The sequence below is a fragment of the Microbacterium sp. NPDC028030 genome, from assembly GCF_040637855.1.
Classification (GTDB): Bacteria; Actinomycetota; Actinomycetes; order Actinomycetales; family Microbacteriaceae; genus Microbacterium.
In genome coordinates, this window is record NZ_JBEZXF010000002.1 from 227189 (window position 1) to 282277 (window position 55089).

The following is a 55089-nucleotide window of genomic DNA, read 5'->3' on the forward strand; positions in this document are numbered from 1 at the left end:
GAGGTCTGGTTCACCGTCCGCGCCTTCGACGCCCCGAACGCGCTGCTGTACCGCATGGTGCCTGCACTCGTGAAGCGCCGCCGCCGCGAGCTCTTCGCGCGCTATCTCCGCGCGATCTCCCCGCTCTACGCGACCCCGCTGTGATGGCGGGACCCCTTCCTCTCGGAGACCCCGCACCGACGGACGGGCGACTGCCCGCCGATCTTCCGATCGACACGGGTGCGCCGTTCTCGGCGTACCTTCACATTCCCTTCTGCACAGTGCGCTGCGGATACTGCGACTTCAACACCTATACGTCGACCGAGCTGCGCGGGGCGAAGCAGGAGGACTACGCGTCGACCCTGATCGCCGAGATCCACCTCGCTCGACGCGTGCTCGACGATGCCGGGGCGTTGCGCCCGATGGACACGGTCTTCTTCGGCGGAGGCACGCCCACGCTCCTCCCCGCGGGAGACCTGGCCCGCATGCTCGATGCCGCGTCCTCGGCGTTCGGACTGGCTGAGGGCGCCGAGGTGACCGTCGAGGCGAATCCCGACACGGTGACCCCTGCCGTGGCGCGCACCCTGGCGGACGCCGGGGTCACGCGGATGTCGGTCGGCATGCAGTCGGCGGTGCCGCACGTGCTCGCGGCGCTGGACCGCACGCACCGGCCCGAGAACGTCCGCACGGCCGTCGCCGCCGCGAAGGACGCGGGCCTCGCCGTGAGCGTCGACCTGATCTACGGCGCGCCGGGGGAGTCCCTCGCCGACTGGGAGGCCTCGCTCGATGCGGCGCTCGCGCTCGAGCCCGACCACATCTCCGCCTACGCGCTCATCATCGAGGACGGCACGAAACTCGCACGCCAGATCCGCCGCGGCGAAGTGCCGACGCCCGACGACGACCTCCAGGCGGACATGTACGAGCTCGCCGATGCGCGCCTCGCGGACGGCGGCTTCGACTGGTACGAGGTCAGCAACTGGGCCCGCACGCCCGAACGGCGTTCCCGGCACAACCTCGCCTACTGGCGCGGCAGCGACTGGTGGGGCTTCGGTCCTGGGGCCCACAGCCACCTGGCGGGGCTGCGATGGTGGAACGTGAAGCACCCGGCGGCGTACGCGCAACGTCTCGCTGCCTCCGAGTCGCCGGCGGCCGGAACCGAGCGCCCCGATGCCGAGTCGCGCACATTGGAGCGCATCCTGCTGCTGAGCCGCATCCGCGAGGGGATCGCGGTCGACGAGGTGCCGAGGGCGAACCGGAGCCGGGTCGCCGGTCTGATCGCCGACGGATTGGTCGATCCGGTGGCTGCCGTTCAGGGGCGCGTCCAGCTGACGCTGCGCGGTCGCCTCCTCGCAGATGCCGTGGTGCGCGAGCTCACCGACTGACGAACCGGCATCACCCGGGGAGCAGGTCCATCCCGGCGGTGCGACGCTGCGTGACCGTCGAGCTGACGGCGTCGAACAGGCGCGTCTGCCGACCTGGACCGTACGGCGGCCAGCCGGGGTCGCCGTCGGTCACGAAGCCGACCCAGGCGGCGTTCATCTCGGTCGCGAGGTCACGCGGGGCATCGGGTCCGGCCAAGCGCCTGGCTTCCTCATCGCCGAGGCGGTCGAACACGAACCCGAGCTCGAGGGCGTGGGCCGCGCGAAGGTCTCGCACCGGACTCGGCCACGCGAACTCGTAGACGTGCGTCGTCGCGGGACGGGCAGCCGCGACGCGGCTCAGAGGCGCACGCAGCATCATGTCGGTGACGAGCTGGCCGAACACCTCACCCGTGCCGGCACCGGGGAAGGCCGCACGGTACTCGGATACGGCGCGACGGGGGATCCGGGAGAGCAGCCGGGCTGCCTGCAGCTTGAGCTCGCTGATGCCCGCCAGAGCCTCGGGTGGGAACCACAGCCGGTACTCGTCCGTGTTGCTGCCGATGAGCAGCGGGGTGTCGACCTCCGCCAGAACCTCGTGCGGGGAGCGCGGCAGGCTGTCGGGGTCGATCGCGAACTGGAACCCTGGGGCCCCGCCGAGCGGTGACGAGCCGGCGGACTGGGCGGTGCGCGCATCCAGCAGCTGCTCGGGCGAGAGCACGGCGAACGAATCTCGATCCGCGGTGACGCCGAGTCGCTTCGCCAGCTGCGCCGTCACTCTCCCCGCCTTCTTCGGGGACTGGGCAGTGAGCGGCCCGGATTCGATGACGGCGCGGGCGATCAACGCACGGGAGTCGTCACGTGCGAGAAGCCCGGCGACGATGGCTCCGCCGGCCGACTCGCCCATCGCGGTGAGGCGCTCGGGGTCTCCGCCGAAGGCCGCGATCTCGCGGTGGACCCACTCCAGCGCCGCGGCCGCATCGCGCAGGCCGAGGTTCCGGGGCGCGCCGTCCAGCACCGAGAACCCCTCGGAACCCAGGCGGTAGTTGATCGACACGAACACGATGCCCGCGTTCGCGAAGACGGTTCCGTCGTAGAGCGGCAGGGCTGCTGTGCCGCGTTCGAGCGCACCGCCGTGGATCCACAGCAGCACCGGCGCTCCTGCCGCCTCGGTCGGAGCCCACACGTTCGCCGTGAGGATGTCGTCACCGCCGATGCGCACGGATCCCAGGAGTTCGCCGATCGCTCCGGTGTAGGGGAGCTGGGGCGGCGTCGGGCCGAAACGCGTCGCGTCCCGCACTCCTTGCCAGGCGGGCGCCGGCTGCGGGGCTCGGAACCGGTTCTCACCGAAAGGGGCAGCCGCGTAGGGGATACCGAGGTAACGGGCGACTCCCTCCGTCTCGGTGCCGCGGACCACGCCGCTCGACAGGGTCGCCCGGGGTGAGGAGGTCATGAGCGTCATCCTAGGGTCGTGCCCCCGCGGTACGGAGAATCCGGAGCTTCACGGGGTAGGATTGGCACTCTGAACGTCCGAGTGCCAGCGGAAGGGAAGGCGATGGTCACAGAGCGAGGACTCCAGGTTCTCCGCGCGATCGTGCAGGACTACGTCGAGACCCACGAACCCGTCGGCAGCCGCTCCATCGTCGATCGGCATTCGTTCGGCGTGTCGGCGGCGACGATCCGCAACGACATGGCACTGCTCGAAGACGAAGAGCTCATCACGGCACCGCACACCTCATCGGGTCGTGTGCCCACCGACAAGGGCTACCGCGTCTTCGTGAACCACCTGGCCCAGTTGCGACCGCTCTCGTCGGCTCAGCGATCGGCGATCGAGTCCTTCCTGGGAGAGCCGGCCGACCTCGACGATCTGATGGTGCGCACGGTACGGGTGCTCACGCAGCTGACCGGGCAGGTCGCGCTCGCCCAGTATCCGTCATTCGCTCGCGCCCATGTCACGCACATCGAGCTGGTCGCGCTGGCGCCGAACCGACTCCTGATCGTGCTGGTCACCGATGCCGGGGGAGTGTCGCAGCGGATCGCGCCTCTGCCTGAAGCGATCGACGAGACGGCGATGGCGGTACTGCGCGCTCGCGTCTCCGCACTGATCACGGGTCAGGCGATCGGAGAGGCCTCCGACCGGCTCCAGACCCTGCTCGCGGCGGACGAGCCGCCGAAGGATCCGGTGCTGCACGCGATCGCCGGCGTCGTGCTCGACGAACTCGGCGGGTTCCGGCAGGAGCGCCTGGTGATGGCGGGAGCTGCGACGTTGGCGCGTCGCGAGCAGGACTTCCGCGGCAGCATCCACCCGCTCCTCGAAGCGATCGAGGAGCAGGTGACACTGCTGCGGCTGATGAGCGAGATGGTGACCGATGAGCACGGACTCGCGGCCAGCATCGGAACCGAGAACGCGCCGTTCGGGCTCGGCGAGGCATCGATCGTGGCCAGCAACTATGCGGCCCCCAGCGGAACGGCGCGCGTCGGCGTGATGGGTCCGACGCGCATGGACTATCCGAGCAATCTCGCGGCGGCACGGGCGGTCGCCCGTTACCTGTCGCGGATGCTCGACGAAGACGAGGCCGGCCGCTGACGCGGTCGCCACCAGAAGACACACGCAGAAGGGCGATTGTGGCGGACCACTATGAGGTTCTCGGGGTGTCCCGAGACGCTTCCACCGACGAGATCAAGAAGGCGTACCGGCGTCTGGCGCGACAGCTGCACCCGGACGTGAACCCGGGAGAGGATGCGGCCGAGCGGTTCAAGCTCGTGACGCACGCGTACGACGTCCTCAGCGACGACGACTCCCGCCGCCGCTACGACATGGGTGGCGGTGACGGTGCCGCGGGGAACTTCGGCGGCTTCGGGGGCTTCGGCGACATCTTCGAGACCTTCTTCGGGGCAGCGCAGGGCGGAGGGCGCGGAGCGCGCCCGCGGTCGCGGCGGGAGCGCGGCCAGGACGCGCTCGTCCGGGTGACGCTCGAGCTCGGCGATGTGGTGTTCGGTGCGCATCGCGACATCGAGGTCGATACCGCGGTGCTGTGCGAGACCTGCCAGGGATCGTGCTGCCAGGAGGGGACCTCCCCGGTCACGTGCGACATCTGCGGCGGCTCCGGTCACGTGCAGCGCCAGGTGCGCAGTCTGCTGGGCAACGTCGTCACCTCGCAGCCGTGCGGCACCTGCGAGGGGTACGGCACCACGATCCCGTACCCCTGCGGAACGTGCGGCGGCCAGGGACGTGTGCGCTCGCGCCGGACGGTTTCGCTCGACATCCCCGCCGGCGTCGAGACCGGTCTCCGGCTCCAGCTGCCGGGCTCCGGAGAGGTCGGCAAGGCGGGCGGTCCGAACGGCGATCTCTACGTCGAGGTGACGGTGAACGCGCATCCGGCTTTCAGCCGTGAGGGCGATGACCTGCTCGCGACGCTCGAGGTAGCGATGACGGATGCCATCCTCGGGACCGAGACGACCATTCAGGGCCTGGACGGCGAAGTCGAGCTGGAGATCCGCGCGGGTGTGCAGTCGGGCGACGTGCTCACGATCAAGGGCCGAGGGATCACGCCGCTGCGCGGCACGCAGCGCGGTGACCTGCGCGTGGGTGTGCAGGTGCTGACGCCCACGAGACTCGACTCCGCGCAGCGGGCGCTCATCGAGGACTTCGCGAAGAAGACCAAGGCGCCGGATCCGCAGCTCGCGCAGTTCCAGCAGGGACTCTTCTCGAAGCTCCGCGACCGCTTCCGCAGCCACTGATCATGTCCCTGCACTTCCTGGTCGAGTCGTCGACGGATGCCCGTGTCGGCGACGTCGTGGCGCTGACCGGTGCCGAAGCGAAGCACGCGGCCGTGGTGCGGCGGCTGCGTGTCGGGGAGGCCGTCACGGTCGGCGACGGTGCAGGCGTCTGGCTGTCGGGCGTCGCCGAGGAGGTCGCGCCCGCTCGCGTCGATGTCCGCATCACGGAGCGCACGGAGCATCCGGCGCCCGGGCCGCGGGTCATCCTGGTGCAGGCACTCGCGAAGGGCGACAGGGACGAACTGGCCGTCCAGGCCGCATGCGAGCTGGGCGTCGACGAGATCGTGCCGTGGCAGGCGAGCCGGAGCGTGTCGCGGTGGGAGGGACCGAAGGCCGCGAAGGGTCGAGAGCGCTGGGCGACCATCGTGCGTGAGGCGGCGAAACAAGCCCACCGTGCCTGGGTCCCCGACGTCATAGCGCCCGTCTCGACGCGCGAGCTCGCGGAGCGCGCGAGCTCGCAACGTGTGCTGCTGCTCGATCCCACGGCGTCCGCGCGTCTGTCGGAGATCGCTCCGGACGGCCGCGACCTGGTGCTGGTCGTCGGGCCCGAGGGGGGAATCTCGGAGGAAGAGCTCGACCGACTGGCGGCCGCGGGTGCGGAGCGTGTGCGTCTCGGAGACACGGTGCTGCGGACCTCGACGGCAGGACCTGCCGCCATCGCCGTGCTCGCTGTGGCACTCGGTCGGTGGTGAACCACACCGTCTCGTCGCCACGCTCCGGGCTGCACGGTCGTCGCCATCGGTAGACTTGACCGCATGACGGAACCCTCGATCTTCACGCGCATTCTCAACGGGGAGATCCCCGCCGAGATCCTCGGCGAGACGGATCGCCTCTTCGCCCTGCGCGACATCGCTCCGCAGGCGCCCGTCCACCTGCTCGTGGTGCCCAAGACCGCGGAGTACCGCGACGTCGCGGAGCTCGCCGCAGGAGACCCCGCGTTGCTCGCCGAGATGATCGCCTTCGCCGGCGAGCTGGCGTCGGAGCACACGGACGACGGCGACTTCCGTCTCGTCTTCAACACCGGCGCGAATGCCGGGCAGACCGTTTTCCACGTCCACGCACACGTGCTGGCCGGTGGCTTGACCGAGAAGAGCGTCGGTGCCTGAGAATCACGAACCGCAGGAGCGGAGCCTGGGTGCTCGGCCTCCGGAGTCGGTGGAGAAGATGTACGCGGACGGCGTCGCGATGGTGCAGCTGCTCGGCCCGCAGGACCGTCTGCTGAGGATGCTCGAGAAGGAGCATCGCGACGTCCAGGTCCTGGTCCGCGGCAACGAGATCACCCTGAGCGGCTCGCGGGACGATGTGGCGAAGGCGAAGGCACTGGTCGAGGAGCTGCTCGCCATGACCAGGGCGGGACACGACCTCGCTCCGAGCGACGTGTCGAGCTCCGCGCGGATGCTGCGGCAGGAGGGCGGACCGCGTCCGAGTGAAGTGCTCGGCGAGGCCATCCTCACCACGCGCGGCAAGGTCATCCGCCCGAAGACGCTCGGCCAGAAGGAGTACGTCGACGCGATCGAGGACAACACGATCGTGTTCGGGATCGGGCCTGCGGGCACGGGAAAGACCTACCTCGCGATGGCCAAGGCCGTCCAGGCGCTGCAGCGCAAGGAGGTCACCCGGATCATCCTCACGCGTCCGGCTGTCGAGGCCGGAGAGCGTCTCGGGTTCCTCCCCGGCACGCTCACCGACAAGATCGACCCGTACCTCCGGCCGCTGTACGACGCCCTCAACGAGATGATGGACCCCGAGATCGTCCCTCGTCTGATGGCGACGGGGACCATCGAGGTCGCACCCCTCGCCTACATGCGCGGTCGCACGCTGAACGACTCGTTCGTCGTCCTCGACGAAGCGCAGAACACCACTCCAGAGCAGATGAAGATGTTCCTCACCCGTCTCGGCTTCGGCACGAGGATGGTGGTCACGGGCGACATCACACAGGTCGACCTCCCGCAGGGCTCGTCGGGACTCCGTCTCGTCACCCGCGTGCTCGACGGCATCGACGACATCCACTTCTCCCGGCTCACGAGTGACGACGTCGTGCGGCACTCGCTGGTCGGACGCATCGTCGACGCGTACAGCGAGTACGACGAGAAGCGCACAGCCCAGAGGTTCGAGCGCGAGCAGGCCGCCGAATTCGCCAACCGTGCCGAGCGCAGGGGAGCGCAGCGTCCCGGCCCCCGCGACCGTATGCCGAAACGAGGACTCTCATGATCGAGATCAACAACGAGTCGGCCATCGACGTCGACGAGACGGTGCTGCAGCGCCTGACGGACTTCAACCTCGCACAGTTGCACGTCAGCCCCGATGCGGAGGTGGCGATCGTCCTGGTCGACGAGGGGGCCATGGAGGCGCTCCACGTGCAGTGGATGGATGAGCCGGGCCCGACCGACGTGCTGAGCTTCCCGATGGATGAACTGCGCCCCGGCACCGAGGATCGCCCGACGGCTCCCGGCCTGCTGGGCGACATCGTGTTGTGCCCGCAGGTGGCGGAGACGCAGGCGCAGGCGGCGCGTCACACTCTGATGGACGAGCTGATCCTGCTCACCACCCACGGTCTGCTGCACCTGCTGGGGTTCGATCACGCGGAGCCCGATGAGGAGCGCGAGATGTTCGGGCTGCAGAAGGAACTGATCCAGGGCTTCGCCGCGGCCGAACGTCGCCGATGACGGCCGTCCTCCTCCTCATCGCCGCCGTCCTGCTGGTGGCGTTCGGCGGTCTGATGGCCGCGATCGACGCCGCGTACGGCGTGACCTCGCGCGTGGGACTTTCCGACATGGCGACCGAGGGCCGCCGCGCCAAGGCGCTGAGCCGGATCGCGACCGACCTCGACGCGCACGTCAATGCCGTCGCGTTCATCCGCGTGCTCGCGGAGGTGACGGCGGCGGTGCTCGTGACCGTCGCCTTCACGATCCTCATCGAGAACAACTGGTGGGCGATGCTCGCCGCTGCCCTGCTGATGACCGCCATCACCTTCGTGCTCGTCGGGGCGAGCCCGCGGTCGTTCGGACGACAGCACGCAGAGGGAATGATCCGCGGCACCGCCTCGATCGTCCGGGGGCTCCGGATCTTCCTGGGACCTCTCGCGCAGGGCCTCGTGCTGCTCGGCAACAAGGTGACCCCCGGTACCGGGCGGAGCTCCTTCACGAGCGAGGACCAGCTGCTCAGCATGGTGGACGAAGCCGCGTCGAACGATCTCATCGAGGAGGACGACCGCGACCTCATCCACTCCGTGTTCGACTTCACCGACCAGTTCGTGCGCGCCGTCATGGTGCCCCGAACCGAGATGGTGACCGTCGATGCCACAGCGACGACGGACCAGGCGATGTCGCTCTTCCTGAACCGCGGCGTCTCCCGGATGCCCGTGGTCGACGACGACGCCGACGACGTGGTCGGGGTGCTGTATCTCAAGGACCTCGTCCAGTTCGCGTACCGGGACGACAGCGCCTGGCGTGCGGCATCCATCCGGCCGATCTCGCGTCCTGCGACCTTCGTGCCGGAGTCGATGCGCGCGGAGACCCTGTTGCAGCAGATGAAGCGCGATGCCGTGCACGTGTGCCTGGTCATCGACGAGCACGGCGGGATCTCGGGTCTCGTGACGCTCGAGGACCTGATCGAGGAGCTCGTCGGTGAGATCTCCGACGAGTACGATCAGGTATCCGCGGAGTTCGTCGACCTGGGTCACGGACGATACCGGGTGAGTTCCCGTCTCTCGCTGGAGGATGTGGGCGATCTCTTCGGACTCGAACTCGAGGACGAGGACGTCGACTCGATCGGCGGCCTGCTCGGCAAGGCACTCGGACAGGTACCGCAGCCCGGTGCGACGGCGACCGTCGAGGGCCTGGTCCTCACCGGCGGAGCCTCTCGCGGACGCGGCCGTGGGATCGCCACGGTGTTCGTGGAACGCGCGACAGGAGAACCTGACGCTTCGCAGGATGAAGGAGATCGACACGATGGCTGATGAGACTCGAAGCGGGTTCGTGACCTTCGTCGGCCGCCCCAACGTCGGCAAGTCCACCCTGACGAACGCTCTCGTCGGCGAGAAGATCGCGATCACGAGCGAGAAGCCGCAGACCACCCGTCGGGCGATCCGCGGCATCGTGAATCGGCCGGAGGGTCAGCTCGTGATCGTCGACACGCCGGGCATCCACAAGCCGCGCACGCTGCTCGGGGAACGGTTGAACGACCTGGTGGAGCAGGTGCTGGGTGATGTCGACGTGATCGGATTCTGCGTTCCGGCCAACGAGAAGGTCGGTCCAGGCGACCGCCGCATCGCGGCTTCGCTCGACGGATACCCGCGCGCCAAGAAGATCGCGATCGTGACGAAGACGGATGCCGCCGGTCGAGACGAGATCACCGGCAGGCTGGTGGAGGTCGATGCGCTGCGCGACGACTGGGCGGCTGTCATCCCGCTCTCGGCGCTGACCAGGGATCAGCTCGACGTGCTCTCCGACGAGATCCTCCAGTTGATGCCGAAAGGCCCCGCGCTGTACCCCGAGGGGATCACGACCGACGAGTCGCAGGAAGAGCGCATCGCCGAGATGATCCGCGAAGCAGCCCTCGAGGGGGTGCGCGATGAGCTTCCGCACTCGATCGCCGTGGTGATCGACGACATCGCGCCGCGCGAGGGCACCGACCTGACCGATGTGCACGCCTCGATCGTCGTGGAGCGCGACAGCCAGAAAGCCATCATCATCGGGCACAAGGGCAAGCGCCTCAGCGAGGTGGGTGCACGTGCTCGCGCAGGCATCGAGGATCTGCTGGGTACGCGCGTGTTCCTCGGCCTGCACGTCAAGGTCGCCAAGGAGTGGCAACGCGACCCGAAGCAGCTCGGCAGACTCGGCTTCTGAGATGCGTCCGGGCCACGCGTCGAAGGCGGCGGGAAGACCGCCGACCCCGACGATATGAATCTTCGCAGCGAAGACCCGAATCCGCTGCGAAACGAGGTCTTCACCCGTGTGTTCGATGCGCATTGGGCGGCAGTGCGTCACCACGTCGAAGGTGTCGTCGCCGACGACGAGGAGGTCACCGAGATCGTCTCGGAGGTGTTCTTCATCGCCTGGGCGCGCCTCCGGCCCGCGCGACCGCCCGGACGTGTCTGGCTCCTGCGCGCGGCGGACCGTCGTCTGCGCTCGCGCACCACCCGGTCGTCCGTGCCGCACGGTGCTCTCGATGCCGTGCACATGGGCGTATCAGGGGACGAGGAGCAGTTGGGTCGACTCGGTCGCGTCGAAGTCGTCCGCGCTTTGGGTGTCCTCACACAGCCTCAACGGCGTATCATCATGCTCACGTACTGGGATGGACTCGCGGTGGGGGAGATCGCCGAGCTGTTGCGCGCTTCTGAGTCCAGGGTGCAGAAGACGCTGAGCCGAGCGCAGGATCGCCTGCGGTCGGAGCTGGGCCTGGAGGGGGCTGGTGACGGGTGATGACGCAGAACGCCGTGCTCGAGCGGATGCTGAGCGAAGCCGATCCCGCGACGACGCCACGCGATGCGGTGCCGGACGCCCGTGCCCGTGCGACACGCGACCGCATCCTTCGCACAGGTTCGGCTCCACGGCGTCGCCGCACCCGGACGATCGGATGGACGGGCGGGGTCACGGCTGCCGTCGCCTCGACGGCGCTGGCCTTCGCGATCTTCTCGCCGCAGGGTGCGGCGGTCGCCGCCACTCCGGCTCCACTCGACTTCAGCGGGTCCAACACCATCGCGCAGCTCGTCGACGATGCGGGTGCGGCGCTGGCCGACACCCCCGGCCCGACGACGCCGCTGCGAACAGTCAAGACGGCATCGTGGTCGTTCTCGGTCGACGTCGACACCAAGACCTCGACGGTCGCTCCGCAGCTCTCCACGCTGACGTGGGAGCCTGACGGTTCGGGACGCATGATCATCCTCGCCGGCGTCCCCTACGACCCCTCTGATGCGGTCGCCAGCAACGCCGCCGAGGTCACGAGCAGCGGGGAGGTCGTCACCGATCTCGTGATGGCCCCCGGCGATTTCGACACCCCGTGGACGGCCGTTCCCGGTGAGACCCGCGACGACATGATCGCGATGCTCCGCGCATTCGGAATGCCGGAGGACCCGACCGCATACGAGGTCGAGATGGCTTTCACCACCATCCTCGATCAATGGACCTTGACCGATGCGCAACACCGCGAGCTCCTCCTTCTTCTCGAGGAAGCAGGCGGCGGCGATGCCCTCGGCACGTCGACCGACCGTCTGGGACGCGCGGTCACGGGAGTCCGGGTGCAGTCGCCGGACGGAGCCGTGAGCGACCTGGTCCTGGTGTCTCGCGACACGGGACGGATCGTGGGCGTCGAGCGCACCGTGCTGACCGCCGATGAACTGTTCCCTGCCGGGGCGATCATCTCGTACCAGATGTGGGATCTCGATGAGGAGACAATTCGATGAAACGCACGACCGTTCTCGCCACAGCGCTGCTGGGCATCGCCATGATCCTGGGCTCGGCTCCGGCCTACGCCGACGCTGAGACACCCCGAGACGTGGATCCGCAGATCGCCGCGGTCCTCGACGATGTTCCAGGCGGCATCGTGATCGATGCGACCCACGCCGTGTGGCCCGAGTTGGACATGGAGCTGAGCGTTCCCGGCGCAGCAGGACTCGCGGCGCGTTCCGTCGGAAGCTGCGCGACCGGTCGTATCTGCGCCTACAACGCGTCCTCTCTCGGGGGTGGCGTGCTGTCCTTCGGCACGTGCGCCGTCCATACGATCCCCTCGAGCTTCACCGCCAAGTCCGTGGCGAATGCGCGCAGCGGCGGGTACGTTCAGGTGCGCAACGGCAGCACGGTGCTCAAGAGCGTGAATGCCGGGACCTGGGCGAACGTCACCGGTACCGTCACGAACCTCCGCTGCATCCTCTGAGCGGCTCGGCGTGACGGTGGCGGCTGCACAGCACTGGGTGGCGACGGGGTGGGGATCTCCCGATGAGTGGGAGTTCGTCGCGCATCAGGTCGCGGCTCCGGAGGCGGGTGAGGTCACGATCCGCGTGCGGGCGGCCGGCGTCAATCCTGCGGACGCGAAGCATGTCGCCTCCGCTCGATCAGGGCTCGAACTCCCCGTGCCGATCGGTTACGAGGTCTCCGGCGAATTGAGCGCACTCGGTCCCGACACGCGGATCGGCTCCGGAGCGGCATCGGTGGGCGACGAGGTCATCGCGTTCCGCGTGCGCGGCGGCTACGCCACCGAACTCACCGTTCCTGCCGAGAAGGTGTTCGCGAAGCCCTCGACCCTTTCGCACCCCGAGGCCGCAAACCTGTTGCTGGTCGGAACCACCGCCGCGGAGATGCTCGCGATCGCGGGTGCGGGTCCGGGCGAGACGATCCTGCTCCACGGGGCGTCGGGGGCCGTCGGCGTCAGCGTTCTGCAGCAGGCCCGCCTGCGCGGCGTACGGGTGATCGGAACGGCCGGTGCGGAGCGCTTCGACGAGGTGCGACGGTTCGGGGGCATCCCGGTGCGCTACGGCGACGGCCTCCGTCGGCGTGTGCTCGAGGTCGCAGGCGGACGCGTCGTGGCTGCCCTGGATGCGGTGGGCACCGACGAGGCCGTCGATGTGTCTCTCGAGGTGGTCGCCGACCGTCGACGCATCGTCACCATCGCCGCGTTCGCGCGAGCGGAGTCCGAGGGAATCGTGGCCATCGCGGGTTCGATGCCCGACAGCGCGCGTTTTCGTGACGGGGTGCGCAGCGAACTCATCGCCCTGGCGCAGAACGGCGATCTGGTCGTGCCGGTCGCGCGGACGTTCCCGCTCGATCAGGCGCCTGCGGCTCACCGACTGCTCTCCTCCGGACATCCCGGGGGAAAATTGGCGCTGATCCCCGAGGGCTAGTCGATCTCGCGCAGCGCCGAGGTGACGATCACCACGTCGTCGCCGTACTCGGCGTCGGCGGCGTCCTGCATCGTGCCGTCGTCCCACACGACGGTCAGCCAGACGTAGCCGCGGTCGGTCGCCACCGTGAGCGCCTCCGTTCCGAGACGCGCGGCGATGTCGTCCTGGACCCGCAGGAGTTCGTCTTCTGCCGTGGTCCCCTCGACGCCGCCGGTCGGGTCCTCCGGGGCGACCGTGTCGTAGAGGGCGAGCATGATCGGCTGGTCGGTGTTCGTGAGTCGTCCGCCGTCGTACGAGGCGTACACCGCGTATTGGCCCCAGGTGGTCGTGCCGCTGCTCTCGCTGCCGTCGACGCCGTCCCATGTCCATCCGTCGAGGGGCACTCCCTGGCACTGTGGTGGGTAGGACTCCATGATGGCCCCCATGCACAGCTGGACGTCACCGGCGACGTCGAGCACCGTACCGACACCGATCACGCGCCCATCCGGCAGGGCGGGGTGAGCTTCTTCGAGGCGCTGATCCGAGGGGACCGTCGTGCTCGTGGGGGCCGGGGTGCTGCCGGGCCCGGAGGCGCAGGCGCTCAGGAGCAGGACTCCAGCGGCAGACGCTGCGGCGAGGGTGCGGCGACGGTGCGATGTGCTCATACCGAGGAGTGTCGGGTCCTGACGGATCGTCTCAGACTCGTCGATACCGGCACGGCTTCCCTGCTAGCATGACCACATGCCTTTCGGCGGTCTGCTTCTTCTTAGCTGCCGCGACGAGTCCTAAAGCTAGGGCCTTCCTCGTCGCGGCGCTTGTGTTGGCCCGTTCATCTTGACGAAGAGAAGAAGCCCCATCATGCAGAACACTCAGCGCCCGTCCGCGATGCCGATCCACAAGTATCGGCCTTTCCACGAGCAGATCACCGTCCACCTGCCTGACCGCACCTGGCCCGATGCCCGCATCACCGAGGCCCCCCGGTGGTGCGCGGTCGATCTCCGCGACGGGAACCAGGCCCTCATCGACCCGATGTCGCCCGAGCGCAAGCGCGTCATGTTCGAGCTGCTCGTCAGCATGGGCTACAAGGAGATCGAGGTCGGCTTCCCGTCGGCGAGCCAGACCGATTTCGACTTCGTGCGGCAGCTCATCGAAGAGAATCTGATCCCCGACGACGTCACCATCCAGGTCCTGACCCAGGCGCGCGAACACCTCATCGAGCGCACCTACGAGTCCATCGCCGGAGCGAAGCAGGCCATCGTCCACCTGTACAACTCGACCAGCGTGCTGCAGCGCGAGGTCGTCTTCCGCACCGACAAGCAGGGCATCATCGACATCGCGCTCGAAGGCGCTCGGCTGTGCCGGAAGTTCGAGAAGACGATCCCCGACACGAAGGTCTACTACGAGTACTCGCCCGAGAGCTACACCGGCACCGAGCTCGAGTTCGCCGTCGACATCTGCAACCAGGTCATCGAGGTCTTCGAGCCCACCCCCGACCGCAAGGTCATCATCAACCTCCCGGCAACTGTCGAGATGGCCTCGCCGAACGTGTACGCCGACTCGATCGAGTGGATGAGCCGTAACCTGAACCACCGCGAGAACATCATCCTCTCGCTGCACCCGCACAACGACCGCGGCACGGCGATCGCGGCCGCGGAACTCGGCTACATGGCCGGGGCCGATCGCATCGAAGGCTGCCTGTTCGGCAACGGCGAGCGCACCGGCAACGTCGACATCGTCGCGCTGGGCATCAATCTGTTCACCCAGGGCATCGACCCCCAGATCGACTTCAGCGATATCGACCAGGTCAAGCGCACGGTCGAGTACTGCAACCAGCTGCCGGTGCCGGAGCGCAGTCCCTGGGCGGGAGACCTGGTGTTCACGGCGTTCAGCGGTTCGCACCAGGATGCGATCAAGAAGGGCTTCGAGGCCATGGCCGCGCGCGCCGAAGCCGACGGCGTGACCGTGGACGAGATCGAGTGGGCCGTCCCCTATCTTCCCGTCGACCCCAAGGATCTGGGCCGTTCCTACGAGGCCGTCATCCGCGTGAACTCGCAGTCGGGCAAGGGGGGTGTCGCCTATCTGTTGAAGTCGGACCATGCGATCGACCTGCCGCGAAAGCTGCAGATCGAGTTCTCGGGTGTCGTGCAGGCGAAGACGGATGCCGAGGGCGGCGAGGTCACCTCCGACCAGATCTGGTCGATCTTCAACGACGAATACCTGCCCTCCGTCGATTCGGCGGCCAAGTGGGGACGTTTCGAACTCCTGGCGACGCAGACGCGCAGCGACATGTCCGGTGACGTGGTGCTCGACGTCGTGCTGCGTGACGGTGAGGAGCAGGTCCCCGTTTCGGGCAACGGCAACGGTCCGGTCGCCGCTTTCGTCGAGGTGCTGCGCGGTCAGGGCTTCGACATCACGGTCTACGACTACGTCGAGCACGCTCTCAGCGCCGGTGGCGACGCGCAGGCTGCTGCCTACGTCGAGCTGCAGGTGGGCGACCAGCGGCTGTGGGGTGTCGGCATCGACGGGGACATCTCGACGGCATCTCTCAAGGCCATCGTCTCGGGCGTCAACCGGTCGATCCGCACCCGCGAGCAGGAGCTCGCGACGGTCTGATCGTCCACCGATGCGGACAGCGGCCGGCACCCTCTGTGGATGCCGGCCGCCGTCGTCTGATCAGCGGATCAGCCCACCCATTGCACGAGCTGCCAGATCAGTCCGTTCGGATCCGCGAACTGACAGTAGCGCTCGCCCCACGGCTCGGTCTCCGGGGAGGTGACGACCCGAGCGCCCGCGTCGGCGATGCGCGCGAACTCCTGGTCGATATCGTCGACGACGAACACGATCAGCGTGCCCTCGCCTGCGGATCCGGCGATCTCCTGCGGCCGGAAGGTCTTCAGCCCTGTCTCGAGGAAGATGATGTTGGGCACCGCGTCCGGATGCTGCAGCGATACGAAGCCCTCGGCGGACATCGCCTCCGTGAAGCCGAAGTGGGTCTCGGCGAACGTCGCCGAGGCGGCGACATCAGGGACATTGAGTGAGATGGCGGTCTGGGTGATGTTCATGTCTCTCCTGTCATAAACTACGTACAACGTACAGTGTTAAGCGATCGAACCGTGAGGGTATTCCGAGATGGCCAAGAATCTTGTGGAGCTGCTCTGGCGCAAGGCGTCCTCCGCCAGCGGGACGACTCGGCGCGGTCCGCGGGCTCGCCACTCCGCGGACGACGTGGTGGCCGGAGCCATCGCCCTCGCCGACGAGGGGGGCCTCGACGCCGTGACGATCCGCGGCCTCGCGCACGCCCTCGATCTGACCGCGATGTCGATCTACACGCACGTCAACAGCCGCGCTGATCTGCTCGTGCTCATGGTGGACGAGATGCACGAACGGATGACGGCTCCGATCGACGGCGCGGGGTGGCGCGACCGCGTGCGCCAGGTGGCGCAGCAGAACCTCGATCTCTTCCGCTCGCACCCGTGGATGCTCGACGTCGACGACCCCCGTGCGGCCGTGGGGCCGGGAACCATCGCGAAGTACGACCGTGAGCTGCATGCGTTCGATGGGACCGGGCTGTCGGATGTCGAACGCGACGCTGCGCTGTCGTTCGTGCTCGACTTCGTGCGTGCGTCCGGTTCGAGGATGCGGGAGCGCGCGGAACGCGAGGAGTTCGGTCCCTTCTGGGATGACGCCGGCCCACGGTTGGCGACGTACCTGGGCGACGGGTACCCTCTCGCCCAGTCCGTCGGCCGGGCTGCCGGCGAGGCGATGGGCGGCCCCTACGACGCCGAGGTCGCGTGGGAGTTCGGGTCGGTCCGCATGCTCGACGGGCTCGCCGGCATCATCGCGGAGACGAAGGGCGTCTGAGCAGGGTCAGTCCTGCGGCTTCACGATCGCGATCGCGCCCGTCTCCGCTGCGACCTTGCGACGGTAGATGCGGCGTTGCTCGGGCAGGGAGACGTCGAAGGTGACGGCGAGGATGCGGATGACGGTGGTGACGGCGATGCCGACGACTGCGGCGATCGTGATCGGCATACCGACGGCGACGGCGATCACGATGAAGGTGCACCCCGCTCCGGCGGCGACCGCGTACAGCGAGCCGACGTGCATGATCGCGGTCGGCAGACCCATCAGCATGTCGCGGAGCACGCTGCCGCCGACTGCGGCGCAGACGCCGATGAAGACGGCCGGTACTTCGGGGATGCCGAAGGCCAGCGCCTTGCTCGTCCCGAACGCACCGAACATCCCGATCACGACGGCGTCAAGCACGACGATCGCGGTGTTCAGGCGGGTGAAGAGCCCGGCGAGCAGCATGCCGAACAACGCCGCACCGGCGGCCGTCACCAGGTACCACTGGTTCTGGAGCGTCGCCGGCGTCTGCCCGAGGAGGATGTCGCGGATCAGGCCGCCGCCCATGCCGATCATGATGCCGGTGATCGCGACGCCCAGCCAGTCGAGCCGCCGCTGGCCCTGGAAACCGGATGCGAACATCGCGCCCTGGACGCCCCCGAGGCCGACGCCGAGGAGGTCCGCCCACAGCGGAATGGTGAAGAGCGGTTCGGTCACGCCCCCATTCTCGCGTACAGAGGATAATCGAGGGGTGCCCACCTACCGAGACGAAGCGGTGATCCTGCGCACTCACAAGCTCGGTGAGGCGGATCGCATCGTCACCATGCTCTCGCGGCGTCACGGGAAGGTGCGCGCGGTCGCGAAGGGCGTGCGGCGGACGTCGTCGAAGTTCGGGGCCAGGCTCGAGCCGTTCATGGTCGCCGACGTGCAGCTCTATCAGGGCCGCTCGCTCGACATCGTCCAGCAGGCCGAGTCGCTCGGCTCGTACGGCACCGACATCGCCTCGAACTACGACCGGTTCACGGCGGCGAACGCGATGGTCGAGACGGCGGATCGCCTGAGCGATGCGGAAGCGACACCGGATCAGTACCTGCTCCTCGTGGGTGGACTGCGCGCCCTGTCGCGCGGTGAGCACGTCGCGCGCAGCATCCTCGACTCGTATCTGCTGCGGGTCATGTCGCTGTCCGGATGGGCGCCGTCGCTCGACGAGTGCGCGCGGTGCGGCACCCCGGGTCCGCATTCGCGATTCGTCGCGCAGCTGGGCGGGTTGGTCTGCGAGAACTGCGCTCCCGCCGGAAGCCCCCGCGTCTCGGAGAAGACGCTGAGGCTGCTGCGTGCCCTGATCGCGGGGGAGTGGGACGTGATCGACGCGTCGCCTGCCGCCGACACCGCAGCGGCCTCCGGACTCGTCTCCGCCTATGCCCAGTGGCACATGGAGCGTGGCATCCGCTCGCTCGCCCATGTGTCGGACACCTCGTCGGAAGGACCACGGTGACCCCCAAGCCGTACACGCACAAGGACGCCGTGGCCTATCGCCCGCTCGACTGGACCGGTGTGCACCCGCCCGCGTTCCCGGCCGTGCCAGAGCATGTCGCGATCGTGATGGACGGCAACGGTCGCTGGGCCAACCGCCGGGGGCTGAGCCGCATCGAAGGGCACAAGGCGGGCGAAGAGGTGCTCCTCGACGTGGTCGCCGGCGCGATCCAGGCCGGGGTGAAGCACCTGTCGGTGTATGCGTTCTCCACGGAGAACTGGGCGCGGTCTCCCGAAGAGGTGCGCTTCCTCATGGGCTACAACCGCGACGTGCTCCATCGCCGTCGCGACCAGCTCAACGAGTGGGGCGTTCGCATCCGTTGGGCGGGCCGCAAGCCGCGGCTGTGGGGCAGCGTCATCAAAGAGCTGCAGTACGCCGAACAGCTCACCCGGGGCAACGACGTGCTCACGCTCACGATGTGCGTCAACTACGGTGGCCGCGTCGAGCTGGTCGACGCCATGCGTGCGATCGCGGCCGATGTCGCTGCCGGACGAGTGAAGCCGAAGGCGATCACCGAGAAGATGATCCGTCGGAATCTCTACGTGCCGGATATGCCCGACGTCGATCTGTTCCTGCGCAGTTCGGGGGAGCAGCGCACGTCGAACTTCCTGCTGTGGGAGTCCGCCTACGCCGAGATGGTCTTCCTCGACACACTCTGGCCCGACTTCTCGCGCGAGGAGCTGTGGCGCGCGATCGGCGTCTACCTTTCGCGTGACCGCCGCTTCGGCGGGGCGATCGACGCGCCGGACGCGTCCGCCTGACGCCGCAGCCAGCGCTCCGTCTCGCGAGGATGCCGAAGCCGCACGATGACGAGGTGCGGGAACTCGGCTTCGATCGCAGGGAAGTGCTCGGCCCATGTGTGCCGAGTGGCCGCCTGCCACGCCAGGATGTTCTGCTCGGGATCCCGACGGAGCATGTTCCACGGCCCCTTCTCGCGATTGCCGTTCCAGAGCTCGCGTCGAAGGATGCCCCGGGCGAGGGTGCGTCCGACCAGACGGCGGCGCACCACTGGGTAGGGGTAGTCCAGCCAGATCGCGAGTTGCGCGCGAGGCGCCAGGATCGCGTCGGTCCCCTTGCTGGTGTACTGCCACTCGGTCACCCAGCGCTCGTCCGCGGCGAATGCGCGCACGTCGTCGAGGAATCGGGGCCTCGGCGTCCAATCGGGCCCGTGGAACAACCCGTCGATCTCCACATGACGGAGTCCCGCCATCTGTCCGAGGCGACGGGCCAGCGTGGTCTTGCCCGACCCGGAGACGCCGGCCACCAGCACCCGCGACGGCACGAACGGCAGCGGGTCGTCGGCGGAGAGCATCCGAGCATCCTATCCGCGGGTCGGGGGAGCAGCGGAATAGCTCATAGGCGCATGCGGTTGGAGGAAGTGTGACTGAACCCATCTCCATCGACATCTGGTCCGACATCGCCTGCCCTTGGTGCTACATCGGCAAGCGCAACCTCGAGAAGGGTCTCGAAGCTGTCGCCGCCGACGACGACGCACCGCAGGTCAACATCACCTTCCATTCCTTCGAGCTCTCGCCCGATACTCCTGTCGACTTCGACGGCGACGAGATCGACTTCCTCGCTGGACACAAGGGCATGCCGCGGGAGCAGGTCGAGCAGATGCTGTCGAACGTGACGGGCATCGCCGCGAACGCCGGCCTCCAGTACCGCTTCGACCTGCTGAAGCACACCAACACGGTGAAGGCGCACGAGCTGCTGCACTTCGCCAAGGCCGAGGGCCTCCAGCACGAGATGGAGGAGCGGCTCATGTCCGCGTACTTCACCGAGGGCAAGCACGTCGGTCGCATCGACGACCTCGTCGAGCTCGCGACCGAGGTGGGGCTGGACGCCGACCGTGCCCGCGCGGCGCTCGAGAGCGAGCAGTACCTTCCCGCGGTGCGACAGGACCAGGCGCAGGCCCGCGCCTACGGCATCCAGGGCGTGCCGTTCTTCGTGGTGGACGGTCAGTACGGCATCAGCGGCGCGCAGCCGCCCGAGGCGTTCGAGAACGTGCTGCGCGACCTCTGGTCGAAGCGGAACGAGCCGCTCGAATCCGTCGAGGCCTGAGGCGAGCCGACCGGACGGACTGAGGACGGCAGAGCCCGATTCGGGTTCTGCCGTCCTCGGACTTTCGGCTCAGACCCGCTGCTGCCGCGGGCCGAGCGGCAGCGGCTCCATGGGCTGGTCGTTCGCGGTCAGATCGATGCCCAGTTCCCGCGCGTAGACCACGCGCGTCGCCATCGTCACCTCGTCGCCGGCTTCCGTCAGCTCGAAGACGCGGCCGCCGCGCATGCGGTTGCGCTCCGCACCGTCCAGGCCGTACGCGCCGAACCCGGTGCCGGGCGCGTAGCCGAGCTGGACGCCGTAGTAATCGCCGACGTAGTCGTTGATGTGATCATGGCCGACGAACACGCCCCTCACATCGCCGCGCTCGAGGATCGCGTTGAACATCCCCGAGTTGAACGGACCGGGGCATTCGTCCTCGTTGCGCTCTCCGACGATCCCGTGACGGGCTCGGCCGCGCGCGGCGTCGGCCTCGGTGCGCGTGTCCACGCCGCCCCACCACATGAAACGGTGCTCCCACAGCGCGATGTGCAGGAACATCAGGCCCGGAACCTTGCGGCCGCGGCGCTGCTCCAGGCGCTGGGACTGCTCGCGGTACCAGGCGACCTGGTCCATCCGCAGCCAGTCCCAGGCCGGGTAGCCCGAGAAGTCCTGGCCGCCGATCGCATCCGGCGCGTATCGGCCCGAGTCCATCAGCCACAGCGCGAACGCCTCGCGATTCTTCTTGGCCGACGACCCGATCGTGACGATCGTGTTGCTCGTACCGGTCACACCCCGCGTGTTCTCGGCGTTCACGTTGTACTCGTACGAGCGGTAGATCTTCAGCATCCCCGCCTCGTCCACGCCGGACTGCGGCAGCGAGTCCTCGTCGTGGTTGCCGTATGTGACCGCCCACGGGATGCGGCGGGACTCCATCGGCATGACGACGTTGTTGATCGCCTGCTTCACGGCCAGGCGGGTCTCGCACCCGCCGGTGATCACGTCGCCGTTGATGACCACGAAGTCGGGCTTCTCCTGGTCGAGCACCTTCTCCATCAGCTCGACGGTGCGCCGGTCGGTGAGCTCGTCGTCCTGGGTGTCGTTGAACTGCACCACCTTGAAGGTTCCGTCGGCGCGGAACCGCAGGCCGCGAGCCGCGCCGGCGGCCGAGGGCGACGCCGGGACATCCGCGGAGGCGGCGGCGGTGCCGAGGGGGAGAGCGGTGCCGAGAGCGCCAAGGGCTCCCGCAGTCAGGACGGTTCGGCGGCTTATCGGCAGTCGGTCGGGCATGCGTGGTCTCCTTCGTCTTCGGGCGATGATCGCCGCGGCGAGACTAGGGGCGCGCGATGACGGGGGAGGGACCGGGAGGTGAACGAGATCCCCGTCCGCCGGGCGATCAGCGGACGGTGAGGATGACGCGGAGGTGAACGGGCGGGGATCTAGCGGGGCAGCGCCGCCTCGATCGCGCTGACGATCTCAGGCGCGTCCGGTTTCTGCTTCGGCCGGAAGCGCAGGACGTCCCCGTCCGGCAGCACGAGGAACTTCTCGAAGTTCCACTCGACGCGACCGGCCTTCCCGCCGGCATCCGGGGTCTCCTTCAGCGCCTTGTAGAGCGCCGATGCGTTCTTGCCGTTGACCTTCACCTTGTCGTTCACGGGAAAGGTGACGCCGTAGGTCGTCGAGCAGAACTCGAGGATCTCTTCCACCGATCCGGGCTCCTGACCGAGGAACTGGTTGCACGGGAATCCGACGACCGTGAAGCCGCGGTCGCCGTACATCCGCTGCAACTCCTCGAGCTGCTCGTACTGCGGAGTCAGCCCGCACTTCGAGGCGACGTTCACCACCAGCACCACCTCGGCGCCGAGATCGTCGAGGGTCTTCTCCTCGCCCTTCGCATCGGTGAAGGGGATCGAACGGAGCGCGGCATCGGTCATACTCACAGCCTAAGTCGCCGCATGCCTCGTTGCTCTGCGTCTGGGAGAATGGAAGCGACATGACTCTCGCCACCGCCCCCGCCCGCCCTCTCCGCATCGGTCCGATCGCCCTCGACGTGCCGGTCGTCCTCGCGCCCATGGCCGGCATCACGAACACCGCCTTCCGGCGTCTGTGCCGGGAGTACGGCGCCGGGCTCTACGTGAGCGAGATGATCACCTCACGCGCTCTCGTCGAGCGGAACGAGACCACGATGCGCCTGATCCGCCATCATGAGTCCGAGACGCCACGGTCGATCCAGCTGTACGGCGTCGACCCCAAGACCATCGCCGAGGCCGTGCGCATCATCGTCGCCGAGGACCATGCCGACCACATCGACCTCAACTTCGGCTGCCCCGTGCCGAAGGTCACGCGCAAGGGCGGCGGGGCCGCGCTCCCGTGGAAGTCGAAGCTCTTCGCCGACATCGTCGATCAGGCGGTCAGGGCCGCGGGCGACATCCCGCTCACCGTGAAGATGCGAAAGGGCATCGACAAGGATCACCTGACGTTCCTCGATGCGGGTCGTGCCGCGGAGGACGCGGGGGCGGCGGCGGTGGCGCTGCACGCGCGCACGGCAGGCGAGTTCTACTCCGGGTTCGCGGACTGGAATGCGATCGGTGAACTCAAGCAGGCCGTCACGAGCATCCCGGTGCTGGGCAATGGCGACATCTGGTCGGCCGACGACGCCGTGCGCATGATGGCGCAGACCGACTGCGACGGTGTCGTGGTCGGACGCGGATGCCTCGGTCGCCCCTGGCTGTTCGGCGAGCTGGCCACCGCGTTCGGCGGCGAGGGCAAGACCGTCGACGCCACGCTCGGATTCGTCGCAGACGCCTTCCGGCGCCACGCCGAACTCCTCGTCGAGTTCTTCGAGGACGAGGACCGCGGATGCCGCGACATCCGCAAACACGTCTCCTGGTACTTCAAGGGATACCCGGTCGGCGGCGACATCCGCACCGGACTCGCGACCGCTTCCAGCCTTGCGGAGATCGACGACCTCCTCGGGCGACTCGATCACTCGGCGCCCTACCCGGGCGCCGACGCCGAAGGGCAGCGGGGCCGCTCGGGGCACCCCAAGCGCACGGCGCTTCCGGACAAGTGGCTGGAGTCGCGCGAGCTCGCCTCGTCGGCCTCCGAGATGATGCGTGGAGCGGAGATCGAGAACAGTGGTGGTTGACACGACGAACGCCGCACGCCGCGACGGCTACCACCCCCGAGACGCAGAGCGCTTCTTCGCCGAGACCCATCGATCAGAGCGCGATGACTTCGCCCGTGATCGTGCGCGCGTCCTGCACTCCGCCGCCCTCCGACGACTCGCGGCCAAGACGCAGGTGCTCAGCCCCGCCAGCACCGCGGATTTCGCCCGTAACCGTCTCACCCACTCGCTCGAGGTCGCCCAGGTCGGGCGAGAGCTCGCCACGGCGCTCGGCGTCTCGGCAGACGTCGTCGACACCGCCTGCCTCAGCCACGACCTCGGACATCCGCCGTTCGGACACAACGGTGAGCGCGCCCTCAACGAGTGGGCGGAGCACATCGGAGGGTTCGAGGGCAACGCACAGTCCCTGCGCATCCTCACCCGCCTCGAGGCGAAGGTGCTCGACGACCACGACCGCTCGGTGGGCCTGAACCTCACCCGCGCCAGTCTCGACGCGACCTGCAAGTACCCCTGGACCGTCGACAGCCCCGTGCCCGACCCCGGTGGACGACTCAAGTTCGGCGTGTATCCGGAGGACGAGGCGGTGTTCCGATGGATGCGCGAGGGTGCTCCTGGGCGGCTCCGCTGCATCGAGGCCGAGATCATGGATCTCTCGGACGACATCGCCTACTCGGTGCACGACTTCGAGGACGCGATCGTCAACGGCTACGTGGACGTCGCGCAGTTGGCGGACCCTCGTGCGCACGACGCGCTGGTCGGACGGATCCAGCAGTGGGTCGGCTACGACTTCACCCGTGACGAGCTCGCCGACGCGATGTACCGACTGGCGTCGCAGCCGATGTGGCTGGCGTCGTTCGACCGTTCGCGGCAGTCCCTCGCGCGACTGAAGAACCTGACGAGCGATCTGATCGGGCGTTTCGCGCGGGCCTCCGTGTCCGCCACCAGGGATGCCTACGGCGCGATGCCGCTCGTGCGGTACAACGCCCACGTCATCGTCCCGCGGGTGGTCGAGGTCGAGATCGCCGTGCTCAAGGGCATCATGGGTCAGGCCATCGTCACGATCGATGCGCGAAAGGGCGTGTACAAGGAGCAGCGCCGCGTGCTCAAGCGCCTCGCCGACGCGCTCTGGTCGACGGATGCCCTCTGGTCTGCGGGGTCCGACGTGCTCGAGCCCGCGTTCGCTGCGGACTTCGTCGACGCCGAGGACGATGCGCAACGCGCCAGGGTCGTGGTCGACCAGATCGCGAGTCTCACCGATCAGAGCGCCATCGACTGGCACAACAGACTGGTGGGGGAGATCGATCCGGCCGAGGTCGGCATCTGGACTCCGCGTCACGCGAGACCCGGCGCCCGCGCGCACGCCGAGAGGCGGCCCGTCGCCGAAGGAGCGCACTGATGCCGCGGATCCTGCAGGCCGATGTCGACGAGGTGAAGGCGCGCACGAACATCGCCGACATCATCGGCGAGCGTGTCGCGCTCAAGTCGGCCGGCGTGGGGTCCTTGAAGGGCCTGTGCCCGTTCCACGACGAGAAGAGCCCGAGCTTCCACGTGCGCCAGCAGGTGGGGTATTACCACTGCTTCGGCTGCGGTGAATCGGGCGACGTCTACTCGTTCCTGCGTGAGATGGATCATGTGAGCTTCACCGAGGCGGTCGAGCGTCTCGCCGGGCGCATCGGGTACACGCTCCACTACGAGGATGGCGGCTCGGCGCCGGAGACGAGTGGTCGGAGCCGCCTCTACGCCGCGAACACGGCGGCGGCGGAGTTCTTCCGTGCGCAGCTGCTCACCGCGGATGCCGAGGCAGGACGACGGTTCCTCGGGGAGCGCGGATTCGACGCGGGCGCCGCCGCGCACTTCGGGGTCGGGTTCGCGCCGCGGGGCTGGGACGGCATGCTCAAGGCGCTCTCGGCGCAGGGGTTCACCCGCGAGGAGCTCAGCACCGCTGGACTGGTGTCGACCGGGCAGCGGGGCGTCTACGACAGGTTCCGCGGACGGCTGGTGTGGCCGATCCGCGATGTGTCGGGCCAGACGATCGGCTTCGGCGCACGCAAGCTGTTCGACGACGACAACGGGCCCAAGTATCTGAACACCCCCGAGACGCCGATCTACAAGAAGGCACAGGTGCTGTACGGCCTCGACCTCGCCAAGCGCGACATCGCCCGCGGCGATCCCCGTCGCGTCGTCGTGGTCGAGGGATACACCGATGTGATGGCGTGTCACCTGGCGGGGCTCACGACCGCGATCGCGACGTGCGGCACCGCGTTCGGCACGGAGCACATCAAGGTGCTGCGCCGGGTGATGGGCGACGACAACGCCTCGGGTGAGGTCGTGTTCACGTTCGACGGGGACGAGGCCGGTCAGAAGGCCGCGCTGAGAGCCTTCACGGAGGACGACCGGTTCAACGCGCAGACCTTCGTCGCCGTCGCTCCCGACGGCCTCGACCCGTGCGACCTGCGTCTCCAGCGTGGAGACGCCGCCGTGCGCGGGCTCATGGACACCAAGCAGCCGATGTTCGAGTTCGCGATCGACCGCAAGCTGGGCGGGTTCGACCTGTCGACGGTCGAAGGGCGGGTCGGCGCACTCAGGGCCGCAGCACCCATCGTGGCCGAGATCCGTGACCAGCTTCTTCGTCCGGGATACGAGCGCGTGCTTGCGCGTCGGCTCGGCATGGACCCGACCGAGGTGCGCAGCGAGGTCGAGCGCGCGGCCAGGGGCGGGTCGACGGCGACGCACACGCGCCGCGAGGTGCCGCAGGTCGATCCGACGACGGGAGCGGCGGGGATCGCCCCCGTGACCCTGGCGAGCCTGCCGCGCAGCCCCGACATGGCGGTCGAGCGGGACGCCCTGATGGGGGCGCTGCAGTACGGGCATCAGGTCGACCAGGCCTTGCTCGACCGGGCTCTGGGCGCGCCCTTCCGCACCACAGGGCTGGAGGCGGTGCGTGAAGCGGTGGTCGGCGCCCCCGATCGCACGCGCGCAGGATGGGTCACAGACGCGGTCAACAGCGTCCGCGAGCCGTATCGCTCGCTTGCGGGAGAGCTCTTGATGACCCCGTTCCCCGCACGCGACGAGGAGCGCGCCGTCGCGACCGTCGCCGACCTCGCCCGTCGCCTCGTGCTGCGTCAGCTCGAGCACGAGAAACAGGAGCTCCTTGGCGCCGTGCAGCGTGTGCCGGCCGACTCCGACGGAGGACGGGCCCTGCGCATGCGGTTGCGCGACATCGATGCCGAGCGTCAGCGCTTAGCCGAGTCGTAACGCCGAGCGGCGGTGCGCAGAGGGCAGGATGGACACATGTCCCGCCGGCCCGAATCCCCGAACGCGATCGACTGCTCGGATCTGGTGATCGACCGGATCGGCCACGGAATGCCGACGCGGGCGGTCGACGGCGTCACGTTCTCCCTGGCCCCGGGGGAACTGATCTGCGTCGCGGGTCCGACCGGGTCGGGGAAGTCCACGCTGGTCGCAGCCCTGGCGGGATCGACGGATCCCTCCGTCAAGGTCGTCGGCGGCAGCGCGCAGGTGTGCGGCGTCGATGTCCGTCGGCCGGGGCGGAAGCACCGCATCCTCACGTACCGGACGGGTTTCGTGCCTCAGGGTGCGGGTGCGGACCTCCCGCCGCGTCTGACCGTGAACGAGGTAATCGCCGAGCCGATCCTGATGAGGGAGCGGAGGGTCAACACCAAGGCGCTCTCGATCCGCGTGGCCACCCTGTTGGATGAACTGCACCTGCCGCTGGGGACAGCGGCGAAGTTCCCGTACGAACTCAGTGCAGGCATGAGGCAACGAGTGGCGATCGCCCGCTCGTTCGTGCTCGAGCCGAAGGTGCTCATCGCCGACGAGGTGCTCGCGAACCTCGACCTCGAGGTCCGGCCCGTGGTGTTCGATGCGATCACCCGCCGCCGCAGGGAGCAGTCGATGGCGGCTCTGCTCGTCACGAACGACGCCGACTTCATCCGGGAGCTGAACGCCGAGACCCTGATGCTCCGCGGCGGACACGTCGTGGCGAGGGGCGTCGGTCGAGACCTGCTCTGGGTGCCCAATGCGGAGTCGGATTCGCGTCACTGATCTCGACACGCCCGACATCCGCGAAGGGTGCCACGGTGGCAAGAACTCCGTCCGGAGTTTGCTAAGCTTGTCGAGTTGCCCGCTCAGCGGACACATTCCTCGGTAGCTCAATTGGCAGAGCAGCCGGCTGTTAACCGGCAGGTTCTTGGTTCGAGTCCAAGCCGGGGAGCCAACGAGAAAAGCCCCCTCCTCGGAGGGGGCTTTTCTCGTCCCACGCACCGTGCGCCGTGCGCGAGTGTACGGCTTCGCGCCGAGCGAGCGGGGTCCTCGCGAGGAATACCCGTGCACTCGGCGCGAAGCCGTGCCGTCAGCGGAGGGGCGGGTCAGCGACACCCTCCATCGCGCTGGTCTCGATCAGCGCGCGACGCCCTTCAGCGAACCGGTGGTCTGTCCGGCCGGGTCCATGATGATGCACTGGATCACGCGGTCGTTGTTCTGCTCCCAGGACTCCTGACTGGGCGTGAGCGTGGTCACGTCGAAGGCGGAGTCCTGGTAGCTCACGCCGACGAACGCGGTGTACGCGTCACCGATGCAGCCTTCGGAGGCGGCGTCGATGTCGGCGTCGGAGAACTCGCCGTCCTCCATCGTGATCTCGTGGTAGACCTCCTGGTCGTGCGGCTCGGAGCACGGGAGGATGTCGGCGTCGGTGAGCATCCCCGAGCCCGTTTCGAGCATGCAGTCGCCGAGCTTGATCGAGAAGACGTCGACATTCGCGCTCACGGTGACCTGTCCGGTCTCCTCGTCGCGGTTCGCGTCGGCGGAGCCTCCGCCCAGGATCCCGTTCAGTGCGCTGCAGCCGCTCAAGGCGACCGAAAGCGCGGCCGCGGAGCCAGCCAGCATCAGGGCACGTCGAGTGCGCATCTTCATCATGGTGTGTTTCCCTCCCAGGTGTCACGGAGGCATGCGAAACGGCCCCCGCCGCGAACACGCTAGCGGGCGTCGAGTCTATGACGCAACTTGAAGGATGCTGTGGACCCGCTGAGAGTGCCGTCAGCCTTCGAGGTCGTCGACGCCGGGCATCCAACTCGCTCCCGGTCGGCCCCATCCGCGCTTGCGGGCGATCTTCTGCACCGTCTTCCAGTCGCCGTCGGACAGGCGGTCCACGTAGAGGATGCCGTCGAGGTGGTCGAACTCATGCTGCATGATCCGGGCGCGCCAGCCGTCGACGTCGATCGTCACCGGCTGCCCCTCGAGATCGGTCGCTGTCACGTGGACCCGCTCCGAGCGGCGCAGGGGAAATCGCTCGCCAGGGAACGAGAGGCAGCCTTCGGACTCCAGGTCGGGGTCGGGGTCGCCCGGCTCCAGCGGCGTCATCCAGAGCACCGGGTTGATGAGGACTCCACGCCATGGCTGGTCGTCGTCGTCCACGTACGCGTACGTGTAGATCCGCAGCGGGACGCCGACCTGCGGGGCCGCGAGCCCGACACCCGGCGCGGCGTCCATGGTCTCGAACATGTCGGCGACGAGGGCGCGGATCTCCTCCGTGACCTCTTCGACGGGAGAAGCGGGGGAGTGCAGGACGGGGTCGCCCATGATGCGAATCGGAAGTGCAGCCACGTCACAACCCTAGTCGGCGGCGGTCGCCGGGTAGGCTCTTAACGTGACTGCTGGGGTATGGATGAACGCGGTGGAGGATGTCGGCGACCAGCTCGTCGGCGCCTTCCAGAACCCCGGACTGCTGCTGGGCATCCCGCTCGCCCTCGCGGGAGCGGTCTTCATGTCCCTGGGAGCGCAGTACCAGCATCGAGGCGTCGAGAAAGTCGAACGCCTCAGCGGTGCCGACGGCGCGTCCGGTCTGAGCTTCGATCAGATCAAGCGCCTGCTCACCCGGCCTTCGTGGCTCCTCGGCACCCTCATGCTCGGACTCGCCGTGATCTGCCAGCTCGCCGCGCTGGTGAAGGCTCCGCTGATCGTCGTCCAGCCGCTCGGCGCGATCGCCCTCGTCATCACGACCCTCCTCAACGCCAGGGTCTCCGGGCACGCACCGACGCGGCAGTCTCTCACCGCCATAGTGTGCTGTGTCGGCGGCATCTTCCTGTTCGTGTTCTTCGCCGCGATCTATGCCACCGAGCAGGAGGTGACCGATCGCGAGCTCTTCGTGATCCTCGCGCTCCTGCTCGTCGTGATCATCATCCTGGGCGGCGGATGGCTGATCCTTCGGCACCGCATGCGTGCGCTGTTCTACGTGATCGGCGCGGGCGTCCTCTACGGCTTCGTCGCCACGCTGGCGAAGGTGGTCATCAAGCGCATCGAGGCAGGTCAGTTCGAGTGGATCACCGCGATCTGCGTGCTCGCGCTCCTCGCTGCGGCGTCCGTCGGCGGTTACTTCGTGCAGACCGCGTACAGCTCCGGCCCGCCCGACCTCGTCATCGCCGGACTCACGGTCGTCGACCCGCTCGTCGCCGTCCTGATCGGCATGGTCGTCCTCGGCGAAGCCGCTGCCGCTCCGCCGTGGGTGATGGTGATCTTCGCGGTCGCCGGCGCCATCGCGGTCTGGGGAGTGGTCGGGCTCGCCCGCTATCACCCGCAGGTGCTCAGTGAGAGCCAGGAGTTGGGTATCGAGCGGGGGAGCACGCCGACAGTGCAGGGAGAGACCGGCGCCGCGGCTGCACGGTCCACCGATGCCGGCGCAGCGGAGCGCTCCGAGGATCCCGAGGGACCGGGGACTCCTCCGTGGCGCGCGGGCTCCGGAGAACAGCCCTGAGCCGATCAGGGCTTCAGCAGACGCCGTCTGTTCAGTACGCCTGATCGATCAGGTCGGGCGAGACCTCTGATGCCGCGGCTTCGTCGACGAAGAACACCGTGCGCTTGCGGCCTTTCGCGCCCGCTGCGGGCACACTCGTATAGCTCGCCCCGGCGAGTGCGAGTCCGAGTGCGGACGCCTTGTCGGCACCTGTGAGCACGAGCCAGACGCGCTTCGATGCGTTGAGCACCGGCCGCGTGAGAGTGACGCGCTCCGGAGGCGGCTTCGGGGAGTCCCGCACGGCGAGCACGGCGGCGTCGGTGACGGTGACCTCCTCGCGGTCGGGGAACAGCGACGCGATGTGGCCGTCGGGGCCGACACCGAGGAAGCAGACCGCGAAAGACGGCCACGGGTGCTCGGTGGTACCGAACCGGGCGAGCTCTTCGGCGTAGGCCGCGGCCGACTCGTCGAGGGTCAACCCCGTCTCCGGCCCCGACACCTCGTGCACGTTCTCCGCAGGCACGGCGATGTGATCGAGAAGCGCCTGACGGGATTGCAGAGAGTTCCGGTCGTCGTCGTCGCGGGGGACGAACCGCTCGTCACCCCACCAGAAATGCACCAGTGACCAGTCGATGTCCGCCGCACGTGGGTCGTCTGCGGTCGCACGGAGCACCGCGCCACCCATGGAACCTCCGGTGAGGGCGATGTGCGCGAGTCGACCGTCGCGCGTGCGCGCGCGCACGCGCGACAGGAATCGATCGGCGACACGGTGGGCGAGAGCGGTAGGGGTGGCTTCCACCACGACCCGCTTCTCTGCGGACGATACCGACATCGATGTCACTCTCCAGTCTCGGGTGGACCCAGCTTCTCCCAGCCCTCGGTGATCACTCGACCGTACAGGACATCGGGGTCGAGTCTGCGCAGCTCCTCCGCGAGGCACTCGCGCAGCGTGCGCCTCGGCAGGTGCAGATCATGATTCGGCTGATCGGGCTGCGTGAGGATCGCGATGCCGGGTGAGGGGCGCTCGAGCGTGATGTCGCCCGACGCCCGAGTGAGCCGCACGGACTTGATGCCTTCCTGCCAGTGCTCAGGATCCTCGTACGACCAGTGCACGCGGACGCCGAGGGCCATCTGCAGCCATGCGGCGAGCAGCGCGGTCGACGGAGACGCGGAGCCGCCACGGACCTCCACTCCCGTGATGGGTTCGAAGGGTGGCTGGTCCAGCACCGCGGCGAGCTGCTCGCGCCAGTGCGTCAAGCGTGTCCAGGCGAGGTCGGTGTCCCCGGGCGCGTGGGTGCGACCGAGCAGCGCGAGTCGGTCGCGCACATCCGGCGATGTCGCGGCGTCGGTGATCCGGCGCTGGGCGATCCGTCCGAGTGGAGACGTCGCCGGCGAGGTCGGAGCCTCCTCCGGCCACCAGGCGACGACCGGAGCATCCGGCAGAAGCAGCCCGGTGATGAGGCTCTCCTCGTTGCTGGCGGCGTCTCCGTAGGCGCGCAGCACAACGACCTCGCTGGCGCCGGCGTCTCCGCCCACGCGGATCTGCGCGTCGAGGCGGGATTGCCCTTCGCCCGTGGTGATCACGATGACGCGCATGGGGTGTTCGCGGGAGGCGTCGTTGGCTGCGTCGATCGCGGCCTCGGCCACGCCGTTACGGGCGGCGATGACGAGCGTGAGCACGCGCCCGAGAGCTACCGCTCCGCCCTCTTCGCGCACCTTGACGAGCTGCTTGGCGACCTGACTGACCGTCGTGTCGGGAAGATCGATGATCACGGGCGTCTCCAGACTCGTCCGTCGCGGGCCAGCAGGTCGTCGGCGGATACCGGTCCCCACGAGCCCGGCGCGTACTGTTCCACCGGGCCGCCCACAGCCGCCCAGTACTTCTCGACCGGGTCGAGGATCTTCCAGGAGAGCTCGACCTCCTCGTGCCGTGGGAACAGCGGTGGATCGCCCAGGAGGACGTCGAGGATCAGACGCTCGTATGCCTCGGGGCTCGCCTCGGTGAAGGCGTGGCCGTAGCCGAAGTCCATCGTGACGTCGCGGACGTTCGTGCCGCTGCCCGGCACCTTCGAGCCGAAGCGGATCGTGACGCCCTCGTCGGGCTGCACCCGGATGACGAGTGCGTTCTGGCCGAGCTCCGAGGCGTTGCCACGCCCGAACAGATGCTGCGGTGCGCGCTTGAAGACCACGGCGATCTCGGTCACGCGGCGGCCGAGGCGCTTGCCGGTGCGCAGGTAGAACGGCACCCCGGCCCAGCGTCGGGTGTCGATCTCGAGCTTGATCGCGGCGTAGGTCTCGGTGGTCGACTCGGGGTTCATGCCCTCCTCGTCGAGGAAACCGGTGACCTTCTCGCCACCCTGCCAGCCGCCGGCGTACTGACCGCGAGCCGTCGCGATCGACAGGTCGTCCGGCACGTGCACCGCGGCCAGGACCTTCTCCTTTTCGGCGCGCAGGTGCTCGGCCGACAGGCTGATCGGCTCCTCCATGGCGGTGAGAGCGAGCAGCTGGAGCAGGTGGTTCTGGATCACGTCGCGCGCCGCACCGATGCCGTCGTAGTATCCGGCTCGTCCGCCCACACCGATGTCCTCGGCCATCGTGATCTGCACATGGTCGACGTAATTGCGGTTCCAGATCGGCTCGTACAGCTCGTTCGCGAAGCGCAGCGCCAGGATGTTCTGCACCGTCTCCTTGCCGAGGTAGTGGTCGATGCGGAAGATCGAGTCGGCGGGGAACGCCACTTCGAGTGCAGCGTTGAGAGCGCGCGCGGACTCGAGGTCGTGGCCGAAGGGCTTCTCGATGACGACGCGACGCCAGCGCTCGTCGTCGTCGCTGTCCTCGCCGACGAGACCCGAGTCTTTCAACTGCTTGGCGACGAGCGGGAAGTCCTTCGGCGGGATCGACAGGTAGAACGCGTGGTTTCCCATCGTGCCGCGCTCGACATCGAGCTTCTCGATCGTGTCGCGCAGCTTCCGGAACGAGTCGGGGTTGTCGAACTCGCCCGACACGAACCGGATGCCCTGCAGCAGCTGCGTCCACGTCTCCTCGCGGAAGGGCGTGCGGGCGTGCTGCTTGACCGCGTCGTAGACCACCTCGGCGAAGTCCTGGTCCTCCCAGTCGCGGCGGGCGAAACCGACCAGGGCGAACCCCGGGGGCAGCAGGCCGCGGTTGGCGAGGTCGTAGACCGCCGGCATGAGCTTCTTGCGCGACAGATCGCCGGTGACGCCGAAGATCACGAGGGCGCTGGGCCCCGCGATCCGGTTGAGGCGGCGATCGTCGGGGTCGCGCAGCGGGTTGTGCCCGCGCGAGATGGGAACAGACATCGGTGGGGGATTCTCCTGCTGTTACTTCTGTGCGGCTTCGAAGAGGGCGAGCACGTCGTCCGAGGACTCGGTGATCGTCAGCGAGACGACGGGTCGGCCGTGCTCGGCGAGCACAGCGGCATCGCCGGCGGCCTGAGCCTGGATGAGCTGGCCGAACGTGAAGGGGCGCTCCGGGATCTCGAGGTCGACCTCGGTGCGCTCGAGGATCTGCAGGAACACACCCTGCGCCGGACCGCCCTTGTGGTACTGACCGGTCGAGTGCAGGAATCGAGGACCCCATCCGAACGTGGTCGGGCGACCGGAGTCCGCCGCGACGAGTTCGCGCAGGCCCTGGAGCTGCGGCACCTCGAGACGGTTCACGTATGCCTGGATCGATACGTAGCCGTCGGTGGGGAGCTGCGCCCACAGGGCGTCGAGCACACCCTCCACGGTTCCGGACGCGGCGAGAGCCGGGTCCGAGACGCGCACCTCGACGCCGTTCTCGACGAAGGCCGGCGTGGTGGGCTCCGGGCGGGCGTCGAGAAGACCGCGCGCGGCGATCTTCGCCGACTCGACGTCGGGCTGGTCGAAGGGGTTGATCCGCAGCAGGTGCCCGGCGATCGCGGTGGCGTATTCCCACACGATGAACTGGGCCCCGAGTGTGCCGCTGACGAGGATCTCGCCCTCGTGGCGTTCGTGCAGATGGAACTCGTCGGCGTCGTCGACCAGTCGGACGACCTGGAGGTCGGCGGGCACAGCGTCGAGCTCGGGCGAGACGGGGAGCAGGACGACGGGGAGGATCCCGGTGCCCTCCTTGCCGGTCGACTCCGCGATCAGCTGCTCGATCCAGTCGGGCAGACCGTTGATGTGCGTGCCATCCGTGATGAGCCCCAGCTTGTCGCGCCGCGGCGTGGTCGCAGCGATCGCGGCGCCGAGGCGCAGCGCCGGGTTCTCGGCCGAGTCGACCGCGACCTCGAGCAGGGAGGCCTCAGCCTCGTTCAACAGTTCGTCGATGTCGACGCCGGCGAGCCCGGAGGGGACGAGACCGAAGGCCGTGAGCGCGGAGTATCGGCCCCCCACGTTCGGGTCGGCGTTGAAGACGCGGTATCCGGCCTCGCGCGCCGAGGCGTCGAGCGGGGAGCCGGGGTCGGTGACGACGACGATGCGCTCGGTCGGGTCGATTCCGAGGTCACGGAAGGCTGCCTCGAAGGTGCGGCGCTGGGAGTCGGTCTCCACGGTCGAGCCCGACTTCGACGACACGACGAGCACTGTGGCGTCGAGGCCCTCGTCGAGAGCGGCGAGGACCTGGCCGGGGGCCGTCGAATCGAGGATGGTGAGCGGCACGCCGGACGTCTGCGCGATGACCTCGGGGGCCAGAGAGGATCCTCCCATGCCGGCGAGCACCACGCGCGTGACGCCCTTCGCGTTCAGGTCGGCCCGCAGCGCGACGATGTCGTCGACGAGGGGGCGCGAGACCGAGACGGCCTCGACCCATCCAAGACGCACGGCGGCTTCGGCTTCGGCGTCAGGACCCCAGAGCGTGGAGTCGCCGCTGGTGATGCGAGAAGCCACGAGGTCATGCACCAGGGACGGGACGGTCTCGTCGATGGCGGCACGAGCGGCGCCGGAGGTGTGGATGGCGAAGGTCATCGCTGGGCCTCCAGCGCTTCGGACACCTGTCCGAGAAGGTCGTGCCAGGAATCGATGAACTTGGCGACGCCCTCCTCTTCGAGCACCTGGGTGACGTCGTCGAAGTCGATTCCAAGTTCCTTCAGCCCGGCGAACACCTCGCGGGCCTCGTCGTAACCGCCCGTGATCGTGTCTCCCGTCACGACGCCGTAGTCGAAGGTCGCCTCGAGCGTCTTCTCCGGCATCGTGTTGACGACGCCCTGCGCGACCAGCTCGGTCACGTACAGCGTGTCGGGGAGAGCCGGGTCCTTGACACCGGTCGACGCCCACAGTGGGCGCTGAAGGTTCGCGCCGACCTTGATCAGGTCCTGTGCGCGCTTCTCGGCGAACTTCTGCTCGAAGAGCTCGTACGCGAGGCGTGCGTTGGCGAGGCCGGCCTTGCTCTTGAGCGCGTTGGCCTCGGGAGTTCCGACGGCCGACAGGCGCTTGTCGGTCTCGGTGTCGACACGGGAGACGAAGAACGATGCGACCGAGTGGATGCTCGACAGGTCGAAGTCGCCGCTGTGCGCGCGCTCGAGGCCCGCCAGGTAGGCGTCGATCACGTCGGCATAGCGCTCCAGGCTGAAGATGAGCGTGACGTTGACGCTGATGCCGTTCGCGATCGCCTCGGTGATCGCGGGCAGGCCCGCCTTGGTCGCCGGGATCTTGACGAGCAGGTTGGGTCGATCGATCTTCGCCCACAGCTCCTTGGCCTGGGCGACGGTGCCCGCCGTGTCGTGCGCGAGGTCGGGGGAGACCTCGATCGAGACGCGGCCGTCGACGTGGTTCGACGCCTCCCAGACGGGGCGGAAGACGTCGAGCGCGGCCCGGACGTCCTGCGTCGTGGCGGCGAAGACGGCCTCTTCCGCTGAGGCTCCCGAGGCGGCGAGCTCAGACACCTGGGCGTCGTACGACGTGTCGTTCTTGTCGGTGATCGCGTTCGCGAAGATCGTCGGGTTCGTGGTGACACCCACGACGTTGCGCGACGCGATCAGCTCGGCGAGGTTGCCGGAGGAGATGCGGGTGCGGGAGAGATCGTCGAGCCAGATGCTGACACCTGCGGCGGCGAGCTGTTCGGTGGGGGTGCTCATGCGTTCTCCTTGGTGCTGTTGGCCGCGATGGTCTCGCGGGCGGCCGCGATGACGGCCTCGGTGGTGATGCCGAACTTCTCGAAGAGGGTCTTGTAGTCGGCGGAGGCGCCGAAGTGGTCGATGCCGACCGATCGGCCGCGGTCGCCGACGATGCCGCGCCACGTGAGCATGGAGCCCGCCTCGACGGAGACGCGCGCCGTGACGGACGCGGGCAGCACGCTCTCGCGGTAGGCCTCGTCCTGCTCGGCGAACCACTCGAGCGAGGGTGCGGAGACGACGCGGACGTTGACGCCCTCGGTGGCCAGCGCCGCGCGGGCGTCGACGGCGAGCTGCACCTCGGAGCCGGTGGCGACGATGATGACGTCGGGGGCGCCGTTCGGCGCCTCGGCCAGGACGTACGCGCCCTTGGCCGCGTTGTCGGCGGACGCGAACGTGTCGCCCGACGCCGCACCCTCGCCGCGCGCGAACACCGGGATGTTCTGACGGGTCAGGGCGATGCCTGCGGGACCCTCGTGTCGGCGGAGGATCTCCAGCCACACAGCGGCGGTCTCGTTCGCATCAGCCGGCCGGACGACCGTGAAGTTCGGGATCGCTCGGAGCGTCGCGAGCTGCTCGACCGGCTGGTGGGTCGGGCCGTCTTCACCGAGCGCGACCGAGTCGTGCGTCCAGACGAAGATGCTCGGCACGTTCATCAGCGCGGCCAGGCGCACCGAGGGGCGCATGTAGTCGCTGAAGATGAGGAAGGTGCCGCCGAAGGCGCGCGTCGGACCGTGCAGGACGATGCCGTTGATGATCGCGCCCATGGCGTGCTCGCGGATGCCGAAGTGCAGCACGCGACCGTAGGGGTTGCCCGACCACTCGTGGGTTGACCACTCGGCAGGGATGAACGACGGGGCGTCCTTGATGGTGGTGAGGTTCGACTCGGCGAGGTCGGCCGAGCCGCCCCACAGCTCCGGCAGCTCTGCGGCGAGGGCGTTGATGACCTGGCCGGATGCGGCGCGGGTCGACACGTCCTTGCCGGCTTCGAACACGGGCAGGGCGCTCGAGATGTCGGAGGGGAGCTCGTGTGCCTCGATGCGGTCGAGGAGCTCCTTCTTCTCCGGGTTCGCCGCGGCCCAGGCGTCGAATGACTCCTGCCACGCTGCACGGGTCTCGGCGGCGCGAGCGGCCAGTCCGCGGGTGCGCTCGAGCACGTCGTCCGCGACCACGAAGGTCTGCTCCGGGTCGAAACCGAGGACCTTCTTCGTGGCCGCGAGCTCGTCGGCGCCGAGGGCGGAGCCGTGGATCTTGCCCGAGTTCTGCTTTCCGGGCGACGGCCATCCGATGATGGTCTTGAGGATGATCAGCGACGGCTTCGACGTCTCGCTCTTGGCGGCTTCGATCGCGGCGTGAAGTTCGGCGACGTCTTCGACGTACTCGCCCGTCTTCTTCCAGTCGACGACCTGCACCTGCCAGCCGTACGACTCGTAGCGCTTCGCGACGTCTTCGGTGAAGGCGACGTTCGTGTCGTCCTCGATCGAGATCTGGTTGGAGTCGTAGATCGCGATGAGGTTGCCGAGCTGCTGGTGACCCGCGAGCGAGGAGGCCTCGCTCGTCACGCCCTCCTGGAGGTCTCCGTCGCCGGCGATCACGTACACGAAGTGGTCGAACGGGCTGGTGCCCGCGGCGGCGTCGGGGTCGAACAGGCCCCGCTCGTAGCGCGCGGCGTACGCGAAGCCCACGGCGGAGGCGAGTCCCTGACCGAGCGGGCCCGTGGTGATCTCGACCCCCTTGGTGTGACCGTACTCCGGGTGGCCCGGGGTCTTCGAGCCCCAGGTGCGCAGCGACTTCAGGTCGTCGAGCTCGAGTCCGAAGCCGCCGAGGTAGAGCTCGACGTACTGCGTCAGCGAGGAGTGACCGGCAGAGAGGATGAAGCGGTCGCGGCCGAGCCAGTCGACATCCGTCGGGTCATGCCGGAGCACGCGCTGGTAGAGGAGGTACGCGGCAGGAGCGAGGCTCATGGCCGTGCCGGGGTGACCGTTGCCGACCTTCTCCACGGCGTCAGCCGCCAGGATTCGAGCGGTGTCCACCGCGCGTCGATCGATCTCATCCCACTGCAATTCCGACACGTTCATGCCCTTTCCGACAGTTTCGAGGGCGCCCGTATTCCCTGGCGCATCCGCATCATCACGGAGTGGTGTGCACATCGCCGGGCGCGAGTGTTTTCAGCATAGCGGTGACGTGAGATGCGCTACGCGGGCCCGCGAGCCGGATCCCGTCATCCGGTGTCATACACTGGAGAGGTTGTCCGGTCACACGTGCGGAGGAGGCGATCGAGATCTCGACGATGTCTGATCAGACCGTGAGGGAGTCGTCCATCGGTCGCACGGTGAAGGCGTATGTCACGCTCACCAAGCCCCGTGTCCTCGAGCTGCTGCTCGTCTCCACCGTTCCCGTGATGTTCCTCGCGCAGGGCGGGCTCCCGAACCTGTGGCTCGTGCTCGCGACCGTGATCGGCGGCTCGCTGAGCGCCGGGTCCGCCGCGGCGTTCAACATGTACCTTGACCGCGACATCGATGCGCACATGCACCGCACCGAGAACCGGCCGCTCGTCACGGGCGAGGTCAGCCCGCGCGGCGCACTGATCTTCTCGTGGACGCTCGCGATCGCCTCGACGGTGTGGCTCCTCGCCACGACCAACTGGCTCACGGCGGCGCTCTCCGCGACGGCCATTTTCTTCTACGTCGTCATCTACACGATGATCCTCAAGCGCCGTACGGAGCAGAACATCATCTGGGGTGGCATCGCCGGATGCTTCCCCGTGCTGATCGGCTGGTCCGCCGTCACCGGTTCGCTCGACTGGCCCGCATTCATCCTGTTCCTGCTCGTGTTCCTCTGGACGCCGCCGCACTACTGGCCGCTGTCGATGAAGTACAAGGACGACTACGAAGACGTGGACGTCCCGATGCTGGGTGTCACGCGAAACGCGTCACAGGTCGGTCTCCAGGTCATCCTCTACGCGTGGGCCACGGTCGCCTGCTCGCTGCTTCTCGTCCCGATCGCCGGCATGGGCCTCGTGTACACCGTCTCTGCGGCGGTGTTCGGCGGATGGTTCATCTACGAGTCTCACCGGCTGTACAACCGGGCCGTGCACGGGACGGAGCCACGCCCGATGCGCGTGTTCCACGCGTCGATCACCTACCTGACGCTGATCTTCGTCGCCGTGGCGATCGACCCGCTGCTGCCGTTCTGACTTCCACTCCGGTGTGACGACCGAGGCGGCGCCGATCTCTCGGCGCCGCCTCGGTCTCGTTCTCAGAGTTGCGGTCTTGCGTGCGGTCCGGTTCAGCGCGTGAGGGGCTGTTCCGACGACGAGCCGTCCTCAGGGGAGTCGTCGGCCGGGGACGCGTCCGCGCCGGTACGGGGTGCGTCCGCCACGGTGTCGGCGGTGTCCGCGATGGTCGCGCCGGTGGTCGAGGTCGGAGCCGCCACGGCGGCCTGATCCTCGGACGGCGGGGTCGTCCAGTCGATCGCCTCGACGACCGCCGGGGCAGGCGCCGGGACGAGGGAACGCGCAGCGACGAGTCCGAGGGTCAGCAGGATGCCGACGACTCCGGCGGCGAGGACTCCGGCGCCCACGACGACCAGCGACTGACCGACGTACACCTCGACGCCGGTGGCCGTGCCGTCGAGAAGGGTCGTCGTCATCGTCCCGATCTGACCGGAGATGAGCCATCCGCCGACCGCCGTCGTGGCGAGGGACACGACCAGGAGGAGCCAGAATCCGATGCTGCGTGAGAGTGACTTGTTCATGCCCCCACTATCGCGGCGGCGCCGGTGAGTCTGCGATGTGCGAGCTATGGATCGACTGTGGACGTCATCCGTCGGTGCGTGCCGGGCGCTTCAGGTGCAGCACGACCACCGTGTAGGCCGCCGCCGAGAGCGACGCCAGCACCATGTGGATGCCCACCAGCAGGGGCGGCAGTCCTTCGCGTGCCTGCCAGACCCCGACGCCGACCTGCACGAGGATCGCGATGACCAGGACCAGCAGCCACCGCCTCGGCTCCAGGCGCAGCACCCAGGCGGACACCGTCAGGAACAGGACGAGTGCGGCGAGCACGTATCCCGGCCAGGAGTGCACGTGAGCCAGCACGGTCGCGTCGAATCCGTGCCGCAGCACATCGGCGTCTCCGGAGTGCGGGCCGGATCCCGTCGTCAGGACACCGAACACGATGGTCACCGCCAGCGCGAGGCCCGTGACATGCGTGACCGCTGCGAACCAGGAGGGGACGGCGCTCTCTCGAGGACCGGGGACGGCCTTCAGCCGGACCAGGAACGCCGCGGTGACGCAGACGAGGAGAAGGGACGACGTGTAGTGGAATCCCACGATGAAGGGGTTGAGGCCGGTGAGGACGGTGATGCCCCCGACGAGTGCCTGCGCGACGACGCCGATCAGCACGAGCCACGCGAGCAGCACCAGGTCGCGACGAGTCGGGGTCGTTCGTACGGAGTGCACCGCCGCTGCGATCACCGCGATGAGGAGCACACCGAGCGCGATGGGCGAGGCAGGGAAGTGGAACGGCGTCGCGATGGCGAAGGCGACACCGGCGGCGATGATCCCGAACAGGGCATACCAGAGCGCCGTCTTGAGCGCCCGTGCGCCGCTGATGGTGTGCAGGACAAGCAGCACGACGACGAGGGCGATGATGCCGACCACGCCCGTCATCAGTCGATTCCCGAACTCGATGAGTCCGTGGACGCCCTGCACTTCGAGGATCGGCACGAGGGACTCCGGCGTGCACAGCGGCCAGTCGGAGCAGCCGAGTCCCGAGCCGGTGAGGCGTACGGCGCCGCCCGTGCCGATGATGATGGTCTCGCTGACGAACGAGAGCCACGCGAACACCGTCAACGCGCGGCCCCACACCGCGGAGCGAGGCGGAACCGCTCGCGTCGTCGAGGAGGCGGGCATCGTCGTATCGGTCATGTGTCCTCCGGACCGCACGCGAACGGGCGGGCATGGCCCGTCTGGCAGGCGGAACCTGTAGAATCGGATTGTTGCGATGAGCGCTGACCGCGCTGAAGCATCGTCAACAGTTTAGGCGCGATGGAAGCGCCAGTGATGAGGGCCCACCAACGGCACCCGCTCCCGCAGACTCGACGGGGATCAGGTGTGTCGGGGCGGATGACACCGTTTGGGACCTGTGAGGAGAGTGTTGGATGTCGGATGTGCTGATCGACCGCCCGGAGCTTGACGGACTGGGGGTGTACGAGTTCGGCTGGCACGACGAGGACGCTGCGGGTGCCGTCGCGAAGCGCGGGATCTCAGAAGAGGTCGTCCGCGGGATCTCGGCTCTCAAGAACGAACCCGAGTGGATGCTGAAGACCCGCCTGAAGGGCTATCAGCTCTTCGGCCGCAAGCCGATGCCGACCTGGGGTGCCGACCTCAGCGACATCGACTTCGACAACATCAAATACTTCGTCCGCTCCACCGAGAAGCAGGCGCAGAGCTGGGAAGACCTCCCCGAGGAGATCCGCGAGACCTACGAGCGCCTGGGCATCCCCGAGGCCGAGCGTCAGCGCCTCGTCGCGGGCGTCGCCGCGCAGTACGAGTCCGAGGTCGTCTACCACCAGATCCGCGAGGACCTGGAGGCGCAGGGCGTCATCTTCATGGACACCGACACCGCGCTCCGCGAGCACCCGGAGTTCTTCGAGGAGTACTTCGGCACGGTCATCCCCGCCGGTGACAACAAGTTCGCCGCGCTGAACACCGCCGTCTGGTCGGGCGGCTCCTTCGTCTACGTCCCCAAGGGCGTGCACGTCGAGATCCCGCTACAGGCCTACTTCCGCATCAACACCGAGAACATGGGGCAGTTCGAGCGGACCCTGATCATCGCCGACGAGGACAGCTACGTCCACTACATCGAAGGCTGCACGGCCCCGATCTACAAGTCGGACTCCCTGCACTCGGCCGTGGTCGAGATCATCGTGAAGAAGAACGCCCGCGTGCGGTACACGACGATCCAGAACTGGTCGAACAACGTCTACAACCTGGTCACCAAGCGCGCCGTGGCGCACGAGGGCGCGACCATGGAGTGGGTCGACGGCAACATCGGCTCCAAGGTTACGATGAAGTACCCGTCGATCTACCTGATGGGCGAGCACGCCAAGGGTGAGACGCTGTCCGTCGCCTTCGCCGGTCCTGGTCAGCACCAGGACGCCGGAGCGAAGATGATCCACATGGCGCCGTACACGCAGTCGTCGATCGTCTCGAAGTCGATCGCCCGCGGCGGAGGCCGTGCCGGTTACCGCGGCGAAGTCCGCGTCGATGCCAATGCGCACCACTCCGCGAACACGGTGCGCTGTGACGCGCTCCTCGTCGACACCAAGTCCCGCTCCGACACGTATCCTGCGATCGACATCCGCGTCGACGACGTGCAGCTCGGCCACGAGGCCACGGTCTCGAAGGTGAGCGAGGAGCAGCTGTTCTACCTGCAGTCCCGCGGCATGCCGGAGGACGAGGCGATGGCGATGATCGTGCGCGGCTTCATCGAGCCGATCGCACGGGAACTGCCCATGGAGTACGCGATGGAACTGAACAAGCTCATCGAGATGGGCATGGAAGGATCGGTCGGCTAAATGGCGGCCTCGACGACCGCGCCCAGCGAGGCGCAGCACACGAACGCGCACATCGACCCGGCAGCCCAGGTGGCCGATGCCGGATTCGTCCCGGTGCAGACCCGCTCCGAGCGTCCGCACTCCTTCGATCCGGCGGACTTCGGCTCGCCCACCGGCCGCGAGGTCAACTGGAAGCACACTCCGGTCGCCCAGCTCGCGCCGCTGTTCACCATCGCCACGGCGAACGACGGCGTGGACGTGACCTTCGTCTCCGGCGGAGAGTACGCCGCCTCCGGGCTGAAGGCCGGTGACGCCCCACGAGGAGAGGTCTTCCTCGCGGAGGACGTCACCGCAGCAGTGGCCTGGCAGGGGAGCACCGACGCGCTGCACGTGCGCATCCCGCGCGAGGAAGAGGTCGCAGAGCCGATCCTCGTCGCCCTCACCGGTCTGGGCTCCGATCGTCGCGCGGATGCGCACATCGTGATCGAGGCGCTGGAGCACAGCGCGGCGACCGTCGTGCTGCAGCACAAGGGATCCGCTCAGTACGCACAGAACGTCGAGATCATCGTCCGCGACGGCGCGAAGCTCACCGTCGTGTCGGTCCAGCAGTGGGACGACGATGCCGTGCATGCCGCGGCGCACCAGGCCCGCGTCGGTGCCGATGCCACCCTCAAGCACTTCGTGGTCAGCTTCGGTGGCGGCGTCGTGCGCGTGAACCCCAGCGTGGAGCTCGCGGGCTCCGGGTCGGAGGGCTACCTCTACGGGCTGTCGTACGCGGACGCCGGGCAGCACCTCGAGAGCCAGGTGTACCTGCACCACAAGGGGCCGCACACCAAGGGCGACGTGCTGTACAAGGGGGCGCTGCAGGGTCAGAGCGCCCACAGCGTCTGGATCGGCGACGTGCTGATCGGCGCCGACGCCACGGGAACCGACTCCTACGAGGCGAACCGCAACCTGGTGCTCACAGAGGGCGCACGCGCCGACTCCATCCCGAACCTCGAGATCGAGACGGGCGACATCCTCGGTGCGGGGCACGCGAGCGCCACCGGTCGTTTCGACGACGAGCAGCTCTTCTACCTGCAGGCCCGCGGTATCACCGAGGAAGAGGCCCGACGCCTGGTCGTGCTCGGATTCCTCACCGACATCGTGCAGCGCCTCGGCATCCCCGCCCTCGAGACCGAGCTGCTGGCGGCCATCGAGACGGAGCTCGCCGAGGTGAGCGCATGACCGCGGAGCGCGTCTGCGGCGTCGCCGACCTCGAGCAGGACACACCCCTGCGCGTGGAGCCGAGCGGAGTGCCCATCACCGTGATCAAGGACGGGGAAGGTGTGATCCACGCGATCGGCGACACCTGCACGCACGGTGACATCTCGCTGTCCGAGGGCTTCGTGGAAGGCGACACGGTGGAGTGCTGGGCGCACGGCTCCGCCTTCTCCTTGCTCACCGGCAAGCCCCAGAATCTCCCCGCATATGAGCCCGTTCCGGTCTACGTCGTCCAGATCGACGGCGACGACGTGCTCATCGATCCGACTGTGATTAAGGAAGTCTGAAGAATGTCTGTTCTCGAGATCCGCGACCTGCACGTGACGGTCGAGACCGAGGCGGGGACCACCCCGATCCTCAACGGAATCAACCTCACCATGAACACCGGTGAGACGCACGCCATCATGGGCCCCAACGGCTCGGGCAAGTCCACTCTGGCCTACACGATCGCCGGTCACCCGAAGTACACGGTGACCTCCGGTTCCATCACGTTCGACGGTCAGGACGTCCTGGCCATGAGCGTCGACGAGCGCGCACGCGCCGGACTCTTCCTCGCCATGCAGTACCCGGTCGAGATCCCCGGCGTCACGGTGACAAACTTCCTGCGCACGGCGAAGACCGCCCTCGACGGCGAAGCGCCGGCGATCCGCGGCTGGACCAAGGACGTCAAGGAGGCCATGTCGAACCTGCGCATGGACCCGAAGTTCGCGCAGCGCAACGTCAACGAGGGCTTCTCCGGCGGCGAGAAGAAGCGCCACGAGATCCTGCAGCTCGAGGTGCTGAAGCCGAAGTTCGCCGTCCTCGACGAGACCGACTCCGGCCTCGACGTCGATGCGCTGAAGATCGTCTCCGAGGGTGTCAACCGGGCGAAGGATGCCACCGGACTCGGTGTGCTGCTGATCACGCACTACACCCGCATCCTCCGCTACATCCGCCCCGACTTCGTGCACGTGGTGGTTGCGGGCAAGATCGTCGAAGAGGGCGGCCCCGAGCTCGCCGACCGGCTGGAGAACGAGGGATACGACCGTTTCCTCGACCCCGCAGCCCCTATCGAGGCGTAGGCTGATCGCATGACAGCGACCCTCACGGACGAGAAGTACGACGCGGTCACCGAGGCGCTCAAAGACGTCATGGACCCCGAACTCGGGATCAATGTCGTCGACCTCGGCCTCATCTACGACCTCGCATGGGATGACGAGAACGATGCTCTCGTCATACACATGACGCTCACCAGCGCGGGCTGCCCTCTCACCGACGTGCTCGAAGACCAGACCGCTCAGGCGCTGGACAACGTGGTCGATCGGTTCCGGATCAACTGGGTCTGGATGCCGCCGTGGGGTCCCGAGCGGATCACCGACGACGGGCGCGACATGATGCGCGCCCTCGGCTTCGCCATCTGACCCTGCACGGGAGCACCGTCGACAGGCGGTATCTGCGCGCGTCGGCTCCGATGACACGGCGACGGCGCGTGTCGGAACCTCGGGAGGACCCATGCTTCAGGTGAAGGCCCTGTCTCTGGCGGAGCTTCGCGAGCGGAGCAGCGAGAAGTGGCGGGAGTACCCCGCAGACGTCCTTCCGCTGTTCGTCGCAGAGACCGACTTCCCGCTCGCTCCCGCGATCACCGCGGCCCTACAGCGTGCGGTCGACCTCGGCGACACGGGATACGTCGCGGCGAGGACACCGCTCGCCGCCTCCTTCGCGGCGTTCGCGAGCCGGCGGTACGGGTGGAAGCCCGACCCTGCGCGCATGCGCAGCACGGCGGACGTGAGCATGGGGATCGTGGAGCTCCTTCGTCGCGTCACCCAGCCGGGGGAGCGCGTGGTCGTCACACCGCCCGTGTATCCGCCGTTCTATGACCTCGTCGAGGAGGCCGGTGCCGAGGTCGAGCGGGTTCCGCTGCGCGATACCGGCACCCGTTGGGAGCTCGACCTCGACGGGATCCGCGAGGCCTTCGAGGGCGGGGCCACGGCGATCCTGCTCTGCAACCCGCACAACCCGACCGGCACGGTGCACGACCGCGAGAGTCTTGCCGCCCTCGCCGAACTCGCCGAGGAGTTCGGCGTGTCGGTGGTGTCCGACGAGATCCACGCCCCGCTCGCACAGCCCGGTGCCGGCTTCACCCCCTTCCTCGCCGCCAGCGATGCCGCAGCGCGGGTCGGCTATGCGGTCGTCAGCGCCAGCAAGGCCTTCAATCTCGCGGGGCTCAAGTGTGCACTGATGGTGACTGCCGACGAGGAGACGAGCGCCGTGGTGCGTGGACTCCCGGTCGAAGTCGAATGGCGCACGGGCCAGTTCGGTCTGCTCGCTGCGGTCGCCGCGTTCTCGGAGGAGAGCGACCCGTGGCTCGACGGGCTGCTGCGCACACTCGACGAGAACCGGGTGCTCCTGGAGGATCTTCTCGCGGCGCACCTTCCTGCGGCGCGCTATCGGCTTCCCGACGCCGGGTACCTTGCGTGGATCGACCTCACCGCACTCGAGTGGGGTGAGAACCCCGCGCGACGCATCCTCCGGGACGCGAAGGTGGCCCTGCACTTCGGTCCGGCGTTCGGTGCCGAGGGAGCCGGGTACGTGCGGCTGAACTTCGGTACCAGCCCGGAGATCCTCACCGAGGCCATCGAGCGCATCGCCGCGCTCGTGGGCCGATGACGCCGCCCTCCGACGTCGCGACGATCTGGGATCGCCACCGCATCTGGGTGACTCTCGGCGCGGTAGCGCTGATCTTCCTCGCGGCGATCGAGGCACTCGCGGTCACGACGGTGATGCCGATCGTCAGCGAGGCGCTCGACGGGGAGGCCCTGTTCGCGGTGGCCTTCGCCGGCACACTCGCCACGAGCGTGATCGGCATGGTCGCCACGGGGGCGTGGTCGGATGCGCGGGGGCCGCGCGGCGCGCTCTACGTCGCCGTGGCGCTGTTCATCATCGGGCTGCTGCTGTCGGGCTTCGCGGTGACGATGCACCAGTTCCTGCTCGGACGTCTGGTCCAGGGACTCGGCGCGGGCGGGCAGACGGTGGCGTTGTACGTCGTCGTGGCCCGGTTGTATCCACCGCATCTGCACGGCAGGATCTTCGCGGCGTTCGCTGCCGCCTGGGTGGTGCCGTCGATGGTCGGTCCGTTCCTCGCCGGAGCCGTCGCCGAGTACCTCGATTGGCGTTGGGCGTTCCTGGGAGTCGCGGTCCTCACCGCTGCGGCCTTCCTGATGATCGCGGTACGGCTCCGCGGCGTCGACCTCGGTCACGGGGAGCCGCAGGATCGTCGTGCGCTCGTCATCCGCCTCCTGCTCGCCGTCGTCGTGGCGGTGCTGGCCGTCGTGGTCGGGTTCTCGGCCGACATGACCCCGCCCGTCGGGTGGCCGGTTGCACTCGCTGCGGTCCTCGCCATCGGTTTTGCCGTGCTGCCGCTGCTGCCCCGACGCACGCTTCTGGCGGGGCGCGGGCTTCCGAGCGTCGTGTTGACGCGCGGCATCGCGGCGGGCGCGTTCTTCGCCGCCGAGGCCTACATCCCGTATCTGCTCATCAAGAAGTTCGGCTTCAGCGCCACCTGGGCAGGGGTCGCTCTGATGCTGGCGGCACTGGCGTGGGCGGGCGCATCCGCGCTGCAGGGACGCTTCGGCGAGCGGCTGGGCAATCGCCGCATCACCCTGATCAGTCTCGGCTCGCTGCTGATCGCGCTCTCGTGCGTCCTCGTCGCCGCGCTGTTTGACGTGTCCCCGGTCGTGGTCGTGGTCGGCTGGGCGTTCGCCGGCACCGGCATGGGGCTGCTGTATCCGCGACTGACCGTGCTGACCCTGGCCTACTCGGACGAGACGAATCAGGGCTTCAACTCCTCAGCGCTGTCGATCTCGGATGCGACCGGTTCCGCCGTCGCGATCGCCCTCGCCGGCCTGGGCGTCGCGTCGCTGGGCGGCGGGGCCGGTGCGTTCGCGGTGGTGTTCGCCTTCTGCATCGCTCTGCTGGCGATCGCCGTGGTTCCCGGCCTCAGGCTCGGGCATGCGGCGGAGTCGCCCGTTCGTTGAGGTCTCCCGCGAGAGCGGCGACGCCGAGGTCGAAGATGCGATCGAGTCCCGCGGTCACATCAGGGTCGGGTGCGGCGGGCAATGCGCCGTGACTGTCGGCATGCATGCGCTGCTGAACGAGCGTGGCGTGCCCCAGCACGAAATGCAGGATCGCCGCCCCGCGATCGTCGGCATCGATCGCGCCTTGTGCACGCAGCGCTGCCGTGAGGACCTGCTGTGCATGCGATGAGCCGAGCTGGAGAGCATAGGTGCTGAGCACGAGCTCCGCGCCGTCGCGGTAGGCGAACAGGGCGTCGCGGATGCCGCGGGCGGTCGCGAGCACCCCCTGGCCGCTCTCGGGGATCGAGGCCGTGATGCGGTCGGCGAGCTCGGCGAGCAGCTCCTGTTTGTTCGCGAAGTGCCAGTAGAGCGCGCTGGGCTGCACGTCGAGCCGGGCGGCGATGCGCCGCATGGAGAGGTCGGCGAGTCCGACCTCGTCGAGGAGGGCGAGTGCGCTGCGGGCGACGCTGTCGCGGTCGTGCCGTGCCTGATTCGTCTCCGGGCTCATGGTCCGATTATAGTGAACGACGTTCAGGTGAACGGTGTTCAGGAGCGAGCTCGCGGTGCGGGATCGGTTCCTGGGAAAGGAGCGGCATGAGGGGAGCAGCGGATGTCGCGGTGGCAGCCATCTCGCTCGACCGTGTCTCGGTGCGGCTCGATGACAAGCCGGTCCTGCACGACATCTCGGTGGAGCTGACCGCGCCGACGATCGCCGTGATCGGTGCGAACGGGTCGGGCAAGTCGACGTTCGCACGACTGCTGAACGGGCTGCTGGCGCCCTCGAGTGGCAGGGTCTCGGTGCACGGGCTCGACAGCGTGCAGGACCGTGCGGCCGTTCGACGGCGCGTCGGGTTCGTGTTCACCAACCCCGATGCACAGATCCTGATGCCGACGCCGGCCGAAGATCTCGCGCTGTCGCTGCGCGGGCATCCGAAGCAGGCGGCGGCCGAGCGGGTGCGCGCGACCCTCGCTTCGCACGGACTGGGCGACCACGCCGACGCTCCAGCGTCGAGCCTCTCCGGGGGGCAGAAGCAGATGCTCGCCCTCGCCTCGGTGCTGATCACGGACCCCAAGCTGATCGTGGCGGACGAACCGACGACGCTCCTCGACCTGCGCAATGCCCGCCGTATCGGCGATCTCCTGCTCTCGCAGGAGGCCCAGGTCGTCGTGGTGACGCATGACCTCGACCTGGCCGCTCGCTGCGAGACGGCCGTGCTGTTCGACGAGGGGCGGATCGTCGCGTCGGGCGATCCTGCCGCCGTGATCGACGCGTATCGGCGGGTGTGCGCGTGATCGCGCTGTACCGCGACGGCACCGGCATCATCCATCGCGCTCCGGCAGGCCTCAAGCTCGCCGCGCTGGCCATCGGCGCGCTCGTGCTGTCGTTGTATCCGCACGACGCTGTGAGCATCGCCGTCTCGCTCCTGATCGTCCTCGGGCTGTACGGCGTCGCCGGCCTGTCGCTCCGGGTGCCGGTCGCGGAGATCTGGCGTCTGCGGTGGATCATCCTCGTGCTCGCCGCCGCGCTCGTGATCTTCGTCTCCCCGCTCGCTGCGTGGATCAACACGGGGCGCGTCGTCGCCGTGCTGCTCCTGGCGAGCCTGCTGACGCTCACGACCCGAATGTCCGCTCTCCTCGCCGTCCTGCACCGGCTGCTGCGTCCGCTCCGTCGGTTCGGGCGGGATCCGGATGCGGTGGCGCTCACGATCTCGCTGACGATCACGACGATCCCGGTGATCGCAGGGTTCGCGCAGCGCGTGCGAGAGGCGGAGCGGGCGCGTGGTGTGCGGCTCGGCGTCCGCACGGTCGTCCCCGTGCTGGTGATGGCGCTGCGGCATGCGGACGACGTGGGAGATGCGCTGGCGGCGCGGGGCATGGGCTGACCCCCTACGCGGGGACGAGCGCCGTCGCGCCGGACGAGGGGAGCGACCCGCCGACGGCGGCGAGCCTGAGGGCTCCGGCGATCAGCGCCACCGCGATCAGCGCCGTGGCGACCGACGTGCCGAGGGCAAGGAGCAGTACGACGCCCACCAGACCGCTCACCGTGCCGACCGCGAGGCGAGCCGCCGACGTGGTGGCCCGTGGTGCCGGCTGCGCTTCGAACCGGGCGAAGGCCACGGCAGCGAGCGCGCTGAGAGCCAGCGCGGTCGCGAGCCAGAGCGGTCGAGCCGCCCACCAGTCCGCGCTGTCCAGCGCCGGGAGGACGGCGTCGGTGGTCAGAGCGTAGACCGCGGTCGCGCCGGCCATCACGAGCAGGACGGGCATGTGCCAGAGGTAGATCGTCATCGTGCGTGCGGTCACGAACCCGGTGAAGGCCGCGACACGCGCACGGCGGCTGAAGCGCTCGAGGCACTCGCGGTGCAGCGACAGCAGGCTGGTGTGCGCGATGCCGACGAGCAGGAGGGCCGCGGTCGGCGGGTTGATGTTCGCGATCAGGTCGGGGGAGTAGAGCCCCGTCAGGAACGTGGCGATGAGGAGCGACAGGGCGCCGATGCCTGCGGCGGCCCTGACACGGCGGCTGAGCGCATCGATGCGTCCGTCGGCGAGGAAGAAGCCGAGCTGCTGCAGTGCCATCCACACGAATGCGAGGTTCAGGAAACCGAGCCCCTCGAGCCCGGTCGCTGCACGCAGCACGTCGACCGCGACCGATGCCACGGCCAGCGCGGCGATGGTGCGGAGGGGGGCGTGCTCGTGGGCCGACGCGAGTAGGGGAAGCAGCGCCTGGCAGAGCAGGAAGACGCCGAGGAACCAGAGCGGCTGCCCGTAGCGGAAGCCGGCCGTCGCGATCAGGTCGGCCGGAACACCGAAGATCGTCAGGAGTGCGAGCCCGACACCGACGACCGCGATCGTGAACACGGCCGGTCGCAGCAGGCGGTGAACACGACCGGCGACGAACCCGACAGCCGTTCCGCCGCGTTCGCGCATCCGTCGGTAGGCGAGCAGCCCCGAGAACCCCCCGATCACGAAGAACAGCGGCATCACCTGGAGGAGCCAGCTGAGCGGGGCGATCCACCCGGTCCCGTCGCTGGCGTTCTCGAAGACGGGACCGGCGTCGGTGACGGTGACGCCGACCATGATCGAGTGCAGGAGGACGACGCCGACGACGCACAGCGCCCTGAGGAAGTCGATCCCGGTGTCGCGCGTGGCGCGCCGAGGAGGCGCGGAAGCGACGGTATGCGGCGCGTGGACGATGGCCATGAGTCCTCCTCGGGAGCGGTGTCCCAGGAGACTATGGACGCGGTGATCCCGAAGACATCACCCTCGGGTGCCGTTGCGACCCCCTACGACGGGGTGAGTCAGGACGACGGCTCGACGAGTCCGGTGTCGTACGCGAGGATCACCGCATGCACGCGGTCGCGCAGGTTCAGCTTCGCCAGCACCTTGCCGACGTGCGTCTTCACCGTCTGCTCGGCGATGAACAGGTCGCCGGCGATCTCGGTGTTCGAACGCCCCTTGCCGATCAGGATCAGCACCTCGCGCTCGCGGTCGGTCAGCTCTGCCAAGGCGGTCGACGAGCGCGGAGCGCGCGGGCGACGACCGGCGAACTGCTCGATCATGCGTCGGGTGACGCTCGGAGCGAGCAGGGCGTCTCCGCCGGCGACGACCCGCACCGCGTGCACGAGCTCCTCGGGCAGGGCATCCTTCAGCAGGAAGCCGCTGGCGCCGGCCTCCAGTGCGTCGTACACGTAGTCGTCGATGTCGAAGGTGGTGAGCATGAGGATCCGCGGCACGTGTGCCGCAGGATACGACGGCCCGAGGATGCGCCGGGTGGCCTCGATCCCGTCGAGCTCCGGCATGCGCACATCCATCAGGATCACGTCGGGATCCAGGCGCGCGGCGAGCGTGACGGCTTCGGCGCCGTTCGCGGCCTGACCTGCCACATGGATGCCCTCGTGCGCATCGAGCAGTGCGGCGAATCCGGCGCGCACCATGGCCTGGTCGTCGGCGATGAGCACGCTGATCGTCACGGAGTCTCCTTGTCGAGTGCAGGGGAGGGTGTGATGGTGGTGGCGGGGTCGAGGGGAAGCACGGCATCCACGTCCCACCCGCCATCCGTCGCAGGTCCGGCGGAGAGGCTTCCGCCGAGGATCTCGGCTCGCTCGCGCATGCCGCGGAGGCCGTATCCGCCCGCGTGTCCCTCCGGCCTGTGCGGAGGTGCGGCGTTGTGGACGCGGATGCGGATGCTGCGGGCCTCTGCGTGCAGGCGGACCGCGATCCGGGCGCCCGGCGCGTGGCGCACCGCGTTGCTCAGGGCCTCCTGGACGATTCGGAACGCGGCGATCTGCACGGCCGAGGCAGCTCCGGCGGCAGCCTCTCCTCCTTCGAGCACCAGCCCGACCTCGACCCCCGCGCGACGGATGCTTTCGACGAGGGCGGGGATGTCGTCGATGCCCTGCTGCGGTGCCAGCTCGGCCGTCTGATCCTCGGTACGCAGCACTCCGAGCATGCGACGCATCTCGGTGAGGGAGCTGCGGGCCGTCGCGGCGATGTCGTCGAACTCCGCGGTCGCCGCGTCTGTGAGGTCCGGGATGCGATAGCGGGCCGTGGACGCCTGCACCTGGATCACCGACATGCTGTGAGCGACCACATCGTGCAGCTCTCGGGCGATCCGGGTGCGTTCCTCCACGAGGGCGCGCCTGGCCTCTTCGAGAGCGCTGTGCTCCTTCTCGCGCGTCAGCTCGGCGGCGACCCGCGCACGCCCGGCGACCAGCGCGGCGATGAGGAACATGGCCGACGCCACCGCGGTGGTGACGATGAGGTCGGCCGTGGCGCTGGCCGAGGACTCGGGCAGTGCGACCATGTCGGGGCGGAGCACGGGCGCGAGGAGCGAGGCGATCGCGCCGAGGATCAGCGCGAAGGCTCCGAGCCGTGCGCCGTGGAGGAAGGTGACGACCCCGACGAAGACGACGAAGGTCAGCAGCGCCGGCACGGACCACGGCCACGGCGATTGGATCGCCGACTCGGGGACGACGATGAGCGGCAGGACGAGGGCGGCCGCGGTGAAGAGTCCGATGGCCCACAGCGGGCGGGAGACCGCGAGCAGAGGCGAGACGCACAGCGCGGCGCCGAGGACGAAGGACAGCGGCAGCGGTGTTCCGTAGAGGACCGTCTGCAGCGGCACGAGGATCGCGTACAGCGCCACGACCGCCGCACCCAGGGCGACGAGCGCGGCGGTGCGACGGTTGATCCGTTGGCGCAGCGGTGGGCGCTCTCGGCGGCGTGCCATGACTGTCATCCTGCCAGTTGCGGAGACGGTGCACGGTTGCGACGGGCAGCGGCGACCCGGTCGATCGCGAAACCGATCACGAGCGCGATGACGATGCCGATACCGGCGCTGAGCAGCGGCTGGTCCTTGATCCACGCTCCGGCGAGGAGGCCGATGACGAGGCTGAAGACGCTCCAGCTGAGGCCGGCGATCAGGCTCAACGGAAGGAAGCGGCGCCAGGGGAAGCCGAGAGCGCCGGCAGACATGTTGACGGCCACCCGCCCCACCGGGATGTACCGGGCCCCGAGGATGAGGGTCGCGCTGCGCCGGTCGAGTGCGCGCTGCGCGTGTTCGAATGCCGCGGCGATGCGAGGGCGCTTCATCCAGGCGAAGCGGGTCGTGCCGAGTCCCCTGCCGATCACGAAGGCGATGTTGTCGCCGATGGCCGCGCCCACCGCGGCGACGGCGCCCAGGAGTAGCAGGTTGCCCTCTCCGGTGGACGCGGTCACGGCTGCTGCGGCGACGAGAACCGTCTCACTCGGCACGGGCGGGAAGAAGCCGTCGATGACGGTGACGGCGAACAGGACCAGATACAGCCAGGGCGAGGCGATGGCCTGCATGATGAGCTCGTTGAGGATGTCCACTCGAGCACGCTATGCAGCGGGTGCGCCGGCGGGCATCACTCCCGAGTATCGCTCCCGTCACTCTCCGGAGTGATCTTCCTGACCGCCGCTCCCTGCCGCGCCGCTTATACTGGGAGGCTGGCCGATCGGCCGACCACACCTCCCTGGAAGAACGGACGTCCGCTGTGCTTGCCGTGCACGACCTCGAGATCCGCGTTGGCGCGCGCCTGCTGATGGAGAACGTCTCGTTCCGTGTCGCCGACGGAGACAAGATCGGACTCGTCGGCCGTAACGGGGCCGGCAAGACCACACTCACCAAAGTGCTGGCCGGTGACGTCCTGCCCTCGGGTGGCAGTGTGAGCCGATCGGGCGAGCTCGGCTATCTGCCGCAGGACCCGCGGTCGGGCAACCCGGAGGACCTGGCGCGCACGCGCATCCTGGACGCCCGTGGCCTCGGCCAGCTCAATCTGGGGATGACCGAGGCGGCACTGGCGATGGGGTCGGACGACCCCGCCGTCGCCGACAAAGCGATGAAGCGCTACGCCCGCCTCACCGAGCAGTTCGAAGCGCAGGGCGGGTACGCGGCCGAGGCGGAGGCGGCGTCGATCGCCAACAACCTCTCTCTGCCCGACCGCATCCTCGACCAGCCGCTCTCGACCCTGTCCGGTGGCCAGCGGCGTCGTATCGAGCTCGCACGTATCCTCTTCTCCGACGCGCAGACGATGATCCTCGACGAACCGACCAACCACCTCGACGCCGACAGCGTCGTGTGGCTGCGCGAGTTCCTCAAGGGCTACAAGGGCGGGCTGATCGTGATCAGCCACGATGTCGAGCTCGTGGGCGAGACCGTGAACCGTGTCTTCTACCTCGATGCGAACCGGCAGGTCATCGACACGTACAACATGAACTGGAAGAACTACCTGCGCCAGCGGGTGGCCGACGAGGAGCGCCGCAAGAAGGAGCGCGCCAACGCCGAGAAGAAGGCGACGACCCTGCAGCTGCAGGCCGCGCGATTCGGGGCGAAGGCTTCGAAGGCTGCGGCTGCGCATCAGATGATCGCGCGCGCCG

The 55089-nt window shown here is 68.5% G+C and carries 57 protein-coding genes and 1 tRNA gene (2 of these 58 only partly in view); 36 read left to right on the forward strand and 22 right to left on the reverse strand.

All coding sequences use genetic code 11. The features are described from left to right. Both AB0E56_RS09900 and hemW read left to right on the forward strand, forming a co-directional pair. Positions 1 to 144, forward strand: partial view of a DUF1990 family protein gene (locus AB0E56_RS09900; protein ID WP_359798568.1) — the final stretch only. 510 nt of this gene lie to the left of the window's left edge; the window shows 144 of its 654 coding nt (coding positions 511-654); its start codon lies off the left edge, out of view; its stop codon occupies positions 142 to 144. Next, complete coding sequence (hemW, locus tag AB0E56_RS09905; RefSeq protein WP_359798569.1) at positions 144 to 1361, forward strand: radical SAM family heme chaperone HemW; 1218 nt, start codon at positions 144 to 146, stop codon at positions 1359 to 1361. The genes AB0E56_RS09900 and hemW overlap by 1 nt, the downstream gene beginning before the upstream one ends. 10 nt (positions 1362 to 1371) lie before the next feature. On the opposite strand, the gene AB0E56_RS09910 is transcribed toward hemW, so the two are convergent. Further along, positions 1372 to 2790 (reverse strand): carboxylesterase family protein, encoded by a 1419-nt coding sequence (locus AB0E56_RS09910; protein WP_359798571.1) that lies wholly within the window; start codon positions 2788 to 2790, stop codon positions 1372 to 1374. Positions 2791 to 2892: 102 nt separating this feature from the next. Here AB0E56_RS09910 and hrcA point away from each other — a divergent pair, with 102 nt between their 5' ends. The 12 genes from hrcA (at position 2893) to AB0E56_RS09970 (ending at position 12954) form a co-directional block, all read left to right on the forward strand. Continuing rightward, on the forward strand, positions 2893 to 3924 hold the full coding sequence (gene hrcA / locus AB0E56_RS09915; protein ID WP_359798572.1) for a heat-inducible transcriptional repressor HrcA: 1032 nt from the start codon (positions 2893 to 2895) through the stop codon (positions 3922 to 3924). A gap of 38 nt (positions 3925 to 3962) precedes the next feature. Continuing rightward, positions 3963 to 5078, forward strand: coding sequence for a molecular chaperone DnaJ (gene dnaJ / locus AB0E56_RS09920; RefSeq protein WP_220173413.1), 1116 nt, complete (start codon positions 3963 to 3965; stop codon positions 5076 to 5078). A gap of 2 nt (positions 5079 to 5080) precedes the next feature. Then, positions 5081 to 5809 (forward strand): 16S rRNA (uracil(1498)-N(3))-methyltransferase, encoded by a 729-nt coding sequence (locus AB0E56_RS09925; RefSeq protein ID WP_359798573.1) that lies wholly within the window; start codon positions 5081 to 5083, stop codon positions 5807 to 5809. A 63-nt stretch (positions 5810 to 5872) separates the two neighbouring features. Further along, entirely contained in the window at positions 5873 to 6223 is a 351-nt protein-coding gene (locus AB0E56_RS09930; RefSeq protein ID WP_359798575.1) for an HIT domain-containing protein, read from the forward strand. Positions 6224 to 6281: 58 nt separating this feature from the next. Next, entirely contained in the window at positions 6282 to 7328 is a 1047-nt protein-coding gene (locus tag AB0E56_RS09935; RefSeq protein WP_359800030.1) for a PhoH family protein, read from the forward strand. Further along, positions 7325 to 7783, forward strand: coding sequence for an rRNA maturation RNase YbeY (gene ybeY, locus AB0E56_RS09940; protein ID WP_105670030.1), 459 nt, complete (start codon positions 7325 to 7327; stop codon positions 7781 to 7783). The genes AB0E56_RS09935 and ybeY overlap by 4 nt, the downstream gene beginning before the upstream one ends. Then, on the forward strand, positions 7780 to 9075 hold the full coding sequence (locus tag AB0E56_RS09945) for a hemolysin family protein (protein WP_359798578.1): 1296 nt from the start codon (positions 7780 to 7782) through the stop codon (positions 9073 to 9075). The genes ybeY and AB0E56_RS09945 overlap by 4 nt, the downstream gene beginning before the upstream one ends. Continuing rightward, a complete protein-coding gene (era, locus tag AB0E56_RS09950; protein ID WP_359798580.1) occupies positions 9050 to 9964 on the forward strand; it encodes a GTPase Era in 915 nt (304 codons plus the stop codon). Before AB0E56_RS09945 ends, era begins: the two co-directional genes overlap by 26 nt. A gap of 54 nt (positions 9965 to 10018) precedes the next feature. After that, entirely contained in the window at positions 10019 to 10540 is a 522-nt protein-coding gene (locus AB0E56_RS09955) for a sigma-70 family RNA polymerase sigma factor (RefSeq protein WP_359798582.1), read from the forward strand. Further along, positions 10540 to 11520 (forward strand): hypothetical protein, encoded by a 981-nt coding sequence (locus AB0E56_RS09960; protein WP_359798584.1) that lies wholly within the window; start codon positions 10540 to 10542, stop codon positions 11518 to 11520. Before AB0E56_RS09955 ends, AB0E56_RS09960 begins: the two co-directional genes overlap by 1 nt. Continuing rightward, on the forward strand, positions 11517 to 11990 hold the full coding sequence (locus AB0E56_RS09965; protein WP_359798586.1) for a hypothetical protein: 474 nt from the start codon (positions 11517 to 11519) through the stop codon (positions 11988 to 11990). The genes AB0E56_RS09960 and AB0E56_RS09965 overlap by 4 nt, the downstream gene beginning before the upstream one ends. A gap of 37 nt (positions 11991 to 12027) precedes the next feature. After that, complete coding sequence (locus tag AB0E56_RS09970) at positions 12028 to 12954, forward strand: NADP-dependent oxidoreductase (protein ID WP_359800031.1); 927 nt, start codon at positions 12028 to 12030, stop codon at positions 12952 to 12954. Here the strand turns inward: AB0E56_RS09970 and AB0E56_RS09975 are convergent. After that, positions 12951 to 13598: a hypothetical protein gene (locus AB0E56_RS09975; protein ID WP_359798587.1), complete on the reverse strand. Its 648-nt coding sequence runs from the start codon at positions 13596 to 13598 to the stop codon at positions 12951 to 12953. The two genes, AB0E56_RS09970 and AB0E56_RS09975, sit on opposite strands and share 4 nt — an antisense overlap. A 193-nt stretch (positions 13599 to 13791) precedes the next feature. On the opposite strand from AB0E56_RS09975, the gene leuA reads away from it, so the two are divergent. Then, a complete protein-coding gene (gene leuA, locus AB0E56_RS09980) occupies positions 13792 to 15546 on the forward strand; it encodes a 2-isopropylmalate synthase (protein WP_359798589.1) in 1755 nt (584 codons plus the stop codon). Between the two features lie 68 nt (positions 15547 to 15614). On the opposite strand, the gene AB0E56_RS09985 is transcribed toward leuA, so the two are convergent. After that, entirely contained in the window at positions 15615 to 15995 is a 381-nt protein-coding gene (locus AB0E56_RS09985; protein WP_359798591.1) for a VOC family protein, read from the reverse strand. A gap of 67 nt (positions 15996 to 16062) precedes the next feature. Between AB0E56_RS09985 and AB0E56_RS09990 the strand changes: the two genes are divergently transcribed. Continuing rightward, positions 16063 to 16794 (forward strand): TetR/AcrR family transcriptional regulator C-terminal domain-containing protein, encoded by a 732-nt coding sequence (locus AB0E56_RS09990; protein ID WP_359798592.1) that lies wholly within the window; start codon positions 16063 to 16065, stop codon positions 16792 to 16794. A 6-nt stretch (positions 16795 to 16800) separates the two neighbouring features. Here the strand turns inward: AB0E56_RS09990 and AB0E56_RS09995 are convergent, their stop codons facing one another. Further along, positions 16801 to 17493, reverse strand: a complete 693-nt coding sequence (locus AB0E56_RS09995; RefSeq protein ID WP_359798594.1) for a TRIC cation channel family protein — start codon at positions 17491 to 17493, stop codon at positions 16801 to 16803. A 34-nt stretch (positions 17494 to 17527) separates the two neighbouring features. Here AB0E56_RS09995 and recO point away from each other — a divergent pair, with 34 nt between their 5' ends. Next, positions 17528 to 18271: a DNA repair protein RecO gene (gene recO, locus AB0E56_RS10000; RefSeq protein WP_359798595.1), complete on the forward strand. Its 744-nt coding sequence runs from the start codon at positions 17528 to 17530 to the stop codon at positions 18269 to 18271. Continuing rightward, positions 18268 to 19071, forward strand: a complete 804-nt coding sequence (locus tag AB0E56_RS10005; protein ID WP_359798597.1) for an isoprenyl transferase — start codon at positions 18268 to 18270, stop codon at positions 19069 to 19071. Before recO ends, AB0E56_RS10005 begins: the two co-directional genes overlap by 4 nt. On the opposite strand, the gene AB0E56_RS10010 is transcribed toward AB0E56_RS10005, so the two are convergent. Further along, a complete protein-coding gene (locus AB0E56_RS10010; protein ID WP_359798598.1) occupies positions 19011 to 19622 on the reverse strand; it encodes an AAA family ATPase in 612 nt (203 codons plus the stop codon). The genes AB0E56_RS10005 and AB0E56_RS10010 overlap by 61 nt on opposite strands. 68 nt (positions 19623 to 19690) lie before the next feature. On the opposite strand from AB0E56_RS10010, the gene AB0E56_RS10015 reads away from it, so the two are divergent. Further along, positions 19691 to 20374 (forward strand): DsbA family oxidoreductase, encoded by a 684-nt coding sequence (locus tag AB0E56_RS10015; RefSeq protein ID WP_359798600.1) that lies wholly within the window; start codon positions 19691 to 19693, stop codon positions 20372 to 20374. Positions 20375 to 20443: 69 nt separating this feature from the next. Here AB0E56_RS10015 and AB0E56_RS10020 read toward each other — a convergent pair whose 3' ends face one another. Then, a complete protein-coding gene (locus AB0E56_RS10020; protein WP_359798602.1) occupies positions 20444 to 21640 on the reverse strand; it encodes a metallophosphoesterase family protein in 1197 nt (398 codons plus the stop codon). 149 nt (positions 21641 to 21789) lie between these two features. After that, a complete protein-coding gene (locus tag AB0E56_RS10025; RefSeq protein ID WP_359798603.1) occupies positions 21790 to 22284 on the reverse strand; it encodes a glutathione peroxidase in 495 nt (164 codons plus the stop codon). A gap of 59 nt (positions 22285 to 22343) precedes the next feature. Between AB0E56_RS10025 and dusB the strand changes: the two genes are divergently transcribed. The 5 genes from dusB (at position 22344) to AB0E56_RS10050 (ending at position 27714) form a co-directional block, all read left to right on the forward strand. Further along, positions 22344 to 23498 carry a tRNA dihydrouridine synthase DusB gene (gene dusB, locus AB0E56_RS10030; RefSeq protein ID WP_359798605.1) on the forward strand — a complete coding sequence of 385 codons (1155 nt, stop codon included), beginning with the start codon at positions 22344 to 22346 and terminating at the stop codon, positions 23496 to 23498. Further along, positions 23491 to 24873 carry a deoxyguanosinetriphosphate triphosphohydrolase gene (locus AB0E56_RS10035; protein WP_359798607.1) on the forward strand — a complete coding sequence of 461 codons (1383 nt, stop codon included), beginning with the start codon at positions 23491 to 23493 and terminating at the stop codon, positions 24871 to 24873. The genes dusB and AB0E56_RS10035 overlap by 8 nt, the downstream gene beginning before the upstream one ends. After that, positions 24873 to 26732, forward strand: coding sequence for a DNA primase (gene dnaG, locus AB0E56_RS10040; RefSeq protein WP_359798609.1), 1860 nt, complete (start codon positions 24873 to 24875; stop codon positions 26730 to 26732). Before AB0E56_RS10035 ends, dnaG begins: the two co-directional genes overlap by 1 nt. A 36-nt stretch (positions 26733 to 26768) precedes the next feature. After that, positions 26769 to 27542 (forward strand): ATP-binding cassette domain-containing protein, encoded by a 774-nt coding sequence (locus AB0E56_RS10045; protein WP_183150181.1) that lies wholly within the window; start codon positions 26769 to 26771, stop codon positions 27540 to 27542. Positions 27543 to 27638: 96 nt separating this feature from the next. Further along, positions 27639 to 27714 (forward strand) — tRNA-Asn (locus AB0E56_RS10050). A 182-nt stretch (positions 27715 to 27896) separates the two neighbouring features. On the opposite strand, the gene AB0E56_RS10055 is transcribed toward AB0E56_RS10050, so the two are convergent. Together AB0E56_RS10055 and def are read right to left on the reverse strand one after the other, a co-directional pair. Continuing rightward, positions 27897 to 28403, reverse strand: coding sequence for a hypothetical protein (locus AB0E56_RS10055; RefSeq protein ID WP_359798611.1), 507 nt, complete (start codon positions 28401 to 28403; stop codon positions 27897 to 27899). A gap of 129 nt (positions 28404 to 28532) precedes the next feature. Beyond that, positions 28533 to 29099, reverse strand: coding sequence for a peptide deformylase (gene def, locus AB0E56_RS10060; protein ID WP_359798613.1), 567 nt, complete (start codon positions 29097 to 29099; stop codon positions 28533 to 28535). Between the two features lie 61 nt (positions 29100 to 29160). Here def and AB0E56_RS10065 point away from each other — a divergent pair, with 61 nt between their 5' ends. Continuing rightward, positions 29161 to 30246, forward strand: coding sequence for a DMT family transporter (locus AB0E56_RS10065; protein ID WP_359800033.1), 1086 nt, complete (start codon positions 29161 to 29163; stop codon positions 30244 to 30246). 31 nt (positions 30247 to 30277) lie between these two features. Here the strand turns inward: AB0E56_RS10065 and pgl are convergent, their stop codons facing one another. The 6 genes from pgl to tkt are packed head-to-tail and all read right to left on the reverse strand — an operon-like array spanning position 30278 to position 38391. Then, complete coding sequence (pgl, locus tag AB0E56_RS10070; RefSeq protein ID WP_359798615.1) at positions 30278 to 31057, reverse strand: 6-phosphogluconolactonase; 780 nt, start codon at positions 31055 to 31057, stop codon at positions 30278 to 30280. A gap of 5 nt (positions 31058 to 31062) precedes the next feature. Continuing rightward, positions 31063 to 31998: a glucose-6-phosphate dehydrogenase assembly protein OpcA gene (locus tag AB0E56_RS10075; protein ID WP_359798617.1), complete on the reverse strand. Its 936-nt coding sequence runs from the start codon at positions 31996 to 31998 to the stop codon at positions 31063 to 31065. Beyond that, positions 31995 to 33545 carry a glucose-6-phosphate dehydrogenase gene (gene zwf, locus AB0E56_RS10080; RefSeq protein WP_183150175.1) on the reverse strand — a complete coding sequence of 517 codons (1551 nt, stop codon included), beginning with the start codon at positions 33543 to 33545 and terminating at the stop codon, positions 31995 to 31997. Before zwf ends, AB0E56_RS10075 begins: the two co-directional genes overlap by 4 nt. Positions 33546 to 33566: 21 nt before the next feature. Continuing rightward, the gene (locus tag AB0E56_RS10085; RefSeq protein ID WP_359798619.1) at positions 33567 to 35174 is read right to left on the reverse strand and encodes a glucose-6-phosphate isomerase; all 1608 of its coding nucleotides are present in this window, start codon (positions 35172 to 35174) and stop codon (positions 33567 to 33569) included. Continuing rightward, positions 35171 to 36283 (reverse strand): transaldolase, encoded by a 1113-nt coding sequence (gene tal, locus AB0E56_RS10090; protein WP_359798620.1) that lies wholly within the window; start codon positions 36281 to 36283, stop codon positions 35171 to 35173. Before tal ends, AB0E56_RS10085 begins: the two co-directional genes overlap by 4 nt. Continuing rightward, positions 36280 to 38391 (reverse strand): transketolase, encoded by a 2112-nt coding sequence (tkt, locus tag AB0E56_RS10095; protein ID WP_359800034.1) that lies wholly within the window; start codon positions 38389 to 38391, stop codon positions 36280 to 36282. The genes tal and tkt overlap by 4 nt, the downstream gene beginning before the upstream one ends. A gap of 218 nt (positions 38392 to 38609) precedes the next feature. Here tkt and AB0E56_RS10100 point away from each other — a divergent pair, with 218 nt between their 5' ends. Next, positions 38610 to 39515 carry a heme o synthase gene (locus tag AB0E56_RS10100; protein WP_359798621.1) on the forward strand — a complete coding sequence of 302 codons (906 nt, stop codon included), beginning with the start codon at positions 38610 to 38612 and terminating at the stop codon, positions 39513 to 39515. 92 nt (positions 39516 to 39607) lie between these two features. On the opposite strand, the gene AB0E56_RS10105 is transcribed toward AB0E56_RS10100, so the two are convergent. Together AB0E56_RS10105 and AB0E56_RS10110 are read right to left on the reverse strand one after the other, a co-directional pair. Then, the gene (locus AB0E56_RS10105) at positions 39608 to 40075 is read right to left on the reverse strand and encodes a hypothetical protein (RefSeq protein WP_359798623.1); all 468 of its coding nucleotides are present in this window, start codon (positions 40073 to 40075) and stop codon (positions 39608 to 39610) included. Between the two features lie 64 nt (positions 40076 to 40139). Then, on the reverse strand, positions 40140 to 41246 hold the full coding sequence (locus AB0E56_RS10110) for a COX15/CtaA family protein (RefSeq protein ID WP_359798625.1): 1107 nt from the start codon (positions 41244 to 41246) through the stop codon (positions 40140 to 40142). Between the two features lie 233 nt (positions 41247 to 41479). Between AB0E56_RS10110 and sufB the strand changes: the two genes are divergently transcribed. The 7 genes from sufB (at position 41480) to AB0E56_RS10145 (ending at position 48153) form a co-directional block, all read left to right on the forward strand. Continuing rightward, on the forward strand, positions 41480 to 42898 hold the full coding sequence (gene sufB / locus AB0E56_RS10115; RefSeq protein WP_136030161.1) for a Fe-S cluster assembly protein SufB: 1419 nt from the start codon (positions 41480 to 41482) through the stop codon (positions 42896 to 42898). Beyond that, positions 42899 to 44104 (forward strand): Fe-S cluster assembly protein SufD, encoded by a 1206-nt coding sequence (gene sufD / locus AB0E56_RS10120; protein ID WP_359798627.1) that lies wholly within the window; start codon positions 42899 to 42901, stop codon positions 44102 to 44104. Continuing rightward, positions 44101 to 44427 (forward strand): non-heme iron oxygenase ferredoxin subunit, encoded by a 327-nt coding sequence (locus tag AB0E56_RS10125; RefSeq protein ID WP_183150169.1) that lies wholly within the window; start codon positions 44101 to 44103, stop codon positions 44425 to 44427. Before sufD ends, AB0E56_RS10125 begins: the two co-directional genes overlap by 4 nt. Positions 44428 to 44430: 3 nt before the next feature. Beyond that, the gene (gene sufC / locus AB0E56_RS10130; RefSeq protein WP_359798628.1) at positions 44431 to 45201 is read left to right on the forward strand and encodes a Fe-S cluster assembly ATPase SufC; all 771 of its coding nucleotides are present in this window, start codon (positions 44431 to 44433) and stop codon (positions 45199 to 45201) included. Positions 45202 to 45210: 9 nt separating this feature from the next. Continuing rightward, positions 45211 to 45540 carry a metal-sulfur cluster assembly factor gene (locus AB0E56_RS10135; RefSeq protein WP_017202280.1) on the forward strand — a complete coding sequence of 110 codons (330 nt, stop codon included), beginning with the start codon at positions 45211 to 45213 and terminating at the stop codon, positions 45538 to 45540. A 91-nt stretch (positions 45541 to 45631) separates the two neighbouring features. Beyond that, positions 45632 to 46786 (forward strand): aminotransferase class I/II-fold pyridoxal phosphate-dependent enzyme, encoded by a 1155-nt coding sequence (locus AB0E56_RS10140; RefSeq protein WP_359798629.1) that lies wholly within the window; start codon positions 45632 to 45634, stop codon positions 46784 to 46786. Beyond that, complete coding sequence (locus tag AB0E56_RS10145; RefSeq protein WP_359798631.1) at positions 46783 to 48153, forward strand: MFS transporter; 1371 nt, start codon at positions 46783 to 46785, stop codon at positions 48151 to 48153. The genes AB0E56_RS10140 and AB0E56_RS10145 overlap by 4 nt, the downstream gene beginning before the upstream one ends. On the opposite strand, the gene AB0E56_RS10150 is transcribed toward AB0E56_RS10145, so the two are convergent. Then, positions 48116 to 48700, reverse strand: a complete 585-nt coding sequence (locus tag AB0E56_RS10150) for a TetR family transcriptional regulator (protein WP_359798633.1) — start codon at positions 48698 to 48700, stop codon at positions 48116 to 48118. The genes AB0E56_RS10145 and AB0E56_RS10150 overlap by 38 nt on opposite strands. A gap of 86 nt (positions 48701 to 48786) precedes the next feature. Here AB0E56_RS10150 and AB0E56_RS10155 point away from each other — a divergent pair, with 86 nt between their 5' ends. Beyond that, positions 48787 to 49485, forward strand: a complete 699-nt coding sequence (locus AB0E56_RS10155; RefSeq protein WP_359798634.1) for an ABC transporter ATP-binding protein — start codon at positions 48787 to 48789, stop codon at positions 49483 to 49485. After that, the gene (locus AB0E56_RS10160; RefSeq protein ID WP_359798636.1) at positions 49482 to 50075 is read left to right on the forward strand and encodes a CbiQ family ECF transporter T component; all 594 of its coding nucleotides are present in this window, start codon (positions 49482 to 49484) and stop codon (positions 50073 to 50075) included. The genes AB0E56_RS10155 and AB0E56_RS10160 overlap by 4 nt, the downstream gene beginning before the upstream one ends. 4 nt (positions 50076 to 50079) lie before the next feature. Here the strand turns inward: AB0E56_RS10160 and AB0E56_RS10165 are convergent, their stop codons facing one another. The 4 genes from AB0E56_RS10165 to AB0E56_RS10180 form a co-directional block, all read right to left on the reverse strand. After that, positions 50080 to 51390, reverse strand: coding sequence for an acyltransferase (locus AB0E56_RS10165; RefSeq protein ID WP_359798637.1), 1311 nt, complete (start codon positions 51388 to 51390; stop codon positions 50080 to 50082). A gap of 98 nt (positions 51391 to 51488) precedes the next feature. Continuing rightward, entirely contained in the window at positions 51489 to 52160 is a 672-nt protein-coding gene (locus AB0E56_RS10170) for a response regulator transcription factor (RefSeq protein WP_359798638.1), read from the reverse strand. After that, entirely contained in the window at positions 52157 to 53419 is a 1263-nt protein-coding gene (locus tag AB0E56_RS10175) for a sensor histidine kinase (RefSeq protein WP_359798640.1), read from the reverse strand. The genes AB0E56_RS10170 and AB0E56_RS10175 overlap by 4 nt, the downstream gene beginning before the upstream one ends. 5 nt (positions 53420 to 53424) lie before the next feature. Further along, positions 53425 to 54042, reverse strand: coding sequence for a VTT domain-containing protein (locus AB0E56_RS10180; RefSeq protein WP_359798641.1), 618 nt, complete (start codon positions 54040 to 54042; stop codon positions 53425 to 53427). 164 nt (positions 54043 to 54206) lie between these two features. Here AB0E56_RS10180 and abc-f point away from each other — a divergent pair, with 164 nt between their 5' ends. Next, positions 54207 to 55089, forward strand: the 5' portion of a protein-coding gene (gene abc-f / locus AB0E56_RS10185) for a ribosomal protection-like ABC-F family protein (protein ID WP_359798642.1). It continues 716 nt past the right edge of the window; 883 of the gene's 1599 nt are visible here — the first part of the coding sequence; the start codon lies at positions 54207 to 54209; the stop codon falls past the right edge of the window.

What these genes read in the sequence shown, in the direction of transcription:
- AB0E56_RS09925 (WP_359798573.1), top strand. Translation starts at nt 5,081, where the DNA reads ATGTCCCTGCACTTCCTGGTCGAGTCGTCGACGGATGCCCGTGTCGGC.
- AB0E56_RS09960 (WP_359798584.1), top strand. Translation starts at nt 10,540, where the DNA reads ATGACGCAGAACGCCGTGCTCGAGCGGATGCTGAGCGAAGCCGATCCC.
- AB0E56_RS09910 (WP_359798571.1), bottom strand. Translation starts at nt 2,790, where the DNA reads ATGACCTCCTCACCCCGGGCGACCCTGTCGAGCGGCGTGGTCCGCGGC.
- AB0E56_RS10145 (WP_359798631.1), top strand. Translation starts at nt 46,783, where the DNA reads ATGACGCCGCCCTCCGACGTCGCGACGATCTGGGATCGCCACCGCATC.
- era (WP_359798580.1), top strand. Translation starts at nt 9,050, where the DNA reads ATGAAGGAGATCGACACGATGGCTGATGAGACTCGAAGCGGGTTCGTG.
- AB0E56_RS09985 (WP_359798591.1), bottom strand. Translation starts at nt 15,995, where the DNA reads ATGAACATCACCCAGACCGCCATCTCACTCAATGTCCCTGATGTCGCC.
- AB0E56_RS10140 (WP_359798629.1), top strand. Translation starts at nt 45,632, where the DNA reads ATGCTTCAGGTGAAGGCCCTGTCTCTGGCGGAGCTTCGCGAGCGGAGC.
- hrcA (WP_359798572.1), top strand. Translation starts at nt 2,893, where the DNA reads ATGGTCACAGAGCGAGGACTCCAGGTTCTCCGCGCGATCGTGCAGGAC.
- AB0E56_RS10020 (WP_359798602.1), bottom strand. Translation starts at nt 21,640, where the DNA reads ATGCCCGACCGACTGCCGATAAGCCGCCGAACCGTCCTGACTGCGGGA.
- sufD (WP_359798627.1), top strand. Translation starts at nt 42,899, where the DNA reads ATGGCGGCCTCGACGACCGCGCCCAGCGAGGCGCAGCACACGAACGCG.
- ybeY (WP_105670030.1), top strand. Translation starts at nt 7,325, where the DNA reads ATGATCGAGATCAACAACGAGTCGGCCATCGACGTCGACGAGACGGTG.
- AB0E56_RS10105 (WP_359798623.1), bottom strand. Translation starts at nt 40,075, where the DNA reads ATGAACAAGTCACTCTCACGCAGCATCGGATTCTGGCTCCTCCTGGTC.
- AB0E56_RS10135 (WP_017202280.1), top strand. Translation starts at nt 45,211, where the DNA reads ATGACAGCGACCCTCACGGACGAGAAGTACGACGCGGTCACCGAGGCG.
- leuA (WP_359798589.1), top strand. Translation starts at nt 13,792, where the DNA reads ATGCAGAACACTCAGCGCCCGTCCGCGATGCCGATCCACAAGTATCGG.
- AB0E56_RS10025 (WP_359798603.1), bottom strand. Translation starts at nt 22,284, where the DNA reads ATGACCGATGCCGCGCTCCGTTCGATCCCCTTCACCGATGCGAAGGGC.
- tal (WP_359798620.1), bottom strand. Translation starts at nt 36,283, where the DNA reads ATGAGCACCCCCACCGAACAGCTCGCCGCCGCAGGTGTCAGCATCTGG.
- AB0E56_RS10155 (WP_359798634.1), top strand. Translation starts at nt 48,787, where the DNA reads ATGAGGGGAGCAGCGGATGTCGCGGTGGCAGCCATCTCGCTCGACCGT.
- AB0E56_RS09945 (WP_359798578.1), top strand. Translation starts at nt 7,780, where the DNA reads ATGACGGCCGTCCTCCTCCTCATCGCCGCCGTCCTGCTGGTGGCGTTC.
- AB0E56_RS10085 (WP_359798619.1), bottom strand. Translation starts at nt 35,174, where the DNA reads ATGACCTTCGCCATCCACACCTCCGGCGCCGCTCGTGCCGCCATCGAC.
- AB0E56_RS10045 (WP_183150181.1), top strand. Translation starts at nt 26,769, where the DNA reads ATGTCCCGCCGGCCCGAATCCCCGAACGCGATCGACTGCTCGGATCTG.
- zwf (WP_183150175.1), bottom strand. Translation starts at nt 33,545, where the DNA reads ATGTCTGTTCCCATCTCGCGCGGGCACAACCCGCTGCGCGACCCCGAC.
- AB0E56_RS10065 (WP_359800033.1), top strand. Translation starts at nt 29,161, where the DNA reads ATGAACGCGGTGGAGGATGTCGGCGACCAGCTCGTCGGCGCCTTCCAG.
- AB0E56_RS10165 (WP_359798637.1), bottom strand. Translation starts at nt 51,390, where the DNA reads ATGGCCATCGTCCACGCGCCGCATACCGTCGCTTCCGCGCCTCCTCGG.
- hemW (WP_359798569.1), top strand. Translation starts at nt 144, where the DNA reads ATGGCGGGACCCCTTCCTCTCGGAGACCCCGCACCGACGGACGGGCGA.
- AB0E56_RS10125 (WP_183150169.1), top strand. Translation starts at nt 44,101, where the DNA reads ATGACCGCGGAGCGCGTCTGCGGCGTCGCCGACCTCGAGCAGGACACA.
- AB0E56_RS10150 (WP_359798633.1), bottom strand. Translation starts at nt 48,700, where the DNA reads ATGAGCCCGGAGACGAATCAGGCACGGCACGACCGCGACAGCGTCGCC.
- dnaG (WP_359798609.1), top strand. Translation starts at nt 24,873, where the DNA reads ATGCCGCGGATCCTGCAGGCCGATGTCGACGAGGTGAAGGCGCGCACG.
- sufC (WP_359798628.1), top strand. Translation starts at nt 44,431, where the DNA reads ATGTCTGTTCTCGAGATCCGCGACCTGCACGTGACGGTCGAGACCGAG.
- AB0E56_RS09930 (WP_359798575.1), top strand. Translation starts at nt 5,873, where the DNA reads ATGACGGAACCCTCGATCTTCACGCGCATTCTCAACGGGGAGATCCCC.
- AB0E56_RS09965 (WP_359798586.1), top strand. Translation starts at nt 11,517, where the DNA reads ATGAAACGCACGACCGTTCTCGCCACAGCGCTGCTGGGCATCGCCATG.
- AB0E56_RS10100 (WP_359798621.1), top strand. Translation starts at nt 38,610, where the DNA reads ATGTCTGATCAGACCGTGAGGGAGTCGTCCATCGGTCGCACGGTGAAG.
- AB0E56_RS10110 (WP_359798625.1), bottom strand. Translation starts at nt 41,246, where the DNA reads ATGACCGATACGACGATGCCCGCCTCCTCGACGACGCGAGCGGTTCCG.
- AB0E56_RS09955 (WP_359798582.1), top strand. Translation starts at nt 10,019, where the DNA reads ATGAATCTTCGCAGCGAAGACCCGAATCCGCTGCGAAACGAGGTCTTC.
- AB0E56_RS10055 (WP_359798611.1), bottom strand. Translation starts at nt 28,403, where the DNA reads ATGCGCACTCGACGTGCCCTGATGCTGGCTGGCTCCGCGGCCGCGCTT.
- AB0E56_RS10010 (WP_359798598.1), bottom strand. Translation starts at nt 19,622, where the DNA reads ATGCTCTCCGCCGACGACCCGCTGCCGTTCGTGCCGTCGCGGGTGCTG.
- pgl (WP_359798615.1), bottom strand. Translation starts at nt 31,057, where the DNA reads ATGTCGGTATCGTCCGCAGAGAAGCGGGTCGTGGTGGAAGCCACCCCT.
- AB0E56_RS10175 (WP_359798640.1), bottom strand. Translation starts at nt 53,419, where the DNA reads ATGGCACGCCGCCGAGAGCGCCCACCGCTGCGCCAACGGATCAACCGT.
- AB0E56_RS09990 (WP_359798592.1), top strand. Translation starts at nt 16,063, where the DNA reads ATGGCCAAGAATCTTGTGGAGCTGCTCTGGCGCAAGGCGTCCTCCGCC.
- sufB (WP_136030161.1), top strand. Translation starts at nt 41,480, where the DNA reads ATGTCGGATGTGCTGATCGACCGCCCGGAGCTTGACGGACTGGGGGTG.
- AB0E56_RS09975 (WP_359798587.1), bottom strand. Translation starts at nt 13,598, where the DNA reads ATGAGCACATCGCACCGTCGCCGCACCCTCGCCGCAGCGTCTGCCGCT.
- dusB (WP_359798605.1), top strand. Translation starts at nt 22,344, where the DNA reads ATGACTCTCGCCACCGCCCCCGCCCGCCCTCTCCGCATCGGTCCGATC.
- AB0E56_RS09935 (WP_359800030.1), top strand. Translation starts at nt 6,282, where the DNA reads ATGTACGCGGACGGCGTCGCGATGGTGCAGCTGCTCGGCCCGCAGGAC.